Source organism: Bacillus sp. 5mfcol3.1 (assembly GCF_900114335.1).
GTDB lineage: Bacteria > Bacillota > Bacilli > Bacillales > Bacillaceae_G > Bacillus_A > Bacillus_A thuringiensis_S.
In genome coordinates this window covers 1-45,435 of the sequence record NZ_FOST01000014.1, presented here as the reverse complement: position 1 = coordinate 45,435, position 45,435 = coordinate 1, and the positions used below count along the sequence as shown (strand labels likewise).

The following is a 45,435-nucleotide window of genomic DNA, read 5'->3' as shown; positions in this document are numbered from 1 at the left end:
ATGTACATAATTAAGGATTATTTTTTACTTTTTTACCAAGCATTACACCAAAACACCCAAGAATTATCAAAGGTTCTCCTTCGTCTGTTTAACCTCCTACAGCACAACGGACGAAAATCTCATCGATATGAGAAAAAGACAGTCTTTGATATTTTGGGTGTTGTTTATGAGTATACCACTTCTACTCATCAGGTAGCATAGTAAAAAAATTGAAGCCCGTCAGGGTTTATTTGATATGCCTACTTTTATAAAATCTATAAAAGATAATAAAAAACTATATAGAAAGACCGCATTTTGTATAAAAATATACCTTAAGTTGATGGATGTGAGGTTAGACCCCTAAAGAGGCGTAAAGTACTCAAAACTATGAACGTTTCCGCAACATTCTCCTTTGTCTCTTTCGAATAAAATTTATAGCAAGATATAATAAAAGTATAACGATATAAGGGGCGTCTTTTATGAGAAAAGAGAAAAGACAAAGGCTAATTAAACAAGTGGTTAGAGAGCATGAAATAGATACACAAGAAAAGTTAGTAGAGTTGTTAGCAGAAAAAGGAGAAATAGTAACACAAGCTACTATTTCCCGAGATATTCGCGAATTAAATTTAATAAAGACAGTTTCTTCAAACGGTTTAACTATATACAAAAATCTTACAGGAGATAACATACAAGCTGATACGATGTTAAAGAAAAAGCTGGGAGAAGTTGTTGTAAAGATTGATTATATAAATCAATTAACCATTATTAAAACTTTACCAGGGAATGCACATGTTATAGGTGTGTTATTAGACTCTTTAGACTGGAAAGAAAAAGTAGGATGTATTTGTGGAAATGATACATGTCTTGTAATTTCAAAATCACAATCGGATAGAGAGATTCTAGAAGAGAGATTAAAATTAATTATGTAGATAAACAACTGTAAATACAGGGTTCTATTTTTGATTATCGCTCCCACTGCTAGTTTTAAGTAATAAAGCCGCTTTTCCGGAGCCTTGGTAATATATTAAACTTTTAATTATGCTACTTTACTGTATATTGAAAGTAATTGTCTTCTTAGATACTTAAAATAGAAGCTTTATGAATACATAAAGCTTGCTCGTTTAAATCAGAAGCAATGCTGGAGTATAGAGAAAAATAATTTAATCTAAATAAGAATTTTTAACGTAAGGTAGCAAAAATTTGAAAGTGAGTACAAATAATCGAAAGTGCTAGTTATAAGAGAGGGTAAAAGTATCTTGTAAAGTAATGCATATAACATAGAAGTATATAAGAGATAGGTGAAATTTATGAATACAAGACAAAAAGAAATTTTATTTCTGCTATTATCTGAATCTAACGACTATTTATTAGTACAAGACCTTGCGGATCAGGTGAATTGCTCTGAAAAAACAATTCGTAATGACTTTAAAATAATCGAGGAGCACCTTGCGAATTATACAAGTACGATTCTTGTTAGGAAACCGGGATTAGGTGTGTACTTAGAGATTGAGGAATATGAAAAGGTGGACTTGTTTAATAAACTTTATTGTATTAATAATCGTACAAAATATGAATCAGATGAAGAAAGAATTCTACAAATTGCTTACAACTTATTAATGAATGTAAAGGCAGTTACTGCACAGGATATGGCATCTCAACATTTTGTAAGTCGGACTACTATTAAAAAAGATCTAGATAGAATTGAAAAATGGTTGCATCATTTTGATTTAACTATTATTTCAAAACAGCGAGTTGGACTTATTATAGATGGAGATGAAAAGAAAAAAAGAAGAGCATTGGCTAGATTATCAGATTTGATTCGTAATTCAGATCTTACGAATCAATTTATTAAAGAACAATTTCAATATCATGAGGTTGAAATTGTTACGAACGAATTGAAAGCGTTGCAAAAACGAAATGCATTATTTTTTACAGATGATACATTTGAAAGTTTATTAGTGCATACGTTGCTTATGGTACGAAGAATGAAACTTAAGCAACCTATTATAAATGCTGAAAAGGAAATTAAAATACTGAAAGAAACAAAAGAATATATATGGACATTGGAATTTTTAAAACAGTTGGAATGTGTTTTTTCTGTGCATTTTACTGAGGAAGAAGTTACGTATTTAACAGCTCATATATTAGGTGGGAAAATTCGTTATCAAGATAAACCAATGCAGGGCAGCACACTTACTGAAAGTAATCCAATTCTTTCTATGGTTATACAGCAATTAGTTAAACGTATGTCGCAGTTGTATGAAATTGATTTCAGTAAAGACGATATTTTAATAGAAGGGTTAACTATTCATTTATATACCACATTGAATCGTTTAAACTATGATCTTTCTGTCTCAAATCCAATGTTACACGATATAAAAAGAATGTATCCCTATGTGTTTAATGTATTGATACAAGTATTAGAAGAAATTAACGAATCTCTAACTATATATATTCCAGAAGAAGAAGCGGCTTATCTTACTCTACACTTTGAAGCATCTGTTGAACGGTTAGATTACCAGGGAAAATCTAAAAATGTAATTATTGTTTGTCATATGGGAATTGGCATGTCGCAGTTGTTACGTACAAAAATTGAGCGTAAATTTCGTCATATTCATGTGATGGACTGTATATCAAAAGCTGATTTACAAAGTTATATGATGAAACATCGTGATGTGGATCTCGTTATTTCAACTACTACTCTTTCAAGTTTAAACATTCCTCATATAGTAGTATCCCCATTATTAGAGGGGCTGGAAGAAAAGAAGCTAGGGGAATTTATACAAAATTGTGATGAGCCAAGTTATAAAGAACCAAAAGACTTTGTTATGCTCAATTATACATCTCCATTTTTAGTGTTTTTACAACAGGATATACAGCATCCATATGAGCTAATTGAAAAGTTAGCGTATGCTTTGCATAGTAAGGGTTATGTAGATAAACAGTATGCAGAAAATGCAATCATAAGAGAAAAAATGTCAGCGACAACGATTGGGGCAGGAATCGCAATTCCTCATGGAAATCCGAAATTTATTCAAGAGTCAGTAATAGCAATTGCTACATTAAAGGAACCAATTAATTGGGGAGCAGAGAAGGTATCACTTGTATTTATGCTAGCAGTTAAAAGTGATGGACAAGAGGTAACGAAACAGTTGTTTCAAGAACTATCCTTTATAAGTGAGCAACCATCCTTTATTCAAAAGCTTACGAAAGAAACAAACGTAATGAAATTTTTGTCCTTTTTACATAATTAATCAAAAAGTAGAGGATCAAATAACCGTTGTTGTTTGAGTAAAAGGTTTATTTTTCCGGAAGTTACGGTAAAAAATGAAACTTTTGAGGTCTTAATATTAATTTATAGTAAATGTAGGCGCTTAGTAAAAAGTGTGAGGAGGATTAAGAATGAAATTGTTAGCGGTTACATCCTGTCCGAATGGGATTGCCCATACTTATATGGCAGCTGAAAACTTGCAAAAAACAGCGGATAAATTAGGAATCAAAATGAAAATTGAAACTCAGGGTGGTATAGGGGTAGAAAATGAGTTGACTGAACAAGATATTTGCGAAGCAGACGGTATTATTATAGCTGCAGATAGAGTCGTAAATAAAGATAGATTTGTAGGGAAAAAATTGTTGGTTGTCGGAGTGCAAGATGGTATTCGTAAACCAGGAGAATTAATTCAGAAAGTAATCAGCGGAAATGTACCTATTTATCATTCACAGTCAAAAATAGTAGAAAATAACCATCAGGAAAGAAAGCAAAATCCGATATATCGTCATTTAATGAATGGTGTTTCTTTTATGGTCCCATTCATCGTAGTCGGAGGATTATTAATTGCAATTGCTTTAACACTTGGGGGAGAAAAAACACCCGGGGGTCTAGTGATTCCGGAGGGTTCTTTTTGGAAAACCATTGAGCAAATTGGTGGTGCATCATTTACGTTCATGGTTCCAATACTAGCTGGATATATTGCATATAGTATAGCGGATAAACCTGGACTTGTTCCTGGAATGATTGGTGGATATATTGCAGCAACAGGAAGCTTTTATGGAAGTGAAAGTGGTGCTGGTTTTCTTGGTGGAATTATAGCTGGTTTCTTAGCTGGTTACATAGCGTTAGGAATCAAAAAATTAAAAATCCCGAAAGCGATTCAACCAATAATGCCGATTATTATTATTCCGGTATTTACTTCCCTTATTGTAGGTTTAGCATTTGTATTTATTATCGGTGCCCCTGTCGCACAAGTTTTCGTATCATTAACAGCTTGGTTAGCAGGTATGCAAGGTTCAAGTTCAATTCTTTTAGCCTTAATCTTAGGGGCAATGATTTCATTTGATATGGGTGGTCCAGTCAATAAAGTCGCATTCTTATTTGGTTCAGCAATGATTGGAGAAGGAAACTATGAAATTATGGGTTCAATTGCTGCGGCAATATGTATCCCACCAATTGGAATGGGACTAGCTACTTTCATAGGTAAGGGGAAATTTCAAGATTCAGAGAGAGAAATGGGTAAAGCATCATTTACAATGGGGCTATTTGGTATTACGGAAGGTGCAATTCCCTTTGCAGCACAAGATCCACTTCGTGTTATTCCAAGTATAATGGCGGGTTCAATGACAGGTGCGGCAATTGCTATGATTGGTCATGTAGGAGACAGAGTGGCACATGGTGGTCCGATTGTTGCTGTATTAGGGGCAGTAGATAATGTATTTATGTTTTTTGTGGCTGTAATAGTAGGTTCTACTGTGACAGCTGTTTTAGTGAATGTATTGAAAAAAGACGTTTCAAAGACAGAAAAACAAGAAATTGAACAAATAAAAGAAGTATCAGCAACAAAAGAAGTGCAACAAATGAAGCAAGAAGCACAAAGCAAAAGTTCACAAGTAGAGAAGATGAAAATTAATAAGCTAACAGATATTATAAATTTAGAATTAATTGAAACGGATTTAAAAGGAGAAACACGAGATGACATCATTGATGAGATGATTCAAAAATTAAAGCATGTAGGTGCATTGCATTCAGTGACAGAATTTAAACAAGCTATTATGAATCGTGAACAAGAAAGTACTACAGGGATTGGTGTAAACATTGCTATTCCGCATGGAAAATCAGATGCGGTTAGGGAACCGAGCGTGGTATTTGGAATTAAACAATCAGGGGTAGATTGGAAGAGCCTTGATGGAACTGAAGCGAAATTAATATTCATGATTGCCGTACCAAAAGAAAATGAGGGAAATCAACATTTAAAAATCCTTCAAATGCTTTCTCGAAAACTAATGGATGACAGTTATAGAGAGCGGTTATTATCCATCCAAACAAAAGAAGAAGCATACAAGCTACTAGGTGAAATTATATAGAACGGAGGATTATAATTATGACGGAACCATTATTTTTTGCACCTGTTTTTAAAGAAAGAATTTGGGGTGGAACACATTTAACTTCTTTTGGATATGAGATTCCATCAAATCAAACTGGAGAGTGTTGGGCTTTTGCTGCACATCAACATGGACAAAGTATTGTTAAGAATGGAAAATATAAAGGGTTATCTTTAGGGGAGTTGTGGGAAGAACATCGAGGGTTGTTTGGTAATGTTGAGGGAGATCGTTTCCCTCTTCTTACAAAAATTTTGGATGCCAATCAAGACCTATCTGTTCAAGTTCATCCCAACGATGAGTATGCTAGCGTGCATGAGAATGGAGAACTAGGAAAAACCGAGTGTTGGTATGTAATCGATTCCACAAAAGACGCAGAGATTATTTATGGGCATCATGCGAAAACAAAAGAAGAATTTATGTCTATGATTGAACAGAAAGAGTGGAACCAACTGTTACATCGTGTGAAGGTGAAACCTGGAGATTTCTTCTATGTGCCGAGTGGAACTGTTCATGCAATTGGTAAAGGGATTTTAGTATTAGAAACACAACAAAACTCTGATACAACCTATAGATTGTATGATTATGATAGAAGAGATTCAGAAGGAAATTTACGTGATCTTCATCTTGAAAAGAGCATTGATGTAATAGAAACTCCATTTATATCAAATCAGTTAATGGTTAAACATGAAAAAGTAGATGATTTGAATATAACTAATTTTATCAAATGTCCATATTTTTCAGTGGCAAAATGGGAGTTAGATGGATTAACTAGTTTAGAACAACAAAAAGCATTCCTACTTGTTAGTGTAATACAGGGTGAAGGTGAGTTAATTAAAGAAGGTGATCACTATTTCTTTAAAAAAGGTGATCACTTTATATTACCTAATTACTTCGGAAGATACGATTTGGTAGGTAATTCTATATGTATAGTTTCAAGTACATAATACTTTTTATAATTTGTATATATTTATTATAAAAAAGTATCGTGTGAACAGAAATTAACCAGTTCCGGATTTTAAGGAGCTGGTTAATTTCTGTGAAGAGTATTGGTTTTATAATCTTTTTTATTACCTGTAAGAGGTGACCATACATGTCCATCATCTTAATATTTTGAAATACCCCCAAAACGAAAAAATAAGCGATTTTGTTACAAGCTAGCACAAAAATACGTTTTTGGGTTACTAAAAAATTTTAGCTTATTAACTATGTGGCGAGTGGCTACCTCCAGCATTTCGGAACCTCTCACGCTAAGTAAAAAATACAATAAGCCGCAATTCAATGTATCTATAAATTTAAATGAACGCTTTCAAGATTGCTTAACTGGAGGGCTTTTTTTATTCTCGTGATTCTCGATATAGAAAATCAATATAGAGGATCTACTTAACATTAGCTCCCGTTATCAGTAATTGGAGAACTACTTAAAACCGAAAAGGAATTAGCCAATTTTTTTGCAAAACTCAATGGTGGTTCAACAGATTGGATATGAATATACATAATCAATGGTTTCATATATAACCAATGATTATGTAAGGCGCTAACAATAATCCCTTGTTGAACAATTGATTGCATAAATAAAGGGATTTCTTCTTGTAAAATAGCGATTTCTCCAAAGTTCAACGCATGGCCATTTTGATCTAACGATTCAAAAGATATTCCAACCGGTATCACTGAGGTGCTTGGTCGTCCTTGAACAAACACTTTAATATTACGACGCAAGGAGACAGAACAACCCCCCTGATTTATGTTGCTTTTTCCATTAAGAATTTTAGCAAATTGTTCACAAAGTAAATTAAGGTTGTTCATAAATCTGATGCCCCTTTCTTATAAGATAAAAGTTACTTCATAAATATTAATACTCATCCATTAGCTTTTATATAAGTAATTTAAGAAACTCTTATTTAGATAATAAGAAAACAAAGCACATCATATTCTCTTCTCATTTAATTTAAAAACACCAAAATATATTTTAGGGACGCTCTTAATATATTAATACCTGTCGGTACATGATTGTTTTTCCTCAAAGTAATCACCAGTTTAAAAAGTTATGATTTTCTGGATAGGTGAGGGTGATACAGGATTTTGTAGGTAGAAAACATATTCCAGTAATTCAAATTAGTTCATATTTATCTAGGTAATACTCTTTAAGGGAATCCAATCTCTTTTTGATAATTCATATTTTATTCGATTTCAAAAATGTACTCTGTATCAAAACATTCAAAATCATTATATTTCTTCTTACATTCATGTCTCTTTTTATCTCTTGAGAAACTTGGTAATAGAACCTAGATTAATTCATCTACATGAACTATTTAATGCTATTGAACATAATAAATTCTTTTACAATGATACATAATATCCTTATATAAATTATTATAATACGAACATGCAATCCCAAAAGGAGGCGCTACTTGTGTCTGAACATATAGAGATTATTTTGAGAACACTGTTATCTTTCTCGATTTTATTTATCGGAGCTAAAATATTAGGAAAGCAAATTATCGCGGAAATGAATACCTTTGATTTTATTGGTGCTATCTCTATCGGAAGTATTATTGCAAATTTAGCATTTAATTTAAATGTAAAAACTCATCATGCAGTTATAGCTTTTCTTATTTTAGTATTTGTCATTTTAATGGTTAGCTATATATCCATGAAAAGTCGGATAGGTAGAAAAGTATTTGCTGGAAATCCAACAGTCATTATGGAAAACGGAAAAATTTTAGAAAATAATATGCGGAAAATGCGCTATTCTCTAGATTATTTAAACCAACAATTAAGAGAGAATGGTATTTTTAACATTGAAGAAGTTCTTTATGTCGTAGTTGAAACAAATGGTAAAATATCTGTTTTGAAAAAACCTGAATATCGTACTGTTACAAAACAAGATTTAAATATACCAACAAAAAAAGAGTGTAAACTCCCCATCGAGCTAATTATGGATGGAGAAATTATGACAGAAAACCTAAGGCAAAACAATCAGACGGAGTTAGAATTAAAATGTGAGCTAAAAAAACGTAACCTTAGCTACAAAGATGTTACGTATGCTGTACTTGCAGCAAATGGAAACATTTATATTGACACATATAAAGATAATATTACTTCTCCAATGGACCAGGAATAGGCTATTTCTTAAAAACACAGGTGAACATATATTAGCCTATCTCAAAGTAATAAAACCTCTCCATAACAAAAATTCTATTCAGTATTGACTACTGATAATGAAGTTTATGTAAATATATAAAGGTAACAGAAATAATGATTAAACAAATATATAAGGCACCGATACATCGTTATAAAACTAAGGTTTTTCACTAACCATAAAGTCAAATAGATGTCATCCTTTTTAGTCTAGCTTGTTTAGGAAGAATAACGTTTTTTTGGTACTTAGGCGTATTAAGATCACTTATGTTGATGGATGTGAGGTAGCGCCACATGCTCAGCAACTTAAGCTTACATAATTCTAATTTCAAGGTAAGCTTTTTCTTAGGATCCCCCAAAAAGCACATTTTGTTTTAATAGAAATTTTAAACGTATTATTTAGTTTTTCTTAAAAATTCCAGAACTTTGTTGAAGGTTTTTAAACCTGCTTGGGTATTCATTTTGAATTGAAATTCATGTGCTAACTCACCCGAAACATCTTTATCAAAGAAAAGACTATCTACAGACACTCCTTTACTTTGTAAAGCAGAAGCCAATGCTTTACCTTGATCTTCAAATGATCCAGTGTTCCCATCTGTGATAAATGCTGGTGGATATTTTTTTGTAACATGATTTAAAATTGAAGCTATTTTTACTTCTAATGCCCCTTCCCAATTTTTTCTACCCAAATAAGCCCAACCAACGGTACGCATGAAATCTTGTATTTCTTTAGTTGATTCTATCTTAGCTAATTTAGGCATATTATATGGACCGCAAAATAGCAGTACACCTTTTATTGTAGAAGGGTCAACAATAGCGTCAATCTTTACTAATTTTGCATACTCTTTAGATGTCTGAATATTAACGAATTGACCAGATATTTGTGCTCCAGCAGAATCTCCTGCAAAATAAACACGATTCAGATTTAAGTCATATTTCTTTGCATTTTCATTTATGTATTTATAGGCCTCACCTAGTTGGAGTACTGGTGTAGGATATTTTCTTTTAGGAGCAAGAGCATAGTTTATATTCACCACTATATAACCACGAGCAGCTAAGCTTACCGCATACCCAGTAATATCTGATTTATCTCCCCCCACAAATCCACCGCCATGCACCCAAAAAATAATAGGAGTTTTTTCTGTATGATTTTTCGGATAGATGAGATCTAATTTACCATCCGAGAATTTAGAATTATAATTGATATCCTTATCAATTATTGTTTCGTTTAGAGCATGGTCATAATCAGCTGGCGGAACAAACGTCCCACCTTCAAATGCTTTCTTAATCAAAAATGCTTTTGGATATGGTGAAAGGTTCCAATAACTAATTCCTGCAAGAGCCAATACAAAAACTATCATGAGAGTTATAAGCATTCTTTTTTTCCATATTCCTTTAGGTTTTGTTATTTTCATTATAAATTTATCTCCGTTACTTATTTGGTTAATATTTTGAATTACCTCTTAATTAAAAAAGTATAACAAATTTTTCAAAAGCTAAAATAGAACACTATTTAATATATATATTATGGATTAAAACGTGATATAAAATTCTTTTTGAAGGATTAATGAGTTTAAATGAGGAGAATACATAGAGTGAAATAAATAATTTAGAAGAGTCCATCACATCACTATTATGGTACCTCCACATCGCCATCAACCTAAGAAAACAGGTCACCCCCAAAAACTGGATCTTGATGGGAATGGGGCGGTACCCATTTTAATAAAAATATCCTATAAAAATATAGCGCTCTTAAACAATTTTGTTACAAATTTGTTTTGTTTGACTTGAAAAAAGTAAAGTAATATTTATTTGTAGAAAATTTTTAAGCATAAAAATTGGATGAATATCCATGGCAAGAAAAAGGGGGGGGGCACTTATTTGCTAACCAATGATTTAGATTTCCGATTAGAGTCACGTTTAAAAGAACTGTATGAACAACATAAAATAAGAGCGCAGAAGATAGACTGGGGTTATATAAAAGAATACATGAATTAAGAAAGTCAGCCGTTGAGGGTGGATTAGAGCCTGATTTTCATACACCAATCGAAGCCATGGAGTATACGACGCTACAAGAACTTGCAACGATGGTGTTTTACAATAATGTAGCTAGGTTTCAAGTAAGCATGATCCAGATCTTGCTATATTATTACGCCGCCTTGTAAAAGATGAGACTCTTCATTATGCGTTTTATCGAGATATCATTCCAACACATTTGGAATTGGATCCTAATTATTGCTATCATATTGCCAATGTGATTAAGAATTTTAAAATAATAGGTGCCGTCATGCATGATTTTGAAAATAGAATGGCTGTAATTGCAAAAGAAGCGAATTATGGACCACTAAAATATTTTGATCAAGTACTTGATGTAGTGGTTGATGATTGGTGGATAAAAGTTTTACGACTAATTGCGCCTTTAGCTGAAAAAGCAAGAATTGAGATTTTGGAATACCACACAAGATTGAAAATAGTACGGGATCGAGTTGGTCGTTTTCAAGGGAAAACTGATCTACGTTAATGAGTATAAATTTCAGAATATAAGCGGAGAAATTCCCCTGCCCTATATGGGAATTTTGACACAATCGCTATTGTTTTGGGGGTGTTTTTTACTTAATTTAATTTTTGTTAAAAAATTGTTGACGATAAAAAAGATTTTATGATATTATTAAATATTTGATAAAAAATTACATGTATGTTATGGTTAAGAAGGTTACCATATATGGAGGTGGATTATATGTTTCAAATTGGCGATAACATTGTTTATCCAATGCACGGAGCAGGTATAATTGAAGCCATAGAAGAAAAAGAATTCTCAGGAAAAAAACAACAGTATTATGTTATAAAAATGTCAATCAGTAATATGCAAGTCATGATTCCTATGGGTAAAATACTAAGTTCGAGTATACGCCCAGTTACTGATATACTTGCATTAAAACACATTATACACATTTTTCAGCATGGAGAATCAGATAAATCATTGCCTTGGAAACAAAGGTATAAAGTGAACACGGACAAAATAAAAACGGGTGAAATACAAGAAGGTGCTGAAGTTGTACGTGATTTAATGCGTATGAAGAAAGAAAAGGCACTGAATACAAGCGAAAAAAAAATGTTGGATGACGCACATGAATTTTTAATTAGTGAACTAGGATTAATTAAAGGGATCACTGAAAATCAAATAAAAAGTTTCTGTTAAGATTCATTATAGATAATGTATTTAATCCCTCGAAAATATCCTGAATTTTTCGAGAATATGATGATTATTATAAGTAAATCATTTCAAAGACATTCAACTTCTTCAACTCACTTTTAGAGTAGGAACCTCTTTTGTTATTACTTCAATCTTATCCATTTTTATTTTTAAATTTCTTTTACGAACGTTCAAAGTTTCATCAAATAAATCGATTAAATAGTCACTTGATTTTTGCAATCCTGATTTGCACTGGCACGGACAAGGATCCGTAAGGATGAAAGAGAGGTAGGACTTTCATTGTTTTAGGTAATATATTATCTAAGTCATTATTTCTCAATCTCACCGCTATCTCTTTAAGAGTTTCTTACATCTACTGAGACAGTGAATATTAATTGTTTATCTTCTTTACGTAAAATTGATAAACGAACTGGTAACATCATATGGTCAACTACAAAAAATGGTTTCCAAACCAGGAAACCATTTTTAATCTTATTTACATAACAATAGTAAATAAAGCAGTAAGAAGGAGTGCACACATGAAAAAAATGTTAACAAAAGAATTAAGTAATGAATTAAAGAAGCGAGAAAGGATTATTTCTATTACAATTGAGCCTTATGAAAAAATCGAAGTTGGTGGAATTCGTGTAGATGGACCAGCTGTGATTCTAATTAATCAAGAATAGCTAATAATAGTTAAATGGACGAAGAAAAGGATTAGCCTTTACCAGAAAGGAAGATCCTTTTTGTTTGCTATGGCTAATAACAGGATATACACATATTCCATCTGATGTGATGGGGTTCAAAGGAAGGAGAGGGTCGAGATTATCATAGTGGAAAGCTTAATATTGGTAGGATTTCTTTTTATTTTATATACATTAGTTGATCAAAAACAAACTAAGTATTTGAAACGATAGATTGTTTTCTTTTTAAGAGCGGGATTTATCTTATGGTGAAACAGATAATTTAAAGGAGGAATTTAGATGGATGCAAGGAAAGTACGCATAAAATACGAGAAGATGTCAAAGAATTATAATTGTATTTATTTAGTTTCGTTTATGCTATTAATTGTACTAGTTTGTAGTAGTGTGATTATCATAGGGGCTACAGGAGGAAAATATGGAGTGTTTTTATTGTTAGCAATTTTACTTAACGCACGTATTACGAAAGAATCTCAAAAAAAGTATGAGCAGTATGCTAATAAAGGGCGTATTTGAAATGACACATATCTTGAAAAGAACAACCTAAATATACATTCAAAATATCTCTATATCATTACCTATTAACTAACAAAAGTAACCGTATATAAAAAATTAGTAAACTAGGAATAGAAAGCGTACCTTATTAAAATATTATTTTTGTTCCTATAATGAATTATCCATCTAGCATATTTATAAGATTTATATCATATATTAGGAGAAAGAATGCAAGTTAGAAGGGAGTCTTATAGAATGAGTTATTTGGAGGGAAATGACTTGAGTGAACAAAATATGGTAAGTGTACCTAATCCCTACGTATATCGGACATTACAATCGGTAATTGGTAAACATGTGGTTATTGAAACTGTAAGAGGTAATATAAGAGGAAAGTTAAAGGATGTGAAACCAGATCATTTGCTAATTGAAGATACGGTACCGTATATTGTACGAATTCAACAAATTGTATGGATTATGCCAAAACAATGATTAAATTACATCTAATTTGATTTATAACAAATTGGTTTCATAGACGTTCAAATAAAAACACAGGGTTTTATCTCTGTGTTTCTTCAAATTTTCTTTTTTGGATATATGCTTGAGCATGGATAATTTCTTTCTGAAGTTCTTTTAATTCTCCTGTAGATCCTGATTCAATCCTCATGTACGTAGTAACTAGACTTATCATCATATCCATCTTCTCTACTATATTTTGAATGACCTGTTCAGATTGCTCTTTTTTAGGATGTTGTATTGCTATCAAAGCATTTTCTATATAATTGTTCTTTCTTTGCTGGATATCATAAATAAACTGTTTTGTGTTTGGGCTCAATTGTTATTCCTCCGTTGTTGGATATACTTCTATTCTATCATATTTGAATGGAAAATATTAGATTCCCCTAAATTTACACCTGTCTCGTACATCCCCTCAAATATACAACCTAATCTCTTAACGTACAGGGAACTAACCGTAATGTGTCAATTTTGTGTCTAAACGTATGATTTTCTTTTTTAATATGGTGACCCCATGCCCATCAACTTAAGAGTGAGAACAACCTGAGCTTTCAGCTCATCGGATCAAAACATTCTTAAAATAAAAGCATACTCTTAAAAATACGCATCCCAAATAAACCCTAGCGGGTTTCATTTTTTAAATTATGCAACTTTCTTTTGTTTTTTCAATCCATTATACTCATAGAAAACACCCATGATATCAAAGGCAGTCTTCTTCTCATATCTGTGAGATTTGCGCCCATTCTTCTGTAGGAGTTGGAACAGGCGGATTAGGACCTTTGTTATTTCTTGGGTGTTTTGCTGTATGGATTGATATAAAATGTGTAAATGATCTTGAATCATTCCAATTGCTTTATATTCACTTAATTCTTGTTTTTTCTTTTGTAAAATTAATTGTCACATCTTAAACATAGTAGAAGAACATAGAAAAATGGCAATAAGCTTTCCATAAACATGACATTCTAATCGCTCTTGTTTGATATTTTTCCAATGATGAATTTGAAATAGAGATTTCCAAGTTTTAAAGATGATTTCTATTTGCCAGCGGAGAGAGTAAAAATCATGTATTTGTTCCATCGGAACAATCTCCCGAGGTGTATTGGTAACATACAGGTTCATGCCAGCTAATCGCTTGCTTTTTTCTGAATACGTAATTCCCTTTTTACTTTCCGTATACACTTGTTTTTTCATACGTTCACGAAGTTGTTTTTCTGTTAATCAATACATAATCACCCGAGTGAATAGTTTTTTATCCTTTCCAATATAAGCATCTTTTATTTCATAGACCTGCCCTGGTTTTAAGGTATTCATAATGTGTTCTAAATCAACTTTGATGTACTGAGACTGTTTTTTTGCTGTCCCATTTCGAAAGTATTCAGGAAATTCATTTTTGATATATACCATATTGTTTAATTTGAGCCTTGATATATAATACACACCACGTTGGTCCATTTGATCTAAATCATCCAGTGAATAATAGCCTAAATCCCGAATACATAGATCACCAGGACGTAATGTCGCTAAACACTCTGTGCCAAAGGTTTTATCATTATTTTTCCCTGGTTCCACTTGGAAATTTAAAAACTGGCCACTATGTAAATCATATTCTAACTGGATTTTTATACCCGCTGTTTGAGCACAACCACCTGATCCAGGATACACACTAGCTAAATGCTTTGGCACCTGGAAAATCGTTGCATCTAAAATACGAATTCGTTGAAAATAAGTGATTGAAGAACTAGGAATCACTGATGTTTCAAAAATTTTACTTTTTAATAACAAAGAGAAAATATGTTTTAAAAAGAAAACAGCTTTTTTATTGAAACGCTTATTAAGCCCTTCTGGACTCATAAGCGTTCCTGTAACAGCATGAAGTTGAGTACATAGTCGCACTAAAGAATCACTCGCTACCCGTTGACTAATCCAGACACAGATAGTAGCTAAATCATGACCTGAAAACTTACGTTTTCGTTGTACAAAACCTAGTTCTCTAGCAAAATTTTCTAAAAATGAAGGAGTAAGATGTCCATAGAATTCTTCAGCAAATAATTGTAGTTCGTTTTGAATCGAAAGATTCATAAAAAACGTCATCCTTTCTGTATATTTTTACAAAAAGAATAACGTTTTTTCCGTTTTATAGATACAATCTCATTTATTTTTCTTGGTGTTCCGCATCCCATTCACTTAAATAGGATGCATATTCTAATTCATCTGGATTATCATGTAACATAGAAATAAACTCTAATTTATTTCCATCACAATCCAGAAAGTATACACTTGCAGCTGGCATCCATCTTTGGACAATTGGCTCTTGATTTCCTTTTCCTTGGCTTCCTACCACTTCTATTCCACGATTCTCTAACCACAATTTAGAAGTCTTTAGAAATTCTAAATCTACACCAAAAGCAAAGTGTTTCATCTCAAAATCTTCAATATTATGCACTTCCCATAGTCCAAGCATTTGCTTTTTACTTTCTCCTACCCAAAAGAAAGCCACTTTTCTTTTGGATAGCTTTCTTGCTAATGCTAACCCTAACTTATTTTGATAGAAATCTATCGCCTTTTCTAAATCTCTTACATGTAAATGGGTTTCGTATATGTTCTGTATCATTCTGCTTATTCCTTTCTTTATTAGTAACTACGGGTTGAGTAGTTACTGTAATTCTAAATCTGAAGTATGTATAATCATTGTAATGTATCTCCATATCCGATATACCTATTTACTATTCTATCGAAATTGAAATATGATAAATCCAACTGAGGTAACAAATTCAAATAAAAATTCTACTACTTTTGTAGGAGAAATCTCCATTAAATTCAGATGAAATCATATTTAAATAATGAAAAAAGCTATTCTTTTAGTAAGAATAGCTTTTTTTACTCTTGGGGGTAGTTAATATTTTTAAGTTGATGGGCATGTATGGTGACCCCTAATTAGGGAGGCTCAAACCGAGAATGGGACAATGTTTTATCTTGTGAATGAAATGTACCATTGACCAAAGAATATCTCGATATGATACAAGCCAGAGCTAAACATCAGGCTTCCCCTAATACCATCCGAACATACTGTAATTATTTATAATACTTCATAGTGTATTAAAAATTAAGAAATTGATCATCTTAGACTTAGATGGAAGGCCTTATATTCTAACTAACTGCAAATTATAGCTCAAGAACCCATATAGATTTTATGAAATTGTGGAGATGTTTGATTATGAATATGTTGAGGAGGGCATTAAAGTTACTACTGTAAATACAATCCTAGACAGAGTAAGTTCTTCAAGTAAAGGGCGGTATTCATAAAAAAGTTAATTCAGAGTAGCTAATTTGTATGAACCTTTTTTATCCCATAAACATGTAAAGTAACCTTTACATGTTTATGGGATAGTTGTATTATATATGTAAAGTTAACTTTACATATCGAGAGGAGGTTAATATGAAAAATCAAATTCCAGAGTTACGAAAAAAGTTTGGTTATACTCAGCAAGCAATGGCTGAGCAGTTAAATGTTTCACGTCAGACAATTATTTCACTTGAAAACGGAAGATATAATCCATCCATCATGCTGGCGTATCAAATAGCAAAATTATTTGGAAAAACAATCGAAGAAGTATTTATTTTTGAAGAATAAGGGAGAGATAAAAATGCAAAATGTAAAAAGTAGAATGATATGGTATGTGACACTCTTATTTATAGGAATTAGTTTGTATATATCAACTGAGTCTTTTGAAGTGATAGATAGCTTTTGGAGTGGGATGGGGATTGTTTTTGTCATTATTTCGATTATACGTTTAGTTCAGATTGGGCGTTTTAAGAACGATGCCGAGTATGCAAAAAAATTGACGGTAAAACATAATGATGAGCGTAATCACTATGTTGCGAATAGAGCTCGCTCTCATACCTTTTATTATTCTATTCTTGTGGAGGGAGTCACAATTATTTTATTCAATGTTATGGATATGTCTGAGATTACACGAATAATAGGAATGGTTTTATGTGGTCAAATAATTATTTACTGGATCACATACTCCCTCCTTGAATCTAAATATTGATTTGAAATAATATTTAGATTATAAAAACTACAAAGAACAATACTACATACGAATTTTAGTATTGTTCTTAGTTTTTTACCTCAAAATTAAACAACGTTATTATCTTTATACATCTGAAGTGAAACACCTTTATTCTCTCTGTATACTACAACCATTTTTCGATGTCTATTTATAGGTATATATATTTAACGTTCCGGGTAAAGTTATGGTTTAAATTGTGGCAGATGTATGCTGTAACTCACATTTATAGCAAGACGTGAAATTAATAATTAATTTTATGGTGTAAGAACGCAATTATATGTAATAGAATTGTAGAATATTCCTTCTATTGTGCTCGAGCCCCCACCCATTAGTAAATATGAGAACCTTATATTATTATTCATAATTATGAAACATTAGATGTCAGATTTACATTTATTTAGTTATACATTAGAATATACAAAAATCACGTAAACTCCAAATGAACTTCACACTCGAATAGAAAATTCGTTATATAATAACTATAGAATTTATTAATGCTACATTAATTTTTATTTATTAAAATATAAAATATAAAATTTTGATACGGGATACTAGGAGAATAACTTCTCATAAGAAAATAATAAAGGAGAATAACTATGACAAGCACTGTACTGGAATCAAAAAAAGCTAATATTACGGAAGAAGATGTTGAAATTTTAAAAATAATGGCGCATCCAATTCGTTTACGTATTGTAAACGAGCTAAGCAAACATAATACTTTTAATGTTTCGCAGCTAACAAAAATTTTAGAGATACCCCAATCATCCGTTTCACAACATTTATCGAAAATGAAGGGTAAAGTACTAAAAGCTGAACGTAAAGGCTTAGAAATTTATTATTCCATTCGTAACAACAAAGCAACTCAAATTGTCGGCATACTTGGATATTAAGCCATATATACAATTGCGTAAAGATAGAGTAGTACCTGAAAAAGGGTGCTACTCTTTTTGGACTCTATAAACACAACATGACAAATGTTACTTTTCCATAAAAGAACAAGAACAAACTAGGAATTATGTTTTCCTACATCAAATTTAAACGTACATGTCATTCAAAATAGATGCCAGACACCTGGATGTACATAGCTAAAAGCAACTCATCAAACGCTGGAGGGATACAATGTCTTATAAAACCATTCATACCGATTTTCGAAATGACTATACAAATGCTCGAGATGCCTTGTTAAATGAAGGGATCGTTGAAATTGGCCATGTGCAATATGAAAGACAAAAAGGACTAATCATACGTCCTGCCTACGAAATAGAAGGAGAAATTTATTTTTTCTCGGGAATGAAAGCAGTGAGGAATACAATATACAGTGTACAGTTACGCCCTTTTAATGAATTAAAAGAGGCGGATTACATTCCACTCGAAGAAAAATCTTGTATTACTGTGTAAATGAGAGATATATAGCTATCAGCTAGGAAGAGGGAGAAGAGATTATCAAGATGAGCGGTATTATATTTTACAAGAACATGTACGTTTATAAACATCCTTAGACTCTTTAAACACGAACGTTTCCGACAACTATAACAAAAAACGAAGTATAAACGAGCTGCAAAAATTAAAGCCTCAGTCGAAAACATAAAGCAGGTCTTGGCAAAATACTACCTAATCAGTGTTCAGAAGGGTAGTGCACGTATCTTGAGGTAATGACTTCAGAAGAATATCGAAAAGTATTAGATACGAAGGTGCAAGCTCAGGTGAAGGTACTTAAACTGCACGATATTTCAATTTAATTCGGCATACATACGAAATACAATGTGAAATACTTGCACAAATATCATAATTTCATCTCATATCTCAAAACTCAAGAATACTTTTTGTTTTGAGATATGAGACTTTTTTTATAGGTTACTAGAAGTGTAGAGCTTAGTCTGATACATAGATAACTCCTGTGTTAAACGAAACATTATTCGGCTAAACATACTGTATTAACTCATATAATATGTAATATCTATTTGGTATCATTACTGTTTTATTTTCGTCTCAATAACATAACAGTACTTTTGAATTTGAGACAGAAAAATTTTATTTCCAATAACTACCCATAATAAAGATTATGTTAACTAGTAAAAAGTAAGTATATAAAATGAACTGTGTATTCGGGATTTTTCAGAGACATACCTTTCCCTACTTTTGCTCCTTTACAATAAAAACTCATACTATAAAATTGATTAAAATTTGAAAGTTCACTAGTTTGGAACATTTAATTGTATTCAACTATGCTAAAATAATTAATGTAAGCGGTCAACCTTTCAGTGAATGCGTAACGGATTGTGTTTCAATTTAGTGTTTGAGCTTCATTACCCAAAAAAAGCCCTTACTAAAGTAAGTGGCTTTTTTTGGGTAATGAAAAAACAGATTATTCTACTTAAAAAACAAATAAAAGAACCTAACCAAAATTGATTAAGTTCTTTTTATTTTAATTTCTCGTATTCTTTTTCCATTTCTCTTTTATATTGATGGTATAAATAATCTTCTTCTGTTATTTCACCAGTCTCAACCAAAAGACGTTTCATCTTTAGAAAAGCTTCTTCACCATAAAGTACTTTTCGAGCATCATCACATGATTTCCCATTAACGCCTTGCCAAAAAGCATATGGATTGTTACAATTACTAATCATTTCTCGAGCCTTATCCTTATCATATTCAATTGAATACTCTTTATAGCTTTTATACCCTTTAATTAAAAAAGGGCTCATACAAATAAATATAGTGAATAATATCAAACTTTTTCTTGTGAATATTATTTTGTAGTATGGACACAAAAGCTCTTTAATCATACGAATTAAACTTAATGTGGAATAATCTAGCTCAATTGAAAATTTACGTTTGAACTTTGCAAAACGACTTTCTTTATATCTCCTATACCTCATATAAACTCCTCTAAAAATTCTTTTAATTTACATAACTATATTATATCATTCTAATAATTAATTAAAATACTGTGTCGAAATAATTCGTAACTTAAACTATTAAAAATCCTTTTTGTTACGCTAGAAATCTTTTTATATCAAGTTTTCTTTTTCTTAGCGTGGGTTTTATGTTAGTACGTTGGCTGTACCCCAACTACAAATATAAAAAGAATAAAGGCATTAAATTAATTTAAATCGATCTAGACAAAAATTTAAATGCGTATATTCGTTATTTGTAATATCACTTATTAAAAGACTAACTTTATAATCAGGTTGTATGCCCTCTTTAATTTCATTCCCCTGTATATTCACAAATTTCTTCATTGTTACCTGGAGGGTATTTTTTCATCCATAGTAAATATTTGATCTTGTCCTGATAAGCCAGCAGTTTGTTCGCCTATAATTTTCAAATAATGAACTAATTACATAATAGGTCTTATCTAAATCTATTCAAATTTGAAAGTTCACTAGATTGGAACAATTATTTGAATTCAACCATGCTAAAATAGTAAATGTACTGTTAATCTTTCAGCGAATGTATAATGGCCTTTGTTACGATTTAATGTATAGTTGTAAAATAAAAAACCACTACTTAAAGTAGTGGTTTTTTATTTTACAGTTAATACTTTAAACGGCAAAGTTCTACATAATTAAAATGCAACTTACTAAAATAAACAAAGCCATATGTATTGGCTAATTTTATATAAATTAAAACGATTATCTCCTATTTAATTGTTCATTATACTCTTTTAATGCTTCTTTCCAATGTCTTAACGGTTTTAATCCATTCAGCATAATGCAATCTTTGCTTAACACTGAATATTTAGGTCTATTGGCTATTTGTGGGAATTCTTCTGTCGTTAAAGGAATGATATTGATGCTTCTATTGAAGTCTTTAAAAAATTCAACTGCAAACTCATACCATGAACATGTTCCTTCATTTGTCACATGATATAATCCATATTGATCTGTATCTATTATTTCTTCAATGAAATTTGCTAAATCTAATGCATAGGTAGGTGAACCAAACTGATCAGATACCACGCGGACTTCACCGTAAAGACTTACTATTTTTCCTATCTTAGCGATAAAGTGACCATCACCCTTCCCAAATATCCAAGACGTTCTAATAATAAAATGATTCTTCGTATATTTTGTTACTAAATGTTCTCCAGCCAATTTCGTTTCTCCATATATATTTAATGGATTAGGATGATCCTCAAGATTGTACGGTGTTTGCTTTTCGCCATCAAATACATAATCCGTACTAATGTATACAAATTTACATTTTATTCTGCCTGCAGCTTGAGCGAGATACTTGGTACCTAATACATTTACTTCATATGCCAACCCTTTGTCTTTCTCTGCCCCATCTACATTTGTAAATGCTGCACAGTGTACAATTACATCTGGCTTTACTCTATCAATGTAAGAGCAAACTCTTATTTTATTTGTAATATCTAACTTGATTCGATTCACACCATATAGTTCGTGATGTGTTCTGCTGAGTACTTGCATTAAAGTTTGTCCTAGTTGTCCATCTACTCCCGTTATCAGTATCTTCATTTTAAAATACCTCATTTTATTTATGTAATTTTTAACTAATAAAGTTCACTCCCACCACGTACGGTTATCTATATACCATTTAATTGTTTGGGTGAGCCCATCGTTAAATAAGTATTGTGGTTTCCAACTTAATTCTTTTTTTAGTTTAGTAGAATCCATGGCGTAACGTCGATCATGTCCTAAGCGATCTGAGATAAATGTAATTTGCGATTGATCTTTATTGAAGAATTTAAGTATTTTTTGTACAATATCTAGATTTGTATATTCATTATCTCCTCCGATATTATATATGTGCCCGTCTCTTCCACCATGAAGAACTAAATCAATAGCTACACAGTGATCCTCTACATGAAGCCAATCTCTTATATGTAATCCATCACCGTATAGAGGAATATCTTTATTATTTAACGCATGAGTTATTGTTAATGGTATTAATTTTTCCGTGAACTGATAGGGACCATAATTATTGGAACAACGAGTTATATTCATAGGTAAACCGAATGTCTCATGATACGCTCGTACCACTAAGTCTGCACTAGCCTTACTTGCACTATAGGGACTATTAGGAGCTATTATTGAATGCTCCGTAAATGCACCTGTTTGAGATAATGTTCCATATACTTCATCTGTAGAAATTTGTACAAATTTTTTCACTTTTATTTTATATGCTGCGTGTAATAAGGATTGTGTACCTAATATGTTAGTTTGGACAAAGATATGAGGATTTTTAATACTTCTATCAACGTGAGATTCAGCTGCAAAATTTAATACATAATCAAATTTCTCTTTTCTAAATAATTTATCTATGAATATTTCATTTGAAATATCCCCTTTAATAAATTTATAATTCTGATTTGATGATATTTCCTTTAGATTAGATAAATTTCCTGCATATGTTAATAAATCTACATTTACAATTTGATATTGAGGATATTTCTTCAACATGTACCGAATAAAATTACTACCAATAAAGCCTGCCCCACCCGTTATTAATAATTTCAATTAAAATCATCTCCATAAACAAAGTTGACATTAGTATCTTTTAATCTAGGTAGTTTTCTATCTTTCTCTGATAAAATTGGTTGATTAGTTGGCCAAAAAATCCCGATCGTTTCATCATTCCATAGAATTCCCCCTTCATGTTTAGGCGAATAATACTCATCTACTTTATACTGGACAATAGTATTAGGTTCTGTAGTACAAAAACCATGTGCAAACCCTTTAGGAACGGTAAGTAGACGGTTATTATACTCACTTAAAATTGTTCCGAACCATTGCCCATACGTTGGGGAGCCCTTTCGGATATCTACAACTACATCGTAAATAGAACCAGAAATGCAGCTTACTATCTTCATTTGGGCTTTAGGATTCAACTGATAATGCAGCCCTCGTATCGTGCCTGTGTGAACAGATAATGATTGATTATCTTGTACAAAGTCTCCCTGTAAATCTAAGAGTTCAAATTTTTTCTTATTACATGTTTCAATGAAGTAACCACGTTTGTCACTGCATTTATCAAGCTCTATAATAAAAACACCATCTAATGCTGTATGAATTTTACGCATTCTTCTCTCTCCATTCATTTAAATGCTATTGATGGGCAACCTTTAATAAATATCGGCTGTATTGATTTTCCTTTACCGAATTAGCCATTTTTAATAGTTGTTGCTTTGTTATATATTTCTTTTTAAATGCAATTTCTTCTAAACAAGCTACTTTTAAACTCTGTCTTTTCTCAATTGTTTCTATAAATTGTGCTGCTTCTAATAATGATTCGTGTGTCCCTGTATCCAGCCATGCATAGCCTCTTCCTAATAATTCAACTTCTAATTCTCCCATTTCAAGATATTCTTTGTTTATATCTGTTATCTCTAATTCCCCACGATTAGATGGTTTAATGTTTTTGGCTATTTCTATCACACGTTTATCATAAAAATACAGGCCAGTTACTGCATAGTTTGATTTTGGTTCCTTTGGCTTTTCCATGATATTAATCACATGCTTTTTAGAATCAAACTCTACTACTCCAAAGCGCTCTGGATCATTGACATAATAACCAAAAACTGTAGCCCCCCTTGTCTTCTTAACAGCCTTTTCTAGTAATTCTGTTAGTCCATGACCATAAAAGAAATTATCGCCAAGAATTAAAGCTACATTATCATTTCCAATAAATTCTTCTGCGATAATAAATGCTTGTGCTATACCTTCTGGATAAGGCTGAACAGTATATGAAAGAGTAATTCCATATTTTGAACCATCACCTAACATTTGCTCAAATTTATTAATATCTTGTGGCGTTGAAATAATTAGTATCTCTCTTATACCTGCCAACATTAGTACTGATAAAGGATAATAAATCATGGGTTTATCGTAGATAGGTAATAATTGCTTTGATACAATTTGGGTAAGGGGGTACAATCTAGTACCGCTCCCACCTGCAAGAATGATACCTTTCATGGCATTGCGCTCCTTCATAGTATTTCTGATATGCTCAGTTAAGAGCTTAATCTTTAAAAACCATATAGCTAATTATGCAGAAGACCACTACTTACTTAATAAAAGTGGCCTCCTACATAAATAATTAATTTAAATATTTTCCTATTACAACAGAATTATAATTACCACCGTAAGAATATGTACTAATTAAGGCATTGCTAACCGGAGTCTTACGAGCGTTTTCTGTGACAAGATCGATTCTTCCTCTATGACTCTTTACATTTTGTGTAGCTGGAATTTCACCATCAAATGCACATAGTACACTGATGAGAGAAAGAAGACCCGCAGTTGCATGGGTTTCCCCAAAGATAGATTTTGTAGCACTAACAGGAACTCCATTTCCAAATATACGTTCTATAACCCTTTCTTCAATTCGGTCAAAATATGTATGACCATTAGCTGCTGAACAAATGTATTCTATCTCTTCTGGAGAAATCATCGCCTCTTTCATTGCTAAACGCATAGATTCCCCCCATGCCTTTCCTAGATGATTTAAGTCCCCTATTTTACTATCATCAGATGTTAATCCAAAACCTTTAATCTCAGCTAAAATATTACTATTTCTTTTTAACGCTGCCTCCTCACTTTCTACAATAAAGGCAATGCTTCCTTCACCAAGTATAGTACCGCTACTATTACAATCAAAAGGTCTTATATTCTCAGTTGTTAAGTATCTTTTTATTTTTGAGTGTCCCTCTATTATTGGATTATTTACTTCATCTGCCGTTACCACAATGAATGTATCATAATCACTAGATTGAATCATGGCATTGGCATAGTATAGTGCACTAATACCAGAAACCCCACCACATGAAATAGTTGAAGTAGGCCCTTTTATTTTAAAGTTTAATGAAATATGTCCAGCTGCCGCGTTCATAACTGTGTTTGGAAATAATTTAGCATTAGCGGCCTTAACACCCTCCTGGATAATAATCCGGTTAAATGATTCTACCGTCCCTACTGGTCCTGTACCAGTAGCAAAAATAATTCCTATCTTGTCCCTATTATTTTTATCTATCTTTAAGTTCCCATTTTCAATCGCCATTTTCACTGACAATACTGCATGTTTGCTAATCGAATCCATCTTTCTTAATAAATTAGGATGTATTAGCCTTCGATAGTTTTGCTCTGGTATTTTCCCAGCTTGTATGCACTTAGGATTGTCATTCCACTGTTTAATCTTTGAGGTACCACTCTTTCCCTTAAACATACAATCTTTAATTTCCTTAAGGTTTGAAGAATTTCCAGCAAGTCCCCCCACACCAGTAATTACGACTTTTTTTTCTTTAATTAGCGTTTCCTTTTCCGCTGATAACTCGTGGTTCTCATTGTACTTACAGAATAAAATACTTGCATTGTTCCCACCGAAAGCAAATGAATTTGATAGTACATAATTCAAATCACTTACCCTACCTATGTTAGGTACAAAATCTAGATTAAACTTTTGACTTTCAACTTCAAAGTTTATAGTTGGTGGTAAATATCCATGTTGAATAGCAAGAATACTAGTTACTGCTTCCGCCGCACCTGCAGCTCCTAACATATGTCCTATCATTGATTTAGTTGAAGAAACTGGCGTCTTATTTTCAGTAATTAATGTACGAATTGCTTTTGGTTCTGATACATCATTTGCTGGTGTACCTGTACCATGTCCATTAATATAGCTTACTTCCTTCGCATCTATGCTGGCTTTTTTTAAAGCACCTCGCATTGATCTCAAAGCCCCTTCTCCACCTGGATCTGGTGCTGTCTGATGATATGCATCTGAAGATAAATCGTAATCCACTACTTCAGCTAGAATATTTGCACCCCTTTTAACCGCATGATCTAATGATTCCAAAACAAGAATGGCTGCACCTTCTCCGATTACCACGCCATTACTCTTGCTATAGGGCGATGGTGGCGTTGGTGCTAGTGCTTGTAAACTATTAAAACCACTCATTGACAATTTAGATAAGGGATCTACACCACCGGTTATCATGATATCTGCTTTGTTATTTCGAATTGTATCCAGCGCAAAACCAATTGAATTTGTACCCGCGGCACATGCATTGGAAATAATCATTTTTGGCCCTTTTATTTTTAAGTCTCGAGTAATATTGTCACAGGGAGTATGGATTGGATACTTAAAGAGTAACGTTTCATCTGCTTTTTCGATTCCATCTTTGATCCACTGTTCATGAAATGCTTCTCCGCTTAACATGCCGCCTAAAGATGTGCCTAATGATATTCCAATTCGGTATGGATTAAAGTTTTCTATTTTTAATTCAGCGTTTTCTACCGCTTCCCTTGCCGCCATGACACCTAATTTTCCACATCGATCCATATCCTTTATTTCATCCTTAAAAAAGTAATCATCTACCTGAAGGTTTTCAATCTCTCCGCCATAATCGGTTACCATTTCAGACATATCGATATTTTGGATTACTTTAATACCAGATTCCCCTAATCTAATATTATCCCAAAATTCCTTTACACTATTTCCGTTTGAACAAATAATTCCCATTCCAGTCACGACGATTCGTTGATTATTCATGTTCATATGCCATCACCTTTACAGTATTTTGATTGACCATGATTTAGGTAGAATGTATGGGGAAGACTGAGTACGTGCCTCATACAAAGCATTTTCTTTGTTTTTTATATAAAATTCAATTCCTGAAACAGCAAATGGTTCTTCTAATAAAGAAACTCCGAGCCTCATGTTTAATACAGGACTTTCTTTAAGTTCAATAACTTTACCAATTAATTGTTCTTCTATAAAAACCTCGTCATTAACTGTAATTTGACTCTCTATTCCTGTGGTGAATCCCACAATTCTTTTATTTACTCCAGCTTCCGATTGCTGTTCTAAGGATTCTCTTCCATAAAATTCATCTTTATAAAAATCAATAAACCATTCTAAACTAGCTTCGAAAATATTTAGTTCTTCTAAATGTTTAAATTCAAAATATGGATGTCGAATTTCTAACATTAACGTCTCTAATGTTTCCCAATCCACTCTTTTTAGGCTAATATCGTCATCTTTAAAAGAATTTATGGTTTCAACTACTATTGGTTCCAAGTATTTTTCAAACAATAATTGATAACCATACTCTGCTGTTACACCTGTTCTTGCCAATAGAATTTCCTTTCCAAATAATTGATTTAACACAAATGATTGAAATGGTAGTGATGATATTTCAAAATCTAAAAATTGTTGAGCTAATCTCCATGCATAAGGGCCTTCAAATCCAAGGAGAGAATGTGTTTGACTTATATCTATAATCTCAATGCCATGGGTCTTTTGATTTTCTAACCAAGCTAGTACAGTGTCCTTTTTATGCGGTGTAGTAATAACTGTAATAGAATCCTCATTTTTAAATAGATTAATTATATCGATTACAGTCCCATCTTCTTGTAACAATAAGGTAAAGAGTGTAGTTTCTTCTTCCATAAACATAATATCTTTCGTAACTAAACGATCTAGAAACTCTACATGGTCCTCCCCTTTTACAACAATTCTTCCTGTTTCTGATAAATCTATTAGACCTATTCCGCTACGTACTGCATCATATGCTTCATTTTTTTCTTTTTGTATATTAATTTGATTACTCATGGTTAAGTGCCCCCAATTCTCTCTTTATCACATCATTTATTGTCGGTAAATTACAGACATTATCTATATATAGTTGTTGCATTTTCTTTAATTTCTCAATCTCATTTTTGCTATATAACATATTGAATATTGTTTTACTGGTTTTCCTTAAATCAAATATTTCACAAGTATGAACACAATTAAAATAATCATTTTTCTCCATCAATGGAGCTAGTTCTTTATGCCAACCGTTTGGGAAAACAAGAAATGGATATAGTCCATTAGGTATTATATAATTCCATTTTTCTATAATGCTTTTTAATGTAGGATTAAGGCTGTATCCTTGAGCTTTTAATTCTTCATATCCCATATGATTTACAAGGCTAATCACAGGTATTTTTCCAAATACTGCTTTTCCCATTGAACAAGATGTAATATTATCAGTGATAAATAAATCACACGATAATAATAGTTGTTCGTATTCTTCCAAATGAAGAAATGGTAGGGAAATAAATTCTATTTTCCCTCCATTTTTCATAGAAACAAATTTTGTCTCATCTGAAACTCCAATTAATTTAATATTTGTTTTGTTTGGAAGGTCCTGTAGATATAGACTTAATAATTCTTGTAATATATATTCATAACTAAACTTTGCATCATTGTACTGTTTCTTCTCCATGAGCCTCATCTTTACTAATAAGTTGGCCCATGATGATTTTGCAATCATAATCAATTTATCTTGTGCTCTACAACCAAGTTGGGCTCGTATTTTCATTTTTCTTTCTTCATCTACTTGTAAAGCCTCTTTATACAACTTGACTGAAATAATCTTCTCATTATCTTCTTTATAACTATTTACTGGACACGTTCTGATTAACTTAAATTGAGACGGAATTTTAGGTAGTTTTATCAATGCTCTTTTCTTTAAGCTATTGTAGTTTGCGTTTTTAAAAAGTTTATTTTCTAATAATCTATCCTCACTACCCCAAGCCAAAGAATCAATAGAGAAACAAGGTATGTGTAGGTTTAATAGATAATCAAGATCAATAATTGGAGACTCTAAAAATAAATTATGGTAATCAGCTAAAACAATAGCATCAGGTTGAAATGAATTAGTGATTTGTTTTATAACCTCTTTTTGTCTTAGCCCCTTTGTTAGTGATGTAACATTGGCTACAGATCTACTGGCATACCATGAGAATTTTTCGCTTGTTAAAAAATAAACTTCTCCATCTTTTTGAATTTGTTTAGCTAGACATAAGGCATTATGCAACTCACCAATGCTAAAATGACTAGGTGCAATAAACAATACTTTCATGTCTTATTCCCCTCTACTAAAATTTGCGAAAAGTATTCACTATCAAGTAAAGTTTCTCCAACTGCAATATTAAAGCGAATATCTCCATCATTAAATTCATTCTGATTACCATATATTCCGATTTGTATCCCTTTTTTGGGCCATTCGTATATAAAACATTTTGTACTATGTGATAATGCTAAAATAGATACAAATAACCCATTAGATAATTCGAGAATTACCTTATTATCTAAATAAATCTTTCTTTGTTTGCCATTTGGTATTAACGTGTTTTGCTCTCCATTCTGCCAATAATACATCTTTTTAATTTTTGTTTTTCCTTTTTTCTCCCAGAATAAGTGAAAGACACTAGTTTTTATTTTATCTTTCTGTAGACTTTTCAATTGTATTTGTAAAACAGGTAGATCATATACAGTTGTATATTTAACTTTCCACTCATCAGATTGACAGAAAATCTGATTAATAAATTCCTTATATGTATTTTCCGTTGCTACTACTGAATGATTACTTTTATTGAGATATATTGAATTAATGCTCAAATCTTTCCTACAATCTGGAGTATAAGAGTTAGCTGTTGGTATCATTACACCGGGTAAAAAATTATAAGAACTTAATACTGAGTTTTCTTTTAAAATCTCTTTATCTTTATACATAAATTCTGTTATTTTACTACTTTGGTTTACTTTAATCTTTAAATTTAGTACATTATTTTGAACTAGATATTCTTGTTTTTTTTCGCTATATGTTAATTTATTTCTTCCTTTAAGGAAAAGATATATTTTTTTCGTTATCGCATTTCTATTTAATTCATCTTGATACGTAAGTACGGCATAATGTGCTTTTGACCAATTAACCTTTCCACTAAATTCAAAATTAAAATTGCTTATAGATTCTATGTCTTGTATAAACAATTGTTGTTCGTAAGATGTCTGAGGGAAAAACAATGTTAATTTCCCCTTTAATATTGAAGAAAATAAGTTTTTTAGACTTCCGTGAATATGAAATTCCCCGTTTTCATTTATAATATGAAATTGGTCAGTCTCAATTGAGTACGGAATCTTATTAGATATAAATTTGGATGTATGACTAGTAATATCGTTATAGATTTCTTCCACTTCATCTTTGCTATCACGGGAACATAAAGTATAATAGTGCGTTTTTGTTATACATTTTTCTTTATCATTCCGTTTAAATATTACCGCTGGCATCCATCTTAATCCGAATAGGATACGCTCTATATTTCCTTTCCATATGAATCCAATATTAATATTTTGCGATTCAAACAATGTATAATTTCGCTCATACATGTTTGGATGACTAGGTAGATCGAATTGATTTACAAATTCATAGTCATGTAGTGCATATGGATACTCACCATATATTATAGGTTTAGAAACTAACCCACTCTTTAGTGGTACCGTCATTTTCGCATCATATAACATGCACCAAGGATATATCTTTATATATTTTCCTTCCTGTGCGAAATCATTTATTTGAACTATCTTATCTGACAAAAAACAAATGCTTCTCTTTAATTTTGTGGCCTCATGAATAATTTCAAAACATGAATCAGATGTTATTTCCCATGACAGCTCATTTACTTTCGGTTCTTTTACTGCATTTAAAAATGGATAATCTAGATCTGGCCATGCTTCTTTTGCCAATAATTGCTGATTTCTAAAGTCATATATATATAAACAACCAGTACTTTTCCTTATTTGTACAGTTATATACATATTTTCTAGAACTAAGTATTCTTTTGTTTCATAAACATGAGTTTTCCCATGCGCATGAATCGGAATTATTGCCTTTAATTCCCCAATATTTTTATTTTGATGACTAACAGCCGAAAGTGTCATATTAGTGATACCAATTTTTTTAGGATTCAATACAATAGGATGATCCTTTATTTCACCCGGCTCTATGATACAGATTTGGTGTTTTTCTAGCGGTTTGAAATCTAGTATTTTCGAGTTTTCTTGTTGAATAAGTAGTTTGTAAATTAATCTTTCTAAAGAATTATTTTTTACATTAACGATACATGCAGATTCTTTTCCATTAATTAACTTAGGATAATTAGCAACATTTATTTCTAACGGTTTTGCTATGGTTACTCCAAAATGAACAGATAATTCTAGTTCTTTTGCTTTTAGCTTAGTAACAAGCTCTCCCTCTATTTCCTTATTTACTGTTATAACTTCTTCCCACTCGTACTTTTTATTTGGATAAAAAGTTTTCTTTAAATCAATTAAATAATCTTTCCCTATCTTCGATGTAATACTGGCTTCAAGAGGATTCGGAAAATGGTGTTCATATACATAACAGATGTGAATCTTCTCTCCAACGATTAAATTGTTTCCTTCTAAAATATAACTAGTGAATCGTACTTGTTCTGTTTCTACCTCAGTAACCTTTTCACTTTTTAAATCGACCCAACAATTCACATCTTTTGCTCCGAGATTAATAGCATACTTTACAACTTCAATTCCATTTCTTGTTATGGCGTTACTCTGAATAGAACGTAGGGATTTCAATCCCCTAACTGTTTTCCAACCTCTAGATAGCCATATATCTTGGTCACTTTTTGAAATAATTGGTTTAAATGCATTTAATAGATAAGTAATAACATAAGGTAAATAGCTTCTTAAATTTAAGTAGCCATCATAGTCTATATATGACCTACTTGTTTGATATAACCCCACTCTTTTATAGAGAGCCATGGCAACTTTATCTTCCGGATTCACTTCTGTATCAATATACTTAATATCTTGTTGGATAAGATTTTTAATCGCATAAGCAAATAATTTATCTGGTATATTTCCCGAACGAAATTCTGGGTGAATTAAAAAGAACCCTGCCCAGGTACCATCTGGATTTGATGCTCTTTGACCTGATAAACTAGAAAATAATAAGCTGGCTATAATTTCATTTTCATATTCAGCAATTAAATATAACTGTATCTTCCGCTCTCGAAATAGTTGCTTGATATCTTGCTTATTTAAGGGATACCCATATTTAATGGGCCCATATTGATATTTGTTATAAAAGTGGGCTAACTTCTCACTATCTGCCTCTGTACACTCACGAACTTGAACATCCATACCATGAATCATATTTCCTCAACTCTTTTAGAAACTTGAATACTACCAGTAGCAACTTTCTTTTTATCTACATAAGCCGTAATTTCCACTTGTGAGATTAATCCAAGAGACCTTCCAATTTGGACATGTAATTCTAGCTGGTCTCCTGGTACTACGGGTTTTAGAAATTTCATATTACGTACAGAAACTAAATAACCCACATATGAACTCGGATCTATTTTAGGTGAACATGCACCATGCGCATCTATTTTTGCTAGTTCCCCTGTAACATAAACAACAGCTGTCATTTGTGCCAAAGCTTCAATGATTAGCACCCCAGGCATAATTGATTCATTTGGAAAATGCCCTTCAAAAAAAGGTTCACTTACAGTTACATTTTTAATACCAATTCCACTCTTTCCTGGCTCAAGTTGAATCACTTTGTCTAAGAAAAGAAATGGCCATTTGTGAGGTAAGATATTTCGGATTTGATCTGCATTTAATACCGGTCTCACTGCACATCAGCCTCCCTATTTTCTTCAATAAAATCAGCAATTTTATTAATGGAACCCAGTACTGCCATATTCTCGTCATACACTGCAACTCCAAATTCCTCTTCAATTGCCAGAAATAGCTCTAATGCATCCAAGGAGTCCACTCCTAAGCCTCTTCCGAATAATGGCTGATCATCAGTAATGAAATGCGGTTCGATTTCTAAATCTAATCTCTCCGTAATAATTTCTTTAATTCTAGTAGTTAATTGTTTTCTTTTTTCAGCAATAATTTTTGTTTCTACATACGTAAACATCTGTTTTCCCCATTTCCTTGTTTAACTCAAAATTCGTCATTTAATCATCTATTGTTTAGCCATTAACTAATCCACCATCCACTGTAAAAACTTTCCCAGTGATATAACTTGCATAATTAGAGGATAAAAATGTTGTTAGATGTGCTACTTCTTTAGGATCCCCAATTCTGCCAAGTGGCACTAGTTCTAACATCCTTTTTAATGTTTGTTGATCCATTCCTTTTGTCATATCTGTTTGTATAAAACCAGGTGCAACTGCATTAACCCTAATGCCGAATTCTCCACCTTCTAATGCTAAGGTCTTGGTTAAAGAAATAACCCCACCCTTTGAAGCAGAGTAATTACATTGCCCCCTTGCACCCGTTATTCCACTTGTCGACGTGATATTTACTATAGAGCCTCTTTTCTGTCTCATCATGATTCTTAATGCTTGTCGACAACAAAGAAATGTTCCTTTTAAATTTAAATCAACCACATGATCCCACTTTTCCTCGCTCATCATTGCAGCAAACCCATCATTTACTACTCCTGCATTATTTACTAAAATATCTATTCTTTTTTCTTTAGAACGTATATGTTGAAACAATTTATGAATAGAATCTTCATTTGTGACATCCGCATGAATAGGAAATGCTTTTCCACCATTTTCTTCTATGGTATCGGCTATTTCATTTGCAGATTTTTGATTACTCTGAAACGTAAAGTAAACAATTATGCCCTGTTTGGCTAGGTCTATTGTTATCGCTTTACCAATTCCTCTTGATCCTCCGATAACTAATGCCACTTCATTTCCATTAAACATATACCCGTTCCTCCTTAAATTCTTTTTCCATCATAGTAAGACTTCTTTTTAAATACATCGGTGTTTCTGTAGAGGATACAGATATGTTCTGTTTAAAAGAGCGACATAACTTGGTTAAAGTATTTCCGGGACCTACTTCTATAAAGTGTTTTGTACCATTATTCAATAAATTGTAGATAGTGTCTTGCCACAAAACTGGGTCTACGCATTGTCTTTCTATATCTTGTAAAATATTGATTTTATCTGTAGTTGATTTTCCTGAACAGTTTAAAACAATTGGTATTTCAGTACTTTTTAACGAAAATAAATTTAAATACTCTTTAAACTCTAGAACCATTTCTTCCATTAAACGCGAGTGAAATGCATGACTAGTTGAGAGTATTTTAGTTTTTATACCGTTTTTTTGATCTAATATCTTTTGAAACTTAAGAATGCCCTTACTCTCACCAGAAAAAATAACCTGTGTAGGGGAATTATATGCAGCAATATCAATTTCATATTGTTTAGATTTCTCTATAACTTCAAATAATGTTTGATATGTATTCGACACAACCCCTAACATGCATCCCTCTTTCTTTACATTACTCATCAGTTGACCACGCTTTCGAACAATGGATAGCGCATCCGAAAATTGTAAAGAACCGACTTCTACTAGGGCAGAGAATTGTCCTAAGCTATGACCGGCCACTTTAGAAGGCCTTATACCGTTCAAATGTAAAAGTCTTGATATTCCTGTGCTTACCGTGAGAATAGCTGGTTGTGTAACACTTGTTTCTATTAATTTTTCACTTGGCCCATATAAACATAGTTGCTTTAAATCAAATCCAAGCGTATCATTTGCTTCCTCAAATAATGGGACAAATATATCTGGGTATTTATCTAAATATCCTTTACACATCCCTACTGATTGAGACCCTTGTCCTGGAAAAATAAATGTAATCATATGACACCCCCGCTATTTTCAAATTGAATCTTTTTTAAAATTTCTTCTGGTAATCTAATAATCAATTGATTATTAGACCGTGTTAAAACATGTTTTGAGAATCCTTCCGCTAACAAAACTCGGCATCTCTTGCGGAATAATTTATAAACAAATTCTATATAAACTTTACTTTCATTCTTAAGATAGGTTTCTACAATTAAGTCATCTTGAAATCGAGCTGATTTTTTATAGGTACATCCTATATCGATTATTGGAAAATATAATTTTTCCTGTTTTAAATATTGGTTTATTCCAGTCATATCCAGTATTTTAAACCTACCCAGCTCAAACCAATGAAAATAATGAGAGTGGTGAGCAATTCCCATGGGATCGCATTCCCCAAAACGAACATTCACCTCATTTTTTACTATGTACACTTATTTCACCTACTTTTCATAAGAACGTCGAAATTTTTGTATGGCGATTGTTAAAAATAAAATTCCCATGCCAATTAATGCAGCTGATGGAATAAGCACAGAGGAGAACTCCTTGTTATATACTAATAAATCGTTAAATCCTCCCATTGCCCAGGCTGTAATCGTAATGTGTGCTATGTTTTGCATCCATTCCGGCTCTATATAGAGCGGCCACCAAGATCCACCTAAAGCAGACATAGTTAACACGATTAAAATAGAAATACCATTTGCCTGTGATCTTGTTTGACATATAGAAGCTAATAAAATTGCCAGGCTTGAAGCAGCGAATGCAGTACATAGTACTAACAACATAATTCCTAATACACTTTTTCCAAGCCACATTCCAAATACAAAATGTCCTACGCTAAAAAGGACTGCACATTGAACAATTGCTGTTATAAAGCATGAGAGCATCTTTCCAAAAATAATTGATAATGTATTAATAGGTAAAGTAAGGATTTTTCTTAACGTTCCATTCTCTCTTTCTTCTACTAATGCACCTGCAGCTGCAGCAGTACCTAAGAGTACAAACATTACGGCATATCCTGGTACATTAGATTCAAATGGAGTAGGTTTATGTTCATTATCTGATGCTAATTCTTTAAACTCTACTTTCACATTTACTTCCATTTGGGCAGAGGCTTGTTTTACAATTTCTTTAGTCATATCTTTTTGTATTTCTGAAACAATTTGAGTTACAGCATTTGAAACAACACTTGGAATAATACGATCAACTTTATCTTCTATGATGATGACTTTAGCCTCTGTCCCTGAATATACATTTTGTGTAAAATCCTTAGGGATAACGATTGCCGCTTTTTTAGTTTGAACTTCCTTTTTCGCTTGTTCTTCTGTATATGCTTTCTTTTTACCATTTAATTCATAAGTTTCTTCTAGCTCAAGAGCAGGTATTTTTTTCAACTCTTCAATAACTCTTTTAGAAAGTTCTCCACTATCATTCACTACTATAGGAATCTTGAATTTTTCTGTCTTACTATCAAATACATTGGATAATGCAAAACTAGCAACTGCGATTACTATAATAGGTGTAATAAATAAATAGATTAGACCAGGAATATCCTTTAAAAGAATAAGCAGATCTTTCTTTGCTATATACCAAGCTTTCATGTTTATCATCTCCTTTCATTTACGACCTTAAGTTTTTCCCCGTTAAATGTAAAAATACATTTTCTAAATTAGAGTTTTTAACATTAAATAAATCGATTTTCAGATTATATTTTTGAATCAATTTCATAACTTCTCTTGTAACATTAAAGCTATCTACACATTGAATGATGATTTTTTTATCTACCGATGTGCAGGACTTCACATCTGGAATCATTTTTGTTTTATGTATAAATTCTTCTGGAATATTTGATATTACAATCTCTATATAATTTTCCCCATATTTTTTTATTAAATTTTTTGGGGTGTCAACATCTAATATTTCACCCTTATCATAAATTGCTACACGATGGCATAACATTTCTGCCTCTTCCATATGATGAGTTGTATATATGACAGTTATCCCTAACTCTTCTACAAGATGGCGAATGCAATTAAAAATATGGTTTCTTGATTGTGGATCAATCCCAACTGTCGGTTCATCTAAGAAAATAACTTTTGGCGTATTTAGCAAACCAACTACTAAATTAATTCTTCTTTTCATACCACCAGAAAATGTATCAATTCTTTTATTCGCCCAATCCTCAAGTTGTGCAAACTGCAATGCTTCTCTTATCCGCCTTTTTTTTCTTTTTCCCTTTAATCCGTATATATCGGCATAAAAAGCTAAGTTATCATATGCCGTTAAAGTCGGGTATAGCGCTAAATCTTGAGGTACTACACTCACATTTTTTTTAATTTTATTCCGTTCAGTATACAAATCATAGCTACATACTGTGCCATACCCTTCATCTGGCAGAATAAGAGTAGATAAAATTGAAATAAGTGTTGTCTTCCCTGCTCCATTTGGTCCTAGTAATCCTATAATTTCACCTTTACGAATATCTAGATTTAAATTATTAATAACTGTATAATCTCCATATGATTTCTTAATGTTCCGAATGGAAATCATATTATTTATATCAGTCATATTGTTTCCTCCTCCATCTTGCTAATACAATTTATTAAAAGTGACTCTTCTTTACATCCATTAAAGCTTCAAGGTATTTATATTCATACTTTGAGTCTGGTTCTAGGTATGTGCCTTCTGCCCACTCATTCCAAGCATTAATAAATAAAAAATCAGTATCCTTACTATGTTGTAGAAGATACTTCTTAAACTTATCGGGAGTTGCTCCCTTTAAAATTAAAGCGCTTTCTTTTTTTCTTGGAGAGTTATCCCAATCTATAAAAGCCCCTTTATAAATGTTCTTACGTTCTTTAATTTGACGGCTTAATATTCTTTTCCATACAAAATCATAACTTAAATGAAAATCTTTTTTTTCTTGTTGAAGTGAATTTGTATTACCTATTAATTTTTTTAAAGTATACATAGGTTCAAACTCTATAGCAGCATCAAAAGGAAAATCTGATTTATCTTCAAAAATTGTTAACATTTCTACAAAGTGTATTCCTAAAAGTCCCTCAGATTTAGCCCATTCATTCCATAGGCTCAACATTTTATTAAGGTTTGGTATAGAAGCTGGTCGGTAAATTACAAATATCGGTTTATCTTTAATAGTTAAATAGTTTTTGTTTTTTAAAAATGGTAAAAGATAATTAAAGTGTTCTTTCCAATCAGACTCATCCCCATATTCTTGTCGCATTAATACTTCTTGGTCTTTCCCATCCCAAGATCTTGTCCAAGATTCATTTGCCCAACATAAGCAATACGGAAAATCAATTTCCTTACATTGATTTCTCAGTTCTATTGGTTTTTCTAGTAGTCTTTTCCCTTTGAACCAATAATGATAATAGCAAAAACCATCTAAACCATACTGTTTTGCTAAGTTTATCTGCCACTTATGAACATCTAAATTTAACAAGTTGTAATAATAATCCCCTAATGGAGCCCTAGGCTGATAGTGTCCCAGAAAACGTGGTTTTGCTTTTTTTACATTGGTCCATTCTGTAAAACCCTTCCCCCACCATAAATCATTTTCAGGTATTTCATGAAATTGTGGTAAGTAAAAAGCAATAGTCTTCATTAGTAAGGACTTCCCCCTTCCCCATATGCAGTGACCTACTTATTATAAAAACAATTACACAATATAAAACTCCATCTTTTAACATGTAACTATTTAATCTGATGTTAAATCTTGTCACAAAATAAGGCAAAAAGACCCTAATTATTGTAATTTTCACACACAAAAAACAATATTTTTAGTTTTTTTTTAAAAACTATTCAAAAAAACACTTTAAATCCAGTTAATTATTGTATAGTTTTATATAATAGGAGGGGAAAAATATGTCGTTTTTTGGCGAAAAATTCACAAATTTATTGATAAATTTAGATGTGGCTAGCCTAATCGGAAAAATAAAACAATACCAAGGAAGATTGGAGGTCTATGAGAAGGAGTTTCCATGTACATTAGAAAAGTTGCAAAAATCTACTCAACTTCAACATACCAAAGATTTTGTTGCAATGTATAAAAACTTAAAAATAACAAATAAAAGGTTAAAAGAATTAATTACATATGATCTGTCGCCAAAAACAATGATTGAAGATGAAATATCTTGTTACGTTGATGCGCTATCACTCATTCATAATAACTATGAAAGGCTTACTATTGATCCAAGTACAATCTTAGAAATACATTTTCAACTTTTTAAATATGCTACTTCGGATAGTGGAACGTGGAGAAAACAGGACATCTTACTTGAAGAACATGCGCAACTTAATTTCTCATTTTATTGCTATCGTCCTTTAACGATTAAAGAAATCCCAGAAGCAGTAAAAAATTTATGTGACGAATATAATTATTTATTAAATCAAAAAGATATTGATCCACTAATTTTAATTTGTAATTTTGTACTTAATTTTATATGTATTTTTCCTTTTGAATCTGGAAATGGAAGAATGGTACGTCTACTTATATCTTTATTACTATTACAAAGTAAACATTCACTAGTGAAATATATTTCACTAGATAAAATAATAAAAAAATACGAGAGAGATTATTATGATGCCCTATATAAATCTTCAGCAAATTGGCATTTTCAAGAACACAATGTATCCTTTATATTAAAATGTCTATTACATATTATTCTAGAAGCATATAAAGAACTAGACGTACATATTACAAGTTACCAACTGAAAGGGAACAAAAGTTTTAAAATTAAAGAGTATATATTAAAACAAGAACTACCTTTTACAAAAGAAGCAATACGGATGGTATTTTCAGATGTTTCACCAAGCACGATCAATAAAGTATTTGCATGTTTACAAGAAGAAAAATTAATTAAACTAATATCAAAGGGCCGTAATGCAGTTTGGATTAAAACAAAGATATAAATAATATAAAAAAATATAGGGTAATTTTCTAACACTAATGATCAAAACATACATATAAATTTATTTTACATACACAATAGATATTTTTACTTAATGCATAAAAAGGGAATTTGTCGCTACATTATTCATACAATTATTATTGTATTTTTTCTATCTCTATACTTCCGAAAGTCTGAGAACAGACTTTATAGGAAGTATTACAGATATAAAACTAGATATTCAGATTTTATATCTGTAATAGCATTTTGGCAATAGTAAAGTATAGCATTTATACCAATTTATCCAAAACGTTTTAATAAAAATAAAAGAAAAAATCCCGAGATTCAATTTCACTTAAGTAAGTGCTGATTTATTTTGTCTCTGATAGCAACGGCTATAAATTCTTCAATAGAGCTATTTGTTTCATTTGTAATTTCTTTCATATATTTGTATTCCTTACTTGTAAGTATGACTGACTTCGTTACTGTGTTACTATCCAAATATACACTATGATTCATTCTTGGAACCATTTTTCCTTCTATTATATAAGGCGTTAACTCTTCAATCCATTCCATATGAATTCCTGGTGGTAATGTAATTAATGATTGACGGATCTCAAAATACCAAAACGACTCTTCTTCTGAAATTTTTATATTTCTTGGTGATACGTACTGTAATATATTATCGATTAAGTGGAAAATGTTGTTTCGTAATTGCTCAGATTTTGGAAAACGAAATTTAACAAACCTTTGATGATGGCTTCTAGGCTTATCCGATAACATATAAGCAGACTTATACCCTTCTTCTAATGCCTCACTAAGTATCATATTAGTCCCAAATTCATCAAGGAGTTGAATATCACCACGTTTTGGAATAGAAATTACACGTGCCAATGTATTGCCCTTTATAAACTTTTGTAATAATACTACATTATGTTTCTGCGAAAATGTATATACAGGATTAGCTTGTTCTACTTGCTGAACAAGTTCACGTATATCCTCTTCCTTCACAAATTTCGTTTGTCGATTACGATGATCTATTAAAGAATAAACTAACTTTCCTTCTTCTATCCATTTTTCAAGCTGATTCATACTAACATCGTACTCTTTACTTGCTTGGTATAAAGTAATACCCTCAATTTTACGTTCTTCTTTTACTTTCTCTACTTCTTCTCTACTAAATAAAAAACTACCATCTAAACGCCATGTATCCTTATTAATTGGTGTTAGCTTTCCTTGCTTCATTAAATTATTAAAAATAAAGTGACTAATATCTAAATAATCTTTCACTTCATTTGTAGTCATAGTCATTTCATATACGCTAATCATTCTAATTCCTCCTCACACTTTGTGGTTAACATAATAATATTATGTTAATTAAATTTATAGTATTTACATTTTAAATAAATTATAACATACCACGATAAATATATTAGATTGCAAACCGCAATAATATTTAATTTAATTTCCTTTTAAAATTCAATTTTATTAACAATTAAACTATATGAGTAAAATAGCATTTTTCAAATTAAATAATAACCATAGAAAATGGGAGATTTTCTATATTCATTGCATATTAATATTTTATAAAATTTAATCTTAATATGTAATTCATTTTCTAATTGATTACGTTATAATATTTTATATAAAAGGAATTTATAAGGAGTTGAATAACATTGAAACTTGAACTAGATACTCTTCATAGTAAGACTTCTTTAGAAAACATAGAGAAACAAAAACAAAATTTTACAAACATAATTGCATTATGGAACCATGATTATATAAATGAAGCGGAATTAAAAAAGGAAAATAATGAAAGAGAAGATTCATATACATATGAAGGGTTTTCAGATGAAGAGATATTGTACTACTACTTGAATCGACAAACACATTTTGACCAAGAAAAACGGATTAAGGATGCATCAAGAACCCTATATGCACGTGATCTAAGTCAGTTTTATTTCTTTATTAAACAAAGTGCGGAATTTCTACAGAAAGATGTAAAAGATTATAAAGTTGGTCAAGTCTGGAGAAACCTTAGAAAACGACATATCCGTAATTATCAAAAATGGTTGTCTCAAGAGGCAATCTCCTATCAATCTAAAAATAAATACAAGCCATCTACAATTAGTAGAAAGCTTGGTGTTATTCGTTCTTATTTGAAATGGCTATATGAAATCCAATATATTCAGGACCCTCTACATGTTGAGATACTAAGTACAACTGTAAATAAACAACATAAACCTAAACGGGAGTTATCATATGAGGAAGTAAAACAGTTGCTTCATTACTACAAGGATAATGAAATCAATTACGCTTTATTGTCAGTCCTAGCTACTACAGGGTTACGTGTTGCAGAAGTCGCACATGCAAAGTGGGATGATCTTGAATATGACGCTATACGAGGACGATATTATTTAAAGGTTGATACAAAGGGAGATAATGAGCGGATTGTTTCTATTAATAAAGAAATTTTCAATCGGATTGCCGCATTTCGAATGCGGAGAAGATTACCTATAGACATTGGGAATAGAAATGGTGGAACAGTATTTCAAACTAAAAACCATACTGCTTATAGAGAGAATTATTTGTCACAATATATTTCTAAAATTATTAAGGATACTCAGCTACCCTTTACAGAGAATACCGGATTTACTCCCCACTTCTTTAGACATTTTTATGTACAGTACTTATATGATTACAAAGGATTACCCCCTCATATTATCGCAGCTGCAGTAGGTCATAAAAATGATCGTACTACGAAAGAAAATTATTTGAATCAGCGATTGACGAAAGATAATGATGCCGGTAATCTAATTTTGGAAGATGAATTTTAAATTTACCTCTAAAATTAACTATTAGAAAGGTTTAATATCATTAATTATAGTTATATATTTTTTACATAATTAAAACGGATTTATTGTCTATTTGTTTTCATTTTCCTTCATCATTGTTCATTAGTTCTTTACCAAGATTCCTTATAGATATATTATATTTTTGGAATCTTGGCAGAGCTTATTGTAAAATACTTAGGAAAATTCGCACTAGGACTCTTCGTGAGTTAAAACTTAATTTTATTTAGAAGTGTTAACTTATTAGTTGTAAATAATATATAATCCAATTTTTTTGTTCTAATAAAGATATTTTCCGAATGTTCGAAATTATAACCGATTTCTACTACTTTGGTAGTATTCTTAATCGAATTATTTATACTAACCTCGATTATGTCTTCTAATGGAATACTTATTGTTGCGCTTTGCCATGTAATGGTTATTTTTTCTATAGATTTTATAATTTCTATCTCTTTCATATTTCTAGTAACTCCCTATTCTACTTGTGTATATCTATATAATAGAGTATATATTTAGAATAGAAACCAGCCAATTTCATATATATTCACTCAGCCATTGTGTAAATAGGTAATTCTAGTATAAAGATTCTTAAGCCTAGTTACAATCTAGGTCTATGGTGCAAATTTTTTTGAGGTGAATTTGGGGATAATCTAAATCATGATGATATTATTTATAATATTAAATGCTATGAAAATAGTAATAAATCCAATAGAACTTACGTTCTTAAAACATGTGATTTATTTTATATATACCTATAGTGACCGCGAAAAATTTCTTTTTGAAAAAAACATTGGCGCATGGAATATGAGATATGAAAATGAAGTGAAGTGACTTTGGGATTACTTAAAACCAATAACAAATTATTTATTAATGACTAAAAAAATAATCTTACAGGAGAGGATAGGTAAAAGTATCTTATAATGAAAAAATCCATATGTGAAAAATATAAAGGGATGGTGCAAATGAAAAATAAAACTAGATATCAGACATGGATTCGAATGAAAAAACTGTTTGTATTTTTAATAAGCTCAATAGTTCTTCTATTAATAACATTATTGCCTATTACATTATATCTGCGAATCCTATCAGGGGTTATAGCGATACCTTTTATTTATATAACGTTTATACTTTCTTATTCTACTTACCAATTCGCAGCATTCGGAGAGGATTACCAATCAAAAATACATGATTTAATTGTTAAAAAAGTGAATTGGGATGGAAAAGGAAAAATATTAGATATAGGAACAGGTAGTGGGGTATTGATTATTAAGCTTGCAATGGCTTTTCCTAAATCCTTTTTAACTGGAATTGATTATTGGGGGAAGGATTGGGAATACTCACGAAATCAATGCCAACAGAATGCTGAAATAGAAGGTGTGTCTGGTAGGATTGATTTTCTAAAAGCAAGTGCTTCCGATCTCCCTTTGCAGGATGATGAATTTGATATAGTTGTAAGTTGCCTAACATTTCATGAAGTGAAAGATACGAAAAATAAAATAGAAGTAATTAAAGAGGCTTTAAGGGTATTAAAACCTGGTGGCGAATTTATCTTCTTAGATTTATTTATGGATGAAAAAATATTTGGGGATACAGAAGAGCTCTTAAATGACCTAGAGAAACTCCATATCTCTAAATTGAATAGCTACAAGCTTACTGAAGAAATGAAATTACCAAAGCTCTTATTGAATAAAAAAGTATTAGGAAATGCAATGATTTTGAGTGGCAAAAAATAAAAGTGCACTAATTGCTTGTGAAAATAGCAAATATTTCTTTAAATAAAGGTAATTGATTTATTTTACAACGTGAAGAAACTCAATATTTTTTAATTAGTGAGCGACCTTCGACTCATTTTATTAATCAAGCATAAATTATTTAAAATAGTGTAGCGAAGCACTGATGGTACCGCATCGCTATCAAGCAAAAGTTTTTAAGTACTCCATAAACAAAAAATTATTTCTCTATAGTTAGTACTTTTGGGAAATCAGTTCATTTTTTATTTTTGAGGTGCTTTCTTTTCTTAAGTTGATAGGTAGGGAATCACAATATAAAAAAAATAATTGTACGTTAAGACATATTTTTGGAACATGTTAATTAACTCACTGTTCACTATGCAACTGATTTTGCTAAATAAACATAAACCACCTCCCGATATTCTAGAGGTGGTTTATATTTATTTATTCACAATTCTATTATATGAATTAAGGGTTAACACGTAGTAAACAAAGTAGATCTCACCATACGTTTTCATAGCGTATATAAATAAAATGATATCTTGCTGTATGTCCATGCTATATTGTAAGGATATTGACATTGTTAACATAGCTGCATTTAGTATCCCAATAATTAACGGAAAGAGAAATACAAATAATGTTTGTTTTGCTATCGTAGTTCGTACTTCTTTTCTATTTACACCGATTTTTCGTAAAATTTCATAACGATTTTTATCTGAATGTGCTTCTGTTAGCTGTTTGAAGTAAATAACACTTCCTGTTGCCACTAGTAAAACTAACGCTAAAAAGCTAACTACAAAGATTTTCATTCCTGTAAGTGCCTTTATTTTTTTATATTTTTGGTAGAACGTGCGCATCTGTGTATCTTCTCCAGCTAATATCATTAATATATCCGATGTTTCTTTTGTTGTTTTTTCATCCTCTACTTTATAAGCTTTATATGTGATTGGATTGACTTGTTTTGCAACGCTGTCAAACATCGCGT

General features: G+C 31.5%; 40 protein-coding genes and 3 pseudogenes. 18 read left to right on the top strand and 25 right to left on the bottom strand.

All coding sequences use genetic code 11. The features are described from left to right. The 5 genes and pseudogenes from BM089_RS28360 to manA form a co-directional block, all read left to right on the top strand. Positions 1-201 (top strand): annotated as a pseudogene (locus BM089_RS28360) (IS4 family transposase); the annotation flags it as partial. 257 nt (positions 202-458) lie between these two features. Beyond that, on the top strand, positions 459-908 hold the full coding sequence (locus BM089_RS28355; RefSeq protein WP_061530190.1) for an arginine repressor: 450 nt from the start codon (positions 459-461) through the stop codon (positions 906-908). A 378-nt stretch (positions 909-1,286) separates the two neighbouring features. After that, the gene (locus BM089_RS28350; RefSeq protein ID WP_090978740.1) at positions 1,287-3,233 is read left to right on the top strand and encodes a BglG family transcription antiterminator; all 1,947 of its coding nucleotides are present in this window, start codon (positions 1,287-1,289) and stop codon (positions 3,231-3,233) included. A 148-nt stretch (positions 3,234-3,381) separates the two neighbouring features. Further along, entirely contained in the window at positions 3,382-5,337 is a 1,956-nt protein-coding gene (locus BM089_RS28345) for a PTS fructose transporter subunit IIABC (RefSeq protein WP_090978738.1), read from the top strand. A gap of 17 nt (positions 5,338-5,354) precedes the next feature. Then, positions 5,355-6,299, top strand: a complete 945-nt coding sequence (gene manA / locus BM089_RS28340) for a mannose-6-phosphate isomerase, class I (RefSeq protein WP_090978736.1) — start codon at positions 5,355-5,357, stop codon at positions 6,297-6,299. Between the two features lie 442 nt (positions 6,300-6,741). On the opposite strand, the gene BM089_RS28330 is transcribed toward manA, so the two are convergent. Next, on the bottom strand, positions 6,742-7,158 hold the full coding sequence (locus BM089_RS28330) for a DUF1259 domain-containing protein (protein WP_090978733.1): 417 nt from the start codon (positions 7,156-7,158) through the stop codon (positions 6,742-6,744). A 607-nt stretch (positions 7,159-7,765) separates the two neighbouring features. Here BM089_RS28330 and BM089_RS28325 point away from each other — a divergent pair. Further along, the gene (locus BM089_RS28325) at positions 7,766-8,476 is read left to right on the top strand and encodes a DUF421 domain-containing protein (RefSeq protein WP_061530185.1); all 711 of its coding nucleotides are present in this window, start codon (positions 7,766-7,768) and stop codon (positions 8,474-8,476) included. Between the two features lie 412 nt (positions 8,477-8,888). On the opposite strand, the gene BM089_RS28320 is transcribed toward BM089_RS28325, so the two are convergent. Then, the gene (locus BM089_RS28320) at positions 8,889-9,908 is read right to left on the bottom strand and encodes an alpha/beta hydrolase (RefSeq protein ID WP_090978731.1); all 1,020 of its coding nucleotides are present in this window, start codon (positions 9,906-9,908) and stop codon (positions 8,889-8,891) included. A 466-nt stretch (positions 9,909-10,374) separates the two neighbouring features. Here BM089_RS28320 and BM089_RS28315 point away from each other — a divergent pair. The 5 genes and pseudogenes from BM089_RS28315 to BM089_RS28295 all read left to right on the top strand — a co-directional run bounded on the left by BM089_RS28315 (position 10,375) and on the right by BM089_RS28295 (position 13,371). Beyond that, positions 10,375-11,014, top strand: a pseudogene (locus tag BM089_RS28315) (acyl-ACP desaturase). Between the two features lie 216 nt (positions 11,015-11,230). After that, entirely contained in the window at positions 11,231-11,692 is a 462-nt protein-coding gene (locus BM089_RS28310) for a CarD family transcriptional regulator (RefSeq protein WP_175495705.1), read from the top strand. Positions 11,693-12,225: 533 nt separating this feature from the next. Continuing rightward, the gene (locus BM089_RS28305) at positions 12,226-12,372 is read left to right on the top strand and encodes a BC1881 family protein (RefSeq protein ID WP_090978727.1); all 147 of its coding nucleotides are present in this window, start codon (positions 12,226-12,228) and stop codon (positions 12,370-12,372) included. Between the two features lie 297 nt (positions 12,373-12,669). Beyond that, complete coding sequence (locus tag BM089_RS28300; protein ID WP_061530181.1) at positions 12,670-12,903, top strand: hypothetical protein; 234 nt, start codon at positions 12,670-12,672, stop codon at positions 12,901-12,903. A gap of 234 nt (positions 12,904-13,137) precedes the next feature. Next, entirely contained in the window at positions 13,138-13,371 is a 234-nt protein-coding gene (locus tag BM089_RS28295) for a YuzF family protein (protein ID WP_061530180.1), read from the top strand. A gap of 67 nt (positions 13,372-13,438) precedes the next feature. On the opposite strand, the gene BM089_RS28290 is transcribed toward BM089_RS28295, so the two are convergent. The 3 genes and pseudogenes from BM089_RS28290 to BM089_RS28280 form a co-directional block, all read right to left on the bottom strand. Next, entirely contained in the window at positions 13,439-13,714 is a 276-nt protein-coding gene (locus BM089_RS28290) for a hypothetical protein (protein WP_090978725.1), read from the bottom strand. A 323-nt stretch (positions 13,715-14,037) separates the two neighbouring features. Further along, positions 14,038-15,474, bottom strand: a pseudogene (locus tag BM089_RS28285) (IS4 family transposase). Between the two features lie 73 nt (positions 15,475-15,547). Next, positions 15,548-16,006 carry a VOC family protein gene (locus tag BM089_RS28280; protein ID WP_000615633.1) on the bottom strand — a complete coding sequence of 153 codons (459 nt, stop codon included), beginning with the start codon at positions 16,004-16,006 and terminating at the stop codon, positions 15,548-15,550. An 825-nt stretch (positions 16,007-16,831) separates the two neighbouring features. Here BM089_RS28280 and BM089_RS28270 point away from each other — a divergent pair. From BM089_RS28270 to BM089_RS28255, 4 genes are all read left to right on the top strand, one after another. After that, a complete protein-coding gene (locus tag BM089_RS28270) occupies positions 16,832-17,026 on the top strand; it encodes a helix-turn-helix transcriptional regulator (protein WP_016119469.1) in 195 nt (64 codons plus the stop codon). A 13-nt stretch (positions 17,027-17,039) separates the two neighbouring features. Continuing rightward, on the top strand, positions 17,040-17,447 hold the full coding sequence (locus tag BM089_RS28265) for a hypothetical protein (protein ID WP_139213346.1): 408 nt from the start codon (positions 17,040-17,042) through the stop codon (positions 17,445-17,447). A 617-nt stretch (positions 17,448-18,064) separates the two neighbouring features. Beyond that, positions 18,065-18,358 (top strand): ArsR/SmtB family transcription factor, encoded by a 294-nt coding sequence (locus BM089_RS28260; RefSeq protein WP_061530174.1) that lies wholly within the window; start codon positions 18,065-18,067, stop codon positions 18,356-18,358. A 229-nt stretch (positions 18,359-18,587) separates the two neighbouring features. Continuing rightward, the gene (locus BM089_RS28255; protein WP_090978721.1) at positions 18,588-18,866 is read left to right on the top strand and encodes a hypothetical protein; all 279 of its coding nucleotides are present in this window, start codon (positions 18,588-18,590) and stop codon (positions 18,864-18,866) included. 1,022 nt (positions 18,867-19,888) lie between these two features. On the opposite strand, the gene BM089_RS28245 is transcribed toward BM089_RS28255, so the two are convergent. The 17 genes from BM089_RS28245 to BM089_RS28165 all read right to left on the bottom strand — a co-directional run bounded on the left by BM089_RS28245 (position 19,889) and on the right by BM089_RS28165 (position 38,583). After that, a complete protein-coding gene (locus BM089_RS28245) occupies positions 19,889-20,254 on the bottom strand; it encodes a hypothetical protein (protein WP_254791372.1) in 366 nt (121 codons plus the stop codon). Positions 20,255-21,103: 849 nt separating this feature from the next. Next, the gene (gene rfbD, locus BM089_RS28240) at positions 21,104-21,952 is read right to left on the bottom strand and encodes a dTDP-4-dehydrorhamnose reductase (RefSeq protein ID WP_090978717.1); all 849 of its coding nucleotides are present in this window, start codon (positions 21,950-21,952) and stop codon (positions 21,104-21,106) included. 45 nt (positions 21,953-21,997) lie between these two features. Beyond that, entirely contained in the window at positions 21,998-22,954 is a 957-nt protein-coding gene (gene rfbB / locus BM089_RS28235; RefSeq protein ID WP_090978715.1) for a dTDP-glucose 4,6-dehydratase, read from the bottom strand. Then, positions 22,951-23,517: a dTDP-4-dehydrorhamnose 3,5-epimerase gene (rfbC, locus tag BM089_RS28230; RefSeq protein ID WP_061530036.1), complete on the bottom strand. Its 567-nt coding sequence runs from the start codon at positions 23,515-23,517 to the stop codon at positions 22,951-22,953. Before rfbC ends, rfbB begins: the two co-directional genes overlap by 4 nt. A gap of 25 nt (positions 23,518-23,542) precedes the next feature. Next, positions 23,543-24,409, bottom strand: a complete 867-nt coding sequence (gene rfbA, locus BM089_RS28225) for a glucose-1-phosphate thymidylyltransferase RfbA (RefSeq protein ID WP_090978713.1) — start codon at positions 24,407-24,409, stop codon at positions 23,543-23,545. A 124-nt stretch (positions 24,410-24,533) separates the two neighbouring features. Further along, the gene (locus tag BM089_RS28220; RefSeq protein ID WP_090978711.1) at positions 24,534-26,990 is read right to left on the bottom strand and encodes a beta-ketoacyl-[acyl-carrier-protein] synthase family protein; all 2,457 of its coding nucleotides are present in this window, start codon (positions 26,988-26,990) and stop codon (positions 24,534-24,536) included. Positions 26,991-27,002: 12 nt separating this feature from the next. Beyond that, on the bottom strand, positions 27,003-28,046 hold the full coding sequence (locus BM089_RS28215; protein WP_090978709.1) for an aminomethyltransferase family protein: 1,044 nt from the start codon (positions 28,044-28,046) through the stop codon (positions 27,003-27,005). Then, a complete protein-coding gene (locus tag BM089_RS28210) occupies positions 28,039-29,343 on the bottom strand; it encodes a DUF6365 family protein (RefSeq protein WP_090978706.1) in 1,305 nt (434 codons plus the stop codon). The genes BM089_RS28215 and BM089_RS28210 overlap by 8 nt, the downstream gene beginning before the upstream one ends. Beyond that, positions 29,340-32,456 carry a GNAT family N-acetyltransferase gene (locus tag BM089_RS28205; protein ID WP_090978704.1) on the bottom strand — a complete coding sequence of 1,039 codons (3,117 nt, stop codon included), beginning with the start codon at positions 32,454-32,456 and terminating at the stop codon, positions 29,340-29,342. The genes BM089_RS28210 and BM089_RS28205 overlap by 4 nt, the downstream gene beginning before the upstream one ends. After that, positions 32,453-32,938 (bottom strand): 3-hydroxyacyl-ACP dehydratase FabZ, encoded by a 486-nt coding sequence (fabZ, locus tag BM089_RS28200; RefSeq protein WP_061530042.1) that lies wholly within the window; start codon positions 32,936-32,938, stop codon positions 32,453-32,455. Before fabZ ends, BM089_RS28205 begins: the two co-directional genes overlap by 4 nt. Continuing rightward, positions 32,935-33,231, bottom strand: coding sequence for an acyl carrier protein (locus BM089_RS28195; protein ID WP_090978702.1), 297 nt, complete (start codon positions 33,229-33,231; stop codon positions 32,935-32,937). The genes fabZ and BM089_RS28195 overlap by 4 nt, the downstream gene beginning before the upstream one ends. 55 nt (positions 33,232-33,286) lie before the next feature. Next, positions 33,287-34,033, bottom strand: a complete 747-nt coding sequence (gene fabG, locus BM089_RS28190; RefSeq protein WP_090978700.1) for a 3-oxoacyl-[acyl-carrier-protein] reductase — start codon at positions 34,031-34,033, stop codon at positions 33,287-33,289. Beyond that, the gene (locus BM089_RS28185; RefSeq protein ID WP_090978698.1) at positions 34,026-34,976 is read right to left on the bottom strand and encodes an ACP S-malonyltransferase; all 951 of its coding nucleotides are present in this window, start codon (positions 34,974-34,976) and stop codon (positions 34,026-34,028) included. Before BM089_RS28185 ends, fabG begins: the two co-directional genes overlap by 8 nt. Beyond that, on the bottom strand, positions 34,973-35,392 hold the full coding sequence (locus BM089_RS28180; protein WP_090978696.1) for an acyl-CoA thioesterase: 420 nt from the start codon (positions 35,390-35,392) through the stop codon (positions 34,973-34,975). The genes BM089_RS28185 and BM089_RS28180 overlap by 4 nt, the downstream gene beginning before the upstream one ends. Positions 35,393-35,401: 9 nt before the next feature. Then, positions 35,402-36,559 carry an ABC transporter permease gene (locus tag BM089_RS28175; RefSeq protein WP_090978694.1) on the bottom strand — a complete coding sequence of 386 codons (1,158 nt, stop codon included), beginning with the start codon at positions 36,557-36,559 and terminating at the stop codon, positions 35,402-35,404. 19 nt (positions 36,560-36,578) lie between these two features. After that, positions 36,579-37,526 (bottom strand): ABC transporter ATP-binding protein, encoded by a 948-nt coding sequence (locus BM089_RS28170; RefSeq protein ID WP_090978692.1) that lies wholly within the window; start codon positions 37,524-37,526, stop codon positions 36,579-36,581. A gap of 34 nt (positions 37,527-37,560) precedes the next feature. Next, positions 37,561-38,583, bottom strand: a complete 1,023-nt coding sequence (locus BM089_RS28165; protein WP_090978690.1) for a glycosyltransferase WbsX family protein — start codon at positions 38,581-38,583, stop codon at positions 37,561-37,563. 260 nt (positions 38,584-38,843) lie between these two features. On the opposite strand from BM089_RS28165, the gene BM089_RS28160 reads away from it, so the two are divergent. Then, positions 38,844-39,890, top strand: a complete 1,047-nt coding sequence (locus tag BM089_RS28160; RefSeq protein ID WP_090978688.1) for a Fic family protein — start codon at positions 38,844-38,846, stop codon at positions 39,888-39,890. Between the two features lie 329 nt (positions 39,891-40,219). Here the strand turns inward: BM089_RS28160 and BM089_RS28155 are convergent, their stop codons facing one another. Then, a complete protein-coding gene (locus BM089_RS28155; RefSeq protein WP_090978686.1) occupies positions 40,220-41,197 on the bottom strand; it encodes a DNA-binding protein in 978 nt (325 codons plus the stop codon). Between the two features lie 347 nt (positions 41,198-41,544). Here BM089_RS28155 and BM089_RS28150 point away from each other — a divergent pair, with 347 nt between their 5' ends. Continuing rightward, positions 41,545-42,705 carry a tyrosine-type recombinase/integrase gene (locus BM089_RS28150; RefSeq protein WP_090978684.1) on the top strand — a complete coding sequence of 387 codons (1,161 nt, stop codon included), beginning with the start codon at positions 41,545-41,547 and terminating at the stop codon, positions 42,703-42,705. A gap of 224 nt (positions 42,706-42,929) precedes the next feature. Here the strand turns inward: BM089_RS28150 and BM089_RS28145 are convergent, their stop codons facing one another. Continuing rightward, on the bottom strand, positions 42,930-43,178 hold the full coding sequence (locus BM089_RS28145) for a SunI/YnzG family protein (RefSeq protein ID WP_090978682.1): 249 nt from the start codon (positions 43,176-43,178) through the stop codon (positions 42,930-42,932). A 504-nt stretch (positions 43,179-43,682) separates the two neighbouring features. Between BM089_RS28145 and BM089_RS28140 the strand changes: the two genes are divergently transcribed. Continuing rightward, entirely contained in the window at positions 43,683-44,453 is a 771-nt protein-coding gene (locus BM089_RS28140; protein ID WP_090978744.1) for a class I SAM-dependent methyltransferase, read from the top strand. A gap of 437 nt (positions 44,454-44,890) precedes the next feature. Here BM089_RS28140 and BM089_RS28135 read toward each other — a convergent pair. Continuing rightward, positions 44,891-45,435: FtsX-like permease family protein (locus BM089_RS28135; RefSeq protein ID WP_139213345.1), on the bottom strand; the 545-nt coding region annotated here is incomplete at its 5' end.

Bases quoted from the DNA above. Each gene is read 5' to 3' on its own strand.
- BM089_RS28355 (WP_061530190.1), top strand. From the start codon at position 459: ATGAGAAAAGAGAAAAGACAAAGGCTAATTAAACAAGTGGTTAGAGAG.
- BM089_RS28350 (WP_090978740.1), top strand. From the start codon at position 1,287: ATGAATACAAGACAAAAAGAAATTTTATTTCTGCTATTATCTGAATCT.
- BM089_RS28345 (WP_090978738.1), top strand. From the start codon at position 3,382: ATGAAATTGTTAGCGGTTACATCCTGTCCGAATGGGATTGCCCATACT.
- manA (WP_090978736.1), top strand. From the start codon at position 5,355: ATGACGGAACCATTATTTTTTGCACCTGTTTTTAAAGAAAGAATTTGG.
- BM089_RS28330 (WP_090978733.1), bottom strand. From the start codon at position 7,158: ATGAACAACCTTAATTTACTTTGTGAACAATTTGCTAAAATTCTTAAT.
- BM089_RS28320 (WP_090978731.1), bottom strand. From the start codon at position 9,908: ATGAAAATAACAAAACCTAAAGGAATATGGAAAAAAAGAATGCTTATA.
- BM089_RS28310 (WP_175495705.1), top strand. From the start codon at position 11,231: ATGTTTCAAATTGGCGATAACATTGTTTATCCAATGCACGGAGCAGGT.
- BM089_RS28305 (WP_090978727.1), top strand. From the start codon at position 12,226: ATGAAAAAAATGTTAACAAAAGAATTAAGTAATGAATTAAAGAAGCGA.
- BM089_RS28300 (WP_061530181.1), top strand. From the start codon at position 12,670: ATGGATGCAAGGAAAGTACGCATAAAATACGAGAAGATGTCAAAGAAT.
- BM089_RS28295 (WP_061530180.1), top strand. From the start codon at position 13,138: ATGAGTTATTTGGAGGGAAATGACTTGAGTGAACAAAATATGGTAAGT.
- BM089_RS28280 (WP_000615633.1), bottom strand. From the start codon at position 16,006: ATGATACAGAACATATACGAAACCCATTTACATGTAAGAGATTTAGAA.
- BM089_RS28270 (WP_016119469.1), top strand. From the start codon at position 16,832: ATGAAAAATCAAATTCCAGAGTTACGAAAAAAGTTTGGTTATACTCAG.
- BM089_RS28265 (WP_139213346.1), top strand. From the start codon at position 17,040: ATGCAAAATGTAAAAAGTAGAATGATATGGTATGTGACACTCTTATTT.
- BM089_RS28260 (WP_061530174.1), top strand. From the start codon at position 18,065: ATGACAAGCACTGTACTGGAATCAAAAAAAGCTAATATTACGGAAGAA.
- BM089_RS28255 (WP_090978721.1), top strand. From the start codon at position 18,588: ATGTCTTATAAAACCATTCATACCGATTTTCGAAATGACTATACAAAT.
- BM089_RS28245 (WP_254791372.1), bottom strand. From the start codon at position 20,254: ATGATTAAAGAGCTTTTGTGTCCATACTACAAAATAATATTCACAAGA.
- rfbD (WP_090978717.1), bottom strand. From the start codon at position 21,952: ATGAAGATACTGATAACGGGAGTAGATGGACAACTAGGACAAACTTTA.
- rfbC (WP_061530036.1), bottom strand. From the start codon at position 23,517: ATGCGTAAAATTCATACAGCATTAGATGGTGTTTTTATTATAGAGCTT.
- rfbA (WP_090978713.1), bottom strand. From the start codon at position 24,409: ATGAAAGGTATCATTCTTGCAGGTGGGAGCGGTACTAGATTGTACCCC.
- BM089_RS28220 (WP_090978711.1), bottom strand. From the start codon at position 26,990: ATGAACATGAATAATCAACGAATCGTCGTGACTGGAATGGGAATTATT.
- BM089_RS28215 (WP_090978709.1), bottom strand. From the start codon at position 28,046: ATGAGTAATCAAATTAATATACAAAAAGAAAAAAATGAAGCATATGAT.
- BM089_RS28210 (WP_090978706.1), bottom strand. From the start codon at position 29,343: ATGAAAGTATTGTTTATTGCACCTAGTCATTTTAGCATTGGTGAGTTG.
- BM089_RS28205 (WP_090978704.1), bottom strand. From the start codon at position 32,456: ATGATTCATGGTATGGATGTTCAAGTTCGTGAGTGTACAGAGGCAGAT.
- BM089_RS28195 (WP_090978702.1), bottom strand. From the start codon at position 33,231: ATGTTTACGTATGTAGAAACAAAAATTATTGCTGAAAAAAGAAAACAA.
- fabG (WP_090978700.1), bottom strand. From the start codon at position 34,033: ATGTTTAATGGAAATGAAGTGGCATTAGTTATCGGAGGATCAAGAGGA.
- BM089_RS28185 (WP_090978698.1), bottom strand. From the start codon at position 34,976: ATGATTACATTTATTTTTCCAGGACAAGGGTCTCAATCAGTAGGGATG.
- BM089_RS28175 (WP_090978694.1), bottom strand. From the start codon at position 36,559: ATGAAAGCTTGGTATATAGCAAAGAAAGATCTGCTTATTCTTTTAAAG.
- BM089_RS28170 (WP_090978692.1), bottom strand. From the start codon at position 37,526: ATGACTGATATAAATAATATGATTTCCATTCGGAACATTAAGAAATCA.
- BM089_RS28165 (WP_090978690.1), bottom strand. From the start codon at position 38,583: ATGAAGACTATTGCTTTTTACTTACCACAATTTCATGAAATACCTGAA.
- BM089_RS28160 (WP_090978688.1), top strand. From the start codon at position 38,844: ATGTCGTTTTTTGGCGAAAAATTCACAAATTTATTGATAAATTTAGAT.
- BM089_RS28155 (WP_090978686.1), bottom strand. From the start codon at position 41,197: ATGATTAGCGTATATGAAATGACTATGACTACAAATGAAGTGAAAGAT.
- BM089_RS28145 (WP_090978682.1), bottom strand. From the start codon at position 43,178: ATGAAAGAGATAGAAATTATAAAATCTATAGAAAAAATAACCATTACA.
- BM089_RS28140 (WP_090978744.1), top strand. From the start codon at position 43,683: ATGAAAAATAAAACTAGATATCAGACATGGATTCGAATGAAAAAACTG.